We start from the raw sequence: 56,063 nt of genomic DNA on the forward strand, positions 1-56,063 counted from the left end.
CGTCGAGGTATCGGCTGCCGGAAGCTGGCGGGCGACGGCGAACATCAGCGCGATCGCGTGTTCGGCTGTCGTGATCGAGTTGCCGAAGGGCGTGTTCATGACGATGATGCCGCGGCGCGAGGCGGCCGGGATATCGACATTGTCGACGCCGATGCCGGCGCGGCCGACGACCTTGAGGTTCGTCGCCCCCTCGATGATCTTTTCCGTCACCTTGGTGGCAGAGCGGATGGCCAGGCCATCATACTTGCCGATGACTTCGAGCAGACGGTCTTTGTCCTTGCCGAGCTGCGGTTCGAAATCGACTTCGACGCCGCGGTCGCGAAAAATCTGGACGGCGGTTTCCGACAATTCGTCGGATACGAGAACGCGAGGTGCCATGAGGGCCTCCTTCAAAAGTGTTCAGCGATGAATGAATCAGGAATGCTGCTCCGCCCTATGGCGGAGCCGAATGCGATCACCTCAGGCGGCGGCCTGATTAAGCTGCGCCTTCTGCGTTTCGAAGGCCCAGGAAAGCCAGGGCATCAGCTTCTGCATGTCGGATGCCTCGATCGTGGCGCCGGCCCAGATGCGCAGGCCGGACGGCGCGTCGCGGTAGTGGCCGACGTCATAAGCGACGCCTTCCTTTTCCAGGAGGCCGACCAGGCCCTTGGCGAAATTCGCCTGGCCGTCGTCGTCAAGCGCTGCGATATCCTTGTCGACGATCTTCAGGCAGACGGACGTGTTCGAGGCCGTTTCCGCCTTGACGGCAAGGTTGGCGATCCAGTCGTTAACCGCGACGAAATCGTGGATGACCTTGGCATTGGCGTCGGCACGCGCGATCAGCCCCTTGAGGCCGCCGAGGCCCTTAGCCCAGACAAGCGCATCGATATAGTCCTCGACGCAGAGCATCGACGGCGTGTTGATCGTCTCGCCCTGAAAGATACCTTCCGTCAGCTTGCCACCCGAGGTCATGCGGAAGATCTTCGGCAGCGGCCAGGCCGGCGTATAGGTGACCAGACGCTCGACGGCGCGCGGCGAAAGAATGATGACCCCGTGCGCGCCCTCGCCGCCCAGAACCTTCTGCCAGGAGAAGGTGACGACGTCGAGCTTGGCGAAATCGAGTGCCTGCGCGAAAGCGGCCGAGGTGGCGTCGCAGATCGTCAGGCCCTTGCGGTTATCAGGGATGAAATCGGCATTCGGCACGCGCACGCCTGAGGTGGTACCGTTCCAGGTGAAGACGACGTCGCGGTCGAAATCGACGGCGGAGAGATCGGGAAGCTCGCCGTAGCCGGCTTCGAGCTTGCGCACATCCTTGAGCTTCAGCTGCTTGACGACATCGGTGACCCAGCCGGCGCCGAAGCTTTCCCAGGCGAGCATATCGACGCCACGTTCGCCAAGCAGCGACCAGAGCGCCATTTCGACGGCGCCGGTGTCGGACGCCGGAACGATGCCGATGCGGTAATCCGCCGGCACTTCGAGAATTTCACGGGTAAGGTCGATGGCCTGCTTGAGCTTGGCCTTGCCGACCTTCGCGCGGTGCGAACGGCCAAGGGCCGCGTCGGAAAGGGCTTCGAGCGACCAACCGGGGCGCTTCGAGCAGGGGCCAGAAGAAAAATGGGTATTGTGCGGACGGATGTCCGGCTTTGCCGTCTTCGCCATGATGCTATCCTCTCAGATAGAAAGCCCTTCGTTGGGGAAGGGTGTCCCGCCGCCGTGTGTATGGATCCGGCGCGTCATAGTCAAGATCGAAGTGTCGCGGGCGGAACATATTTTGACGCAGGGCGGTAGGGCCGCAATACGAAAAGCCGCCCGGTTGGGGGCGGCTTTCAAATGTCTGGGAATTGGACTTACTTGTAGACAGGCTGCTGCAGCGGGATTTCCGGCGGCGGTTCGTAGCTCGCCTGGGCGCAGCCGCCGAAGAGATAGCGGGCACCGACGCGGGCTTCGTGAACGCTGAGACCCTTGTCGCGGCCCGGGCCGCCATTGTCGGCATAGCCGAACATGTTGCCGCCGTCGATATGCAGGTAGCGATAGCCGACATCGGCCTTGACGTTGCAGGTCACGTCGATCGAAGCGCCGGCCATGAGGGCGTAGGTAAAGCGCCAGTTGCCCTTGCCGCCATGGGTGACCTGGTCGTCGCAGAAGCTGCCGTCATCGGCGCAGGCGACGTTGCGCAGGTTCTTCCACTTCACGTAAGAACCACCGATACCGGCGCCGACATAAGGCGTGACGTAGCCGTAGGTGCCGAGATCGACATAGGCATTGGCGAGCAGCGTATAGGCTGTCAGCGAAGAGCGGTCGCTCGAGGTGCAGTCCACCAGCGGAAAGCCGCACTGCCCAACCGTCGAGCCCTTGAAATCTGCCTGGGTGAGATAGTCGAAGGTCAGATCGGTGCGCAGATAGCTGTTGATCTGATAACCGACACCGCCGCCGACCGTCCATGCGTCGTCCAGGTCGGCACGGTCGAAATCGACCTCCGTGGCGTTGCTGCCCTGGAAATAGCGGGCGCCGCGCAGATCGGTGAAGGCATAGCCGACATCGCCGCGCAGGTACCAGCCGGTCGCTTCGGTGACGGTCACCTCAGGCGGCTGCTCCGGGATAGGCTCGGCAGGGGCGAAGTCCGCGGAATAGGCGTTTGTCGCGATCAACAATGCGGCGAAGATGCCGGACAAGCTTGTTTTCATGGATCCCACTCCAAAATCCCGTTTGCGTCGGCAGGCTCAATCGCCGCCAATCTGGTACGCTTCGTATGGATAATGAATTGGAAACGTTAAAAGCTGCTTAACTATAAATGGGAAGAAACGTTAAGAGAGAGATTGGCGGCAAATTCCTCGATATCGTGAAGCTAGGCTGAGGCTGGCAGCCGCCGGACTCCCTAAAGACCGCCAGCTGCAACGCCATGAACCCCGCCTCGTCAAATCGCTGGGTCGGCTCCTTCGCCGTCAGGTCGATCGGCTGCTCCAATCGACAAATCCTGCTGTCACTTCCATTGCGTCGCGTTTTCGGCGGCGCAGCCATACGGGGGCAAGGAGCTGCCAAAGGTCGTTTTGAGCTTGGCACAGCCCCAGGCATTGATCGGGCCTGGCATGGCGTTGTTGAGCGTGATGCCGATTTCATCGTAAGGGCTGTCGGTGTTGGTGATGTAGCGGTACCAGCGGAAACCGGTAAAGACGACGAATGCGAGAGCGATCGTCAGCAGCAGGCGCACCAATTTTTTCATGATATTTCCTTTGAATGCGGAGTGGATCTTCGAACCGCAGGCGCCAATAGCGAAAAAGCCGGCACTTGCGTACCGGCTTTTGACATTTCGTCCCGAAAAATCAGGCGGCGGTCCGGACGTTCGAGATGGTGCCGATCAGCTCGTTGACGATGCGTTCAATCTGGGCGCGGTCGTCGCCCTCGGCCATGACGCGGATCAGCGGCTCGGTGCCCGAGGGGCGGATGACCAAGCGGCCGTTCCTGGCAAGCTCGGCTTCGGCATCGGCGATCGCCTTCTGCACCTGGATATCCTCTAGCGGCTTGCCACCGCTGATGCGGACATTGCGCAGCAGCTGCGGCACCGGCTCGAAGCGGCGGCAGACCTCGCTGACGGTCCTTCCGGTGCGCTTGACCGCGGCCAGGATCTGTAGCGCCGCGACGAGACCGTCGCCGGTCGTGCCGTAATCCGAAAGCACGATGTGGCCGGACTGCTCGCCGCCGACGTTGTAGTTATGCTGGCGCATATGCTCGACGACGTAGCGGTCACCGACCTTCGTCCGGGCAAGGCCGAGGCCCTTGTCCTCGAGGAAACGCTCGAGGCCGAGATTGGACATGACGGTCGCAACGATACCATTGCCGCGCAGCTGCTGGCTCTCGGCCCAGCTCTCGGCGATGACGGCCATCAGCTGGTCGCCGTCGACGATCGAGCCGTTCTCGTCGACGATGATGACGCGGTCCGCATCGCCATCGAGGGCGATGCCGATATCGGCGCGCACCTCGTCGACCTTCTTCTGCAACGCGACGGGGCTGGTGGAGCCGCAATTGAGATTGATGTTGGTGCCGTTCGGCTCGTTACCGATGGTGACCACCTCGGCGCCGAGCTCCCAGAGCACGGCCGGCGCCACCTTATAGGCAGCCCCATTGGCGCAATCGATGGCGATCCGCAGGCCCTGCAGCGTCACGTCGCGCGGCAGGGTGCGCTTGGCATGTTCGATATAGCGGTCATGCACCCCGTCGACGCGCTTGGCGCGGCCGATATCGTCGGACTTGGCAAGCTGCGCGTTCAGGTCCTTTTCGAGCAGATCCTCGATCTCGGCCTCGATGTCGTCTGACAGCTTGTAGCCGTCAGGGCCGAAGAGCTTGATGCCGTTATCCTCGTAAGGATTGTGCGAAGCCGAGATCATCACGCCGAGGTCGGCACGCAGCGAGCGTGTCAGCATGGCAACAGCTGGCGTCGGGATCGGGCCGAGAATAAAGGCGTCGAGACCCGCAGCCGTGAAGCCCGCGACCATGGCGTTCTCCAGCATATAGCCGGAAAGGCGCGTATCCTTGCCGATGACGACGCGGTGGCGGTGATTGCCGCGGCGGAAGATCGTACCGGCGGCAATGCCGACCCGCATGGCGAGATCCGGCGTCATCGGGAAGACGTTGGATTGGCCGCGAATGCCGTCCGTACCGAAATAGCGTCTTTTCATCTGCACTCCTGTGCTTTCCGCGCGCCATTCAAGGCAGCGCATCGTTCCAAGCGAATCCGGCTTCAGTGGAATGTCGTCAATCCAGGAGCGTGATTCATGCTCGCCTCAATTCAGCGGAATGCCACAAAATGCGGCGATCAGCACGTAAATTAGCAAGAAAAATGATTATATCCCGTTACCAATAGAAAAGGCCGGATCTCCCACTTCGGAAATCCGGCCTTGTTCAAGGTAGTGCCGCTGTTCAATGCGGCTGCGGTTCGAGGCCGCCTTCGGGCTCGTCACCCTTGGTGGCAGGCCGTGCGCCGGCCTTCGGAACAGCCGAGCCGCGGCTTGGCGGCGAATCATCGCCGAGATCGCGGGAAGGCTTTTCGCCGCGGATCAGCGCCTTGATCTCTTCGCCGGTCAGTGTCTCGTATTCGAGCAGACCTTCGGCAAGCACGACGAATTCGTCGTGCTTTTCCGTCAGGATCTTGCGGGCCTGCGTATAGGCTTCATCGATCAGGCGGCGCACTTCATTGTCGATCTTCTGCGCGGTTGCTTCCGAAACATTCTTCGACTGCGAAACCGAGTGGCCGAGGAAGACTTCCTGCTGGTTCTCGCCATAGGCGACCTGACCGAGCTGATCGGAAAAGCCCCACTGCGTGACCATGGCGCGGGCAAGCTTCGTGGCCTGCTCGATGTCGGAGGAGGCACCCGAAGTGATGTTCTCCTTGCCGAAGGTGAGCTCTTCGGCAACGCGGCCGCCCATCATGATGCAGAGGCGTGAGACCATCCACTTGTAGCTCATCGAGTAGCGGTCGCCCTCGGGAAGCTGCATGACCATGCCGAGCGCACGGCCGCGCGGAATGATCGTCGCCTTGTGCAGCGGATCGGCGACGGCGACATTGAGCGCGGTCATGGCGTGTCCGGCCTCATGGTAAGCGGTGAGCTTCTTTTCCGCCTCGGTCATCGCCGAGGAACGGCGCTCGGCGCCCATCATGATCTTGTCCTTGGCGTCCTCGAATTCCTGCATGGTGACGACGCGCTTGTTGCGGCGGGCGGCCATGAGGGCGGCTTCGTTGACGAGGTTCATCAGGTCGGCGCCGGAAAAACCGGGCGTACCGCGGGCGAGGATCTTGAGATCGACATTCGGCGCCAGCGGAACGTTGCGGGCATGCACCTTGAGGATGCGCTCGCGGCCGACGATGTCGGGATTCGGCACCACGACCTGACGGTCGAAACGGCCGGGACGCAGCAGCGCCGGGTCAAGAACGTCGGGACGGTTGGTAGCGGCAATCAGGATCACGCCTTCATTCGCCTCGAAGCCGTCCATTTCGACCAGCAACTGGTTCAGCGTCTGCTCGCGTTCGTCATTACCGCCGCCGAGACCGGCGCCGCGATGACGGCCGACAGCATCGATTTCGTCGATGAAGATGATGCAGGGCGCATTCTTCTTCGCCTGCTCGAACATATCGCGCACACGGCTTGCACCGACGCCGACGAACATTTCGACGAAGTCGGAGCCCGAAATTGTGAAGAAGGGCACATTGGCTTCGCCGGCGACCGAGCGGGCGAGCAGCGTCTTGCCGGTACCCGGAGGGCCGACGAGCAGCACGCCGCGCGGGATCTTGCCGCCGAGACGCTGGAACTTCTGCGGATCACGCAGGAATTCGACGATTTCTTCGAGATCCTGCTTGGCCTCGTCGACACCGGCAACGTCTTCGAAAGTCACGCGGCCATGCGCTTCGGTGAGCAGCTTGGCCTTGGATTTGCCGAAGCCCATCGCGCCGCGCGAGCCGCCCTGCATCTGCCGCATGAAGAACAGCCAGACGCCAAGAATCAGAAGCATCGGCAAAAGCGTGCCGAGATAGCTGAGGAAACCCGAAGAGCCGTCCGTTTCAGGACGGGCGGAAACCAGGACATTCTTCGACTGCAGGCGATCGAGCAGGCTGTCGTCGATCACAGGCGAATAGGTCTGGAAGGTGGTGCCATTTTCAACATAGCTTCCGGAGAGACGGTTGCCCGTGACCACGACGTCCTTCACACGGCCCGCATCGACCTCACGCAGAAACTGCGAATAAGGGATTTCGCGGGAGCCCGTTTGCGCCGGCGCCGTCTGAAACATACTGAAAAGGGCGATCAGCAGAAGCGCTATGATCGCCCACAAGGCGAAATTACGTAAGTTAGGGTTCATTGAACTCCCCAGCATGGAACAGCCGCCTCATGGCGACCGTCTTATTCGTTTCTAACATAGGGTTGCGCCGTGCGATTGCCAAGGCGATCCCCTAAGTCAGATGGTTTTTCCGTCAATACTTCTTAAAGGCAGCCTCGCATAGGGCGCCGTCGCGAAAACCGCCGAAAGCCTATTCGCAAAGATGAAGTCAAATCGTGTCAAAAAGCGGTCGAAGGGTGCGAAATAGGGCATGAGCTCGATCATCCGGGAGGATTCCTCAGATAAAGGGGCTCCTTCGGAGGTTAAAGCCGGCGCGGAGGCGATGGCGCGCTTCCATGCCGCCTTGGGAAGGTGATGCATACGCTCCCTCATTCCTGTGCTTGTCACAGGAATCCAGCCACCGCGCGTCTGCGTGGTGATTGACTCAATAAAGCGTGAAGTGTCTTGCGCGCCCAAGGACTTGGGCGCACTGGATTCCTGTGACATCCCTCGGATCAAGTCCGAGGACAGGAATGAGGAGGCGTGTGGAGTGGCGGCCTCGACCACTATCGATGTGGACAAACCATTGCACGCATAAAACCTTCCATCCCACACCCCCGCCTCTCCCGACTGCAACACCAGCGGCACTATCCCCCGGCTCTCTCGCGTCAGATAAAGCCCGTCACGCCTGAGATCAAAAACTACCCTGCCAGCGGTCATCCGTCCCGGTTCACTGCCGGTGGCAAATGCAAGGATACGCTCCATATGCGCCCTCCCCCGCGCAAACGGTTGGCCACCGAAAACGGCCGTCAGGCGCCCAAGCACATAATCGAGGACGGCCCAATCCTGCCTCAAGCCGTCAAGCATCACCTGTCCTAGCAGACCGCCGTGAAGCGTGAAGTAACGATCCAGCCACTCTGCGCCCTTGGCTGAAAGAGCCAGCCGCTCCTCCCAGGCCGCGCCAATATCCTTCTCCAGGCATGCCTCGGCCGAAAGCTGCCGGCGCATCCGCACGCGCTCGTACTTGGTATCCTCGTTGCTGGGATCATCGATCCACGGCACGCCCCGCTCGTTCAGGAACGCCCGGATATCTGCCCGGCTGGAAAAAAGAAGCGGCCGTAAAATCCAGAAGCGCCGGTCGAAGAGCACCGCATCTGCAATACCGGTCGAAACCTGCTCCGTTCGCAACCCACGCATGGCAAGCGTTTCGCGCTGGTCGTCGAACGTATGCCCCGTAACAATGAGATCGGCGTTGAAGTCATTGGCGGCGGTCGCAAGCAGGCCGTAGCGTGCCTCTCGGGCCGCAGCCATGATGCCGGTTTTCGGCTTGTCGCCCTGCCAGATCATGATGATGTGGGGAATGCCGAGCGATGCGCAAAGGGCTGCGACTTTACGCGCCTCGTCTGCGGAGCCGGCGCGCAACGCATGATCAACGGCTGCAGCGCAAAGGGAAATCTTGAGATGGGGCGCGGCCTTCACGGCTTCATCGAGCAGAAGAAGCAGGCCGGTGGAATCGCTGCCGCCTGATATCGCGACGAGAATGCGTGCGGGGCTTTGAAGCGACGTGAGAAACTGGAGGATCGCCAGTTGAGGCGATGCGGCTTCCGGAGACATTCCGGAAGACCTTAGCAGGAGAGGCGCTTCTGTTCGCTCGCAACCTTGCTTGTGACGGCACGCGAAGCCTTTGGATAACGCTTCGACACTTCGCGCAGCGTCGCACAGGCCGTCTCGTTATTGTCGAGGGCCGCAAGCGACATGCCGAGCTTCAGCAGCATTTCCGGCGCCTTTTCCGATGAGCCGTATTTCTGATGTGCATTGAGGAAGGTCTTGGCCGCCTCATTGTACTTGCCCTGCGAATAGAGCGCTTCGCCGAGCCAGAAATTGGCGTCCGCCGACCGCACGCTGCTCGGGTAGCGGGTGATATACTGCGTGAATTCCTGTTCGGCCGTGCTGTAGTCGCCGGACAGTACGTGGCCGTAGGCGGCCTTGTACTGATCGGCCTCGCTGCCGAGCGAGGCGGTCTGCTGCGGCGTTTTGGTGTTGGCATCGGGAATCGGCCCGGAGCCGATTGTGGCATTTTCGTCGACGCTTCCGCCGATCGGATTGCCGTTCTGATCAAAATCGATCGAGCCGAGCTCCTTCGGCGGCTGGCCGAGGCCGCTATTCTCAGGCACGCTGGTGGAGGGAGCCGTTTCGGCTCCCTGCGGTGCTTGGATCACCTTGGCAATGTCGTCGCCGCCGGAGGCTGCCGGAGCGGCATCGGTCTCGCTCTTCTTGACAGGAGCCTTGGCGCCACCGCCGGCACCCGTCTTTTCCAACTGCTGGAAGCGGAATTCATTGTCTTCCTGCTGCTTGCGGATGGTCTCCTGCATCTGCAGAAGCTGAAAGCTCATCTCCTCGATCCGGCCGTTCAGCTGCCGCAGCTGCTCTTCGAGCTGCTGCACGCGGACCTCCGCGTCGCCGCTCTGCACCTTGACGACGGGCGGCGCCGCCTGGTTTTCCGCGGATCGGCCGCCGAGATGTAGCCCGAAGAACGAGGCGGAATAGGCCGCCCGTTCGCTTCCGGTCACAGCCGCGAGGCACAGCATGCCTGCCACGACAAGTTTCTTCATATGTATCGTCCTGTCCCAGTGATTCTTCGCACCTCGATGGCACGAACAGGAGACTTTTCCAATTGCTTTCAAAAAGCAACGGAGTCTGGCCAAAGTGTGGTCAAAAAGAAAAGGCGGTCCCTGATGGGACCGCCTGTCGAAAAAGCGAATTGTTGCTCGGCAATTACATGCCGGCGCCGCCAAGCACGGTAACCGCGCGACGATTCTGCGACCAGCAGGAAATATCGTCGCAGACGGCGACCGGACGTTCCTTGCCGTAGGAGATCGTCTTCAGGCGCTGCGCCGGTACGCCGCGCGAAGCGAGATAGTCCTTGGCGGCAGCAGCACGGCGGGCGCCGAGCGCGAGGTTATATTCGCGCGTGCCGCGTTCGTCGGCATGGCCTTCGACGGTGATCTGGTAGTTCGGGTAGCGGCCGAGCCACTGCGCCTGACGGTCGAGCGTCTGCGAAGCATCGGCGCGGATCGACGAGGAGTCGGTATCGAAGAAGATGCGGTCGCCGACATTGACCGTGAAGTCCTGGGCCGAGCCCGGCGTTGCAGCGCCGCCAGCACCGGTGCCGAGGCCGAGGTCGCCGGCGCTGTTCGGCGGCTTCTTGGCGCAGCTTGCGAGCGCAAGGCCGGCGATAAGCGCGATCATGACGGGGTTGCGGGCGAAATTCTGCATGCGGCTCATTGCCGGGGTATGAATTCGGCTCATGGCCGGTCTCCTTGCGATTTCATCAGGGTTTCCGGACAGTAACCGCACTCGGTTAACCGCCCCTCAAAGTTTATGGTTAACAATTTGCTACTTTGTCCCTTGGCCGTTCGGTTCCATGACTTTGGGGCGACAAGAAGGCAGCAGCGCATCGCCTACTCCATAAGCGGCGACCAGGCGGGGTCGGAGCCGTAGGTCGGCGTCTTCACGAGCTGCTCGTTGTAACCGGTCAGATCGATCGAATAGAGCTGCGGACCGCCCGACCCCGCCGCCTGGCGGAAGAACATCAGCACACGGCCGTTCGGCGCCCAGGTCGGGCCCTCATTGTGGAAGCCGGTCGTCAGGATGCGCTCGCCCGAACCATCCGGCTTCATCACGCCGATCGAGAACTTGCCGCCGGCCTGTTTGGTGAAGGCGATGAGATCGCCGCGCGGCGACCAGACCGGCGTCGAATAGGAGCCGTCGCCGAAGGAAATACGGGTCTGGCCGGAACCATCGGCGTTCATCACGTAGATCTGCGGCTTTCCGCCGCGGTCGCTTTCGAAGCTGACGCGTGCGCCGTCAGGCGAATAGGAGGGCGACGTGTCGATCGCCGCCGTCGAGGTCAACCGCGTCGTCGTGCGCGAGCGCAGGTCCATCGTATAGATGTTGGAATTGGCATCCTGCTGCAGGCTCATGATCACCTTCTGCCCATCCGGCGAGAAGCGCGGCGAGAAGGTCATGCCGGGGAAGTTACCGACGACCTCGCGCTGCCCGGTTTCGAGCTGCAGCAGATAGACCCGCGGCTGCTGGTTGGCAAAGGACATGTAGGTCACTTCCTGCCGGCTCGGCGAGAAGCGCGGCGTCAGCACGAGATCGCTGCCATCCGTCAGCATCCGCACGTTGAAGCCATCCTGATCCATGATCGCCAGCTGGCGCTTGCGCTGCTGCTTGGTGCCGGATTCGGAGACGAAGACGACGCGGGTGTCGAAATAACCCTCTTCGCCGGTGATCTGCTTGTAGATCGCATCGGCGATGATGTGAGCCACACGGCGCCAGTTCTCCGGCTGCGTGTAGAACTGCTGACCGGCCATCTGCTGTCCGGCAAAAGTATCCCACAGGCGGAATTCGGCGCGAAGGCGGCCATCCGCTTCCTTGGTAACCCGGCCGGTGACCAACGCCTGGGCATTGATGACCTTCCAGTCCTCGAAGCGCGGCGAAGCGTCGGGATTAGAAATCTTCTCGATGAAGGCGGTTTTGTTGATGGGTGCGAAGAGACCGGACCGCTGCAAGTCGGCGGCGATGACTTGCGAGACCTGCGCGCCCATGTCGCCCTGGAAATCAGTCACCGCGATCGGAAGCGGCTGGATATTACCCTTGTTGATATTGATCTCGACAAGCGCGTTCGCCGGGGTCGTAAAGACTGCGGCCCCGACTAGACCGGCGACGACCATGAGGGCGCGGATGAGGGAACACTTGACCATATCAAAACAAGCCTTTCAGCACTTTATAGGTTCAGTTGGCTGGCGTCGAAGTACAAAACGACTTCCTTCCAGGCATCGTATTTGTCTTTTGGAAGCATCGCGTAAGGAGCTGCACGGACAATTGCGCGAAGAGCTGCGTCGGCAATGATTTTACGTGTCCGTTCGCTGCCACCACTAACCTCCGCGTCGGGAGTTCCGATAATGCGACCGTCCCTATCGAGGCGCACACGGAACCTTAAATGAACGCTGGCGGCATCCTTCAGGTCCGCAGGAAGGACAAAACGATTTGCGATGGCATTTCGCATCGCATCGATAACGGGCATACTTAAAATCTCTGCTTTTGAGTCAGTTTTTTCCCGACCCATCGCCTCCGCATGTCCAACAGGCGGCAGTGAGAAAGCAGCCATTAACATCGTCAGCGCCCCGATGGACTTCGCGAAATGGGATAAGCTACTCAACATTTAGATTCCCAGATCGCTGGCATCGAAGTTGAGATCCATCTCGTTCCAGCCGTTTTCTCCCTCATATTTGTCTGCAGGCAGATTTTTGAGAGGAGATGATTTCATAACAGCGCGGTAGACACTGCTCTTGAGCGCTTGGCGTGTTGAATCCGGCCCGCCTGAAGCAATGACCTCGGGATCGCCAACGACATTACCGGCCTGATCAAGTTGAACACGAACCTTAAGATGAACTTCGTTGGCGCCGGCCAATCCGGAAACAACCGTCCAGTTGCCAGAGATCTGGCCGCGTACGGCATCAATCTCGCTCTGGCTAAGGGAAGCGCCACCATTGCTCTTCTTCGCACCAAGCGATGCTTCCTGCGTCGAGCGCTTCGCACCCCCAGCGGAAGGATCGGTCTTATTCAGCAGCGCAGCAACCTCGTCGGCATTGAAGTCGCTCTTCATCGATGAGGCGGATTTCGCCGTTTCCTGCTTCTTGTCCGCCTTCTTCTTGTCGGTCGGTGTGTCGGCGGTCTTCGCTTGATCCGCAGTCTTTTCCGGCGGCTTTTCGACGGGCTTCTGTGGTTCCGGCGGTTTCACCTGCGGCTTGGCGACAGGCGTCGGTACATTGTCCGGCAGCGCCTCGGCGTCCGGCTTCGGCGGTTCCTCCGGCTTGGCCTGCTCTTCCGGCGGCTTTTCCTCGGGCTTCGGCGGCGTTACTTCGACCGGCTTCGGCGGCGGAATGGAAGCGACCTCCTTCGGCTGTTCGACTTCCGTTTCCTCCTTGACGATCTCCTTGACGTCATTCGGCTTAGGGTCGATCTTCGGCATCGGCTTGTCGCTCGAATTCGCCGCGGCAGCCTCCGTATTGCTGGGTTTGGCGTTCGGCACCGGCGGCGTCTTCATGTCGACATTGTTGTCACCGGCATTCTCGGCCGGTTGCGCAATCGGTGGCCGCGTCGTCGGCACGGGCGCAGAAGTCTCCTTCTTCGGAGCCTTCTTGTCGCCTTGCTGCATCTGGGTAATGGATTCCACCGGCACGAGATCGACCGGCATCGCCTCGAAATCCTCCACCTTGAAGGATTCCGGGGCGCCGAGCGACACCATCGCCCAGGTGAGCACCAGGCCGTGCAAAACAGCAGATGTGATGACACTGGCCTTCATTTTGCGCGCTATTGGTCCTTCTTCTGCTGCGTCACGAGGCCGATATTCTTGAAGCCTGCGCCCTGAATACGGGCCATGACATCGGCGATGACGCCATAAGGCGCGGTCGCATCGCCGCGCACGAAGATACGTTCGTTATAGCCGGTGGTGGCGATCGCCTCGAGCTTGGCGGCGATCTCCGCCGCCGGGATCGGCGTTTCCTGCAGGAACACCTCGCCGTCATTCTTGACTGAGATGGTAATCGGCTGCGTCTCGGAATTCAGCGCCTTGGCCTGCGTTTCCGGCAGATCGATCGGCACGCCGACAGTCATCATTGGTGCCGCGACCATGAAGATGATCAAAAGCACCAGCATGACGTCGACGAGCGGCGTCACGTTGATTTCGGAAATCACGGCCCTGTTCCGACCGCCGCGACGGCGGCGTCCGCCGCCCCCACCGCCATTACCTCCAACAGCCATACCCATGTGAGAATACTCCGTTGGTTACTGAGCGGCAGCGCGCGGCTGCAGTTTCTCGTCGATCTGGCGCGAAAGTATGGCGGAGAATTCATCCGCGAAACCTTCCATGCGGCCCGAAAGCTTGCCGGCATCGGCAGAGAACTTGTTGTAGGCGATAACCGCCGGGATAGCGGCGACGAGGCCGATCGCGGTGGCAAGCAGCGCTTCGGCGATACCGGGCGCGACGACCGCAAGGTTGGTCGACTTCGAACCGGCGATTGCCTGGAACGAGGTCATGATGCCGACGACCGTGCCGAACAGACCGATGAACGGGCCGGCCGAGCCGATGGTCGCGAGCGATCCAAGGCGAGCGCCGAGAAATTCAGTCTCACGGGCGAGCGTCACGTCCATCGCGCGGTCGATACGCATCTGCAGGCCGATCGGCGAACGGGCGCCGCGTTCGAAAGATTTCTTCCACTCGCGCATGGCGGCCACGAAGATCGCCGCCAGCCCCGTATTGCTGCGTTCCGACAGCGAGCGGTAGAGTTCTTCCAGCGACTGGCCCGACCAGAACACCTGCTCGAACTTGTCGAACTGGCGCCGTGCGCGGCCATAGGCCAGATATTTGTCGATGACGATCGCCCACGTCCACACCGAGGCTGCGATGAGCCCGAGCATGACGAGCTTGACGACGATGCCGGCCTGCATGAAAAGCGACCAGAGGCTGACGTCCGTCGTTGCTGCTGCCAATCCTACTTGTTCCATTGGTCCAAAATCCCCGAATCCAAACGCCCGGCGCTAGACCGGGCGGCACAAACTGATCTCGCAAGAAGTGTCCGGCGGCCGCCGCCCAAAGCCCTGGTCAAACTTCCAAGCTCATCTTCCGCCTTCTTGCCGTCAAATTTGGTCAAAGGAAGGCGTGCACCGCACAAACTCCGACTTTCCCAGTAAGACACTATTATGGTTAATAGATCGTTAGTGCCGGACTGTGACAGTAAGCCTGTGTTTGGAAGATTTCGTTCCATGGATTACTTGACCGGAGCAAGGTCCGGCTGCCGAAAGAGCGCTCATCCTGCGGCGCGGGAATTCCTTCACATAAAACTCAAGTTCTGACAAGAGCTGAATTTCAAGCGATTCTGACTACAATGGCGTGCTGCCCTCCAGGAATTTCATCGCCAGTGTTTCCGGCAGCCGCCTCGGCCGCCCCCGGGCGTTGATGACGGCGATGATCACCTTGGCGGCGATCAGCAGCGTCTCGCCCGAACGGATCTGCTGATTGAGCACCATCTTGGCGCCGCCGGCTTTTTCCGTATGCGTCAGGATCGTCAGCACATCGTCCATGCGCGCCGGGCTCTTGAAGTCGATCTCCATGCGATGGACGACGAAAACCAACCCCTCCTCGTCGGCACTGACGAGTTCGCGTTGCTCGACGCCGAGGCAGCGCAGATAATCGGTGCGGCCGCGCTCCAGGAAATGCAGGTAGCGGGCGTGATAGACCAGGCCGGAGAAGTCCGTATCTTCATAATAGACCCGCTGGACGAGGCGGTGTCCAGCCTCCGTCAGCTCTCCCGAAATGGAAAAAGGGCGTTCCGTCATAATTTTCTCCAAACTCAGGTGCCCTGTTTGGCGCAACGCTTCCCGGCAGGCAAGCATTGAATGCCCGGCCGGCAGGCATTGAATGATTGTCACAATTCCTAACTATTGCCGATAATGAGCGACCAATCAGGAGACGATGCGATGAAGATTGCGGTTATGGGCGGAGACGGTTTCATCGGTTGGCCAACGTCGCTGCATCTCTCCGATGCCGGGCACGACATCCATATCCTCGACAATCTCTCGCGCCGCTGGATCGACACCGAACTTGGCGTTCAGTCGCTGACCCCGATGGATTCGATCCAGGAGCGCACCCGCATCTGGCATGCCGAAACCGGGCGCCGCATCCACTTCAATCTGATCGATCTTGCCAAGGATTACGAACTCCTGAAGAACTGGCTTTCCGAACATCGCCCGGATGCCGTCATCCATTTCGCCGAGCAGCGGGCCGCGCCCTATTCGATGAAGAGCGACCGCCACAAGAACTACACCGTCAACAACAATGTCAGCGCCACGCACAACCTGCTGAACGCGCTGACGGAACTCAATCTCGATGCCCATCTCATCCATCTCGGCACCATGGGCGTCTACGGCTATTCGACAGTCGGGGCGGCGATCCCCGAGGGTTACCTGCCGGTCGGCATCGAAACCGCAGGCGGCGAGACGGTCAGCCAGGAGATCCTCTATCCCTCCAATCCCGGCTCGATCTATCACATGACCAAGTGCCTGGATCAGCTTCTCTTCCAGTTCTACGCCAGGAATGATGGTCTGAGGATCACCGATCTGCACCAGGGCATCGTCTGGGGCACGCATACCGAGCAGACGCGCCGCCACGCGCAGCTGATCAACCGTTTCGACTATGACGGCGATTATGGCACGGTGCTGAACCGCTTCCTCATCCAGGCGGCGATCGGCTATCCGCTGACGGTGCACGGCACCGGCGGCCAGACCCGCGCCTTCATCCATATCCAGGATTCGGTCCGCTGCATCGAGCTGGCGCTGAAAAACCCGCCGGCTCGCGGCGCCCGCGTCGAGATCTTCAACCAGATGACAGAAACCCACCGGGTGCGCGACCTTGCCGAGATGATCGCCAGGATGAGCGGCGCCAAGATTGCCTGGCTGCCCAACCCGCGCAAGGAAGCCGCCGAGAACGAGCTGATCGTCCGGAACGAAAAGTTCCGCGATCTCGGCCTCGAACCGATCACGCTGGAAGCGGGCCTGCTCGGCGAGATCGTCGATGTCGCGAAGAAGTTCGCCTATCGCGTCGACCGCTCGCGCGTGCCGGCCGTCTCCGCCTGGACCAAGGACATCGCCGCGACGATCAATCACGATCCGGAAGGCAAGCGGCTGAAGTCGGTGTCGTGAGCGCTGAGATATGACGAACGCTAGGCAGCCTGCGGCCAACCCACAAACTCACCCTCGTCACGTCAGCTCAACCATGGCTCGGCATCTCATTTGGACTCGCCAAAGCGGGAAGGTCGCGGCTTGCTCCCTCTTCTCCCCAGCGGGGAGAAGGTGGCCCGAAGGGCCGGATGAGGGGGCCGCATGGCACGCCATTCATTGCCCTTCGCTTGCGCTCAGCGCAGTCGCTCCTGTCGTCGCTCACCCCCTCAACCGCCTGCCGGCACCTTCTCCCCGCTGGGGAGAAGAGACGTGTAGCAACGCTTTGCTGTCTCTCCTTCGCCGGAGCAAGATATATCGGGGCAGCGGAGCCCGATGAACCGCTCGTCCGTCTTCGCCTACGTCACACTCGTCACCAATTCCGACTACGCCATGGGTGCGACCGCGCTTGCCCGCTCCCTGCGCCGAACCGGCACTGGGGCCGATATCGTCATTCTCCACACCCGCGGCGTCGATGCTGCCGCCCTTTTGCCCCTGAAAACGCTCGACTGCCGCCTGATCGAGGTCGAACACCTGCCGCTCTCTGCGGCCGTCAACGAGCGCCACGCCCGCGGTCAACTCCATTCGACAGCTCCTTTCACCAAGGGCCGCAAGCCGGATTTCCATTCGCCGCTCGACAATTTCTGCAAGCTCAGGCTCTGGCAGCTCGTCGAATACCAGCGCTGCGTCTTCATCGACGCCGACGCCCTCGTGCTGAAGAACGTCGACAGACTCTTCTTCTACCCGGAATTTTCCGCCGCCCCCAATGTCTACGAAAGCCTCGCCGACTTCCACCGCATGAATTCCGGCGTCTTCGTCGCCACGCCCTCGCATGACACGTTCCGGCACATGCTCGAAAGGCTCGACAGGCCGAACGCCTTCTGGCGGCGCACCGATCAGACCTTTCTCGAGACGTTCTTCCCGGATTGGCACGGCCTGCCGGTTTATTTCAACATGCTGCAATATGTATGGTTCACCATGCCGGAGCTTTGGGACTGGAAGAGCATTTCGATCCTGCACTACCAGTATGAAAAACCGTGGGAAAAGGATCATCCCAAGGCAGCGCGACTACAACCTTTGATCGATCTGTGGCACCGTTTCCACGATGGCGGCGACGTGCCTGAGATCACGGCGCTGGACAATCCGGAAGGGGCAGCATGAAGGTACTTGTATCGGGTGGAACGGGTCTCGTCGGCCGGTATGTCGTCGAGGAACTGCTGGCCGCCGGATATCAGGTGATCGTCGGCGGGCGCCGCGCGCCGCTGCCCCGCCTCTTCTCCCGCCCGGTCGAGTTCGCAGCGCTTTCGCTCGATCCCGACAAGGATCAGATCGATGTCTTCGATGACGCCTATTTCTTCGTCCACGCCGCTTTCAGTCATGTTCCGGGCAAATATCGCGGCGGCGAGGGCGACGATCCGAAGACCTTCCACAGGTTGAACCTCGACGGCACTGTCCGGCTTTTCGAAGCCGCCAAACGCGCCGGCACGCGCCGCTGCGTCTTCCTGTCCAGCCGCGCCGCCTACGGCGAACATCCCGAGGCAACCGAACTGACGGAGACGATGCTGGCCAAGCCCGAAACACTCTACGGTCAGGTGAAGCTCGATGCCGAACGCGCGCTTGCCCATCTCTCCACGCCGGGCTTTGCTGGCGTAAGCCTGAGGGCGACCGGCGTCTATGGCGATCTCTCGCCGAACAAATGGGACGGCATCATCGCCGATTACCTCGCCGGCCAGCCGGTTGCCGCCCATCTGGGAACGGAAGTTCACGGCCGCGACCTCGGTCGGGCGGTGAGGCTGATGCTGGAGACGGAAAGCACCCGCATCTCCGGCGAGGTCTTCAACGTCTCGGACATGTCAGTCGACACGCGCGATATCCTTTCACCCATCCGCCACGAGACGGGCTGTCGGCACGCGCTGCCGGCCCCTGCCGATAGCGCCGCGCTCAATCCCATGAGCACTGCGAAAATCCGAGCGCTCGGCTGGGCGCCCGGCGGAGCGCCTCTATTCAACGAGACGATGCAGCGACTGGCCGCTGCGCTTCCCGAATCCCAAAGACACAGGTCCACGCAAGTCTGACGTTGCAGAATGCGCCCGAATCGCAATCGGGGCCCGAATTAAAAATCGGGGAATTGTTCATGCAGGTTGCAACCACGTCTGCCTCTATCATCTTGCGCGGTGCGTCTTCGACGGCAGCCATTTCAGCCGCGGGAAGCGAGACCGATCAGGGCGTGCTGAAGCTGCAGCGCGCCACCCAGGCGCTGCAGCAGATGCGCCAGACCCTGGCAAACTCGGGAGACGAGGCCAAGGCGAAGGCGCAACGCAAGCTCGAAGAGGCAAAACAGGAGTTGGAGATGCTGCGCAGCTCCAACATGGCACCTGAGGTGGTCGCCCGGTTGGCCGCCGAACTGGCGCGCAAGGTCGGCACTGCCGCCTCCGAATTCGCATCATCAGTCGCGACCGGCAGTCCCGCAACGGCTGTTCCGATGGACGCAACTACGGATGCAACAGCAGTCGCAACGAGCGGGGCCGCCGCTGCACTGACGGATACTTCAGGAGAAACTGCGGCCGGCGAGACCGGCTCGCAGGAACCGGACGCTACCGCCAACGCCCGCAAGGCCTATGCGAGCGTCGCCGAGGATGCCCCGAAATTTTCAGGCATTTCGGCCGATGATCGTGAAACGATGGAAGAGTTCAAGGCGGTTGTGCGCGAACTCAAGCAAGTGCTCGAAAAGGCGATGCGCGAGTTGCGGCAGCAGGACCGGCAGGCTGGGGCCAATATGGCAGGCTTCTCCATCGCCACGGCGACAATACCGACAAGCATCGTCGTCTGACGACCGCTGCCGCCGGCGGGCGAGGCGTGAAACGAGCGTGATGCTGTCGCATCCTGCATTTGCATCGGACATCCAGCCGTCTATGCTCGGGTAAATCTCTCAGAACCGGCAGATCCAATGACCGCGAAAGAATTGAAAGCGCAGCTGCGCAACGAACGGCTGTCGGCCCGCGACGCTATCCCCGCCGAGAAACGCGCCTCCAAAAGCCTCGCAATGGCCGACCATGCCGGCGAGGCCGTCGGTTTTGCGCTGGATACGATCGTCTCCGGCTTCCTGCCGATCCGTTCGGAAGCCGATCTCAGGCCGCTGATGGCGCGCTTTGCCGTGCGCGGGGCGCGGCTCTGCGTGCCGGCGATCCTCGATCGGCAGACCATCGTCTTTCGCGAGCTGGCGGAAGGTGCGCCCCTCATCGATACCGGTTTCGGCACGGTCGGCCCCGGCAAGGATGCCGCCATTCTCGATCCCGAGATCATGCTGGTGCCGCTTTCGGCCTTCGATGCCCGCGGCCACCGCATCGGCTACGGTGCCGGCCACTACGACCGCGCCATCAGCCGGCTCAGACAAAAAGGCCTGCATCCGAAGCTGATCGGCATTGCATTCGACTGCCAGGAAGTGGCACATGTGCCCGACGAGCCGCACGACATAAGCCTGGATGCCATCCTGACAGAAAGCGGCCTTCGCTTTTTTGCCTCTTGGATTGGATAGGGAATGCGGCTGCTTTTTCTGGGTGACATGGTCGGCAAGACGGGACGCACGGCGGTCTGGGACCGCCTTCCGGGTCTGGTCTCCGACCTCAAGCTCGATTTCGTCGTCGTCAACGGCGAGAACGCCGCTGGCGGCTTCGGCATCACCGAGGACATCTTTCTGGAAACGATCAATGCCGGCGCCGATGTGGTGACGACGGGCAATCACGTCTGGGACCAGAAGGAAGCCGTCGCTTTTGCCGGCCGCCACGATCAGTTCCTGCGGCCGGCCAACTATCCGCAAGGCACGCCTGGCCGCGGCTCCGGCCTTTTCTATGCCAGGAACGGCGCGCGTGTGCTTGTTGCCAACGTCATGGGACGGGTCTTCATGCACCCCGAACTCGACGACCCCTTCAAATCGGCGGAGGTCATCCTCGACGCCTGCCCGCTGAAGGAACAGGCCGACGCGATCATCTTCGATTTCCATGCCGAGGCGACCAGCGAGAAGCAGTGCTTCGGCCATTTCGTCGACGGCCGCGCCAGCTTCGTCGTCGGCACCCACACGCATGTACCGACCGCCGACGCACAGATCCTGAACGGCGGCACCGCCTATATGTCGGATGCCGGCATGTGCGGCGACTACGACTCCTCCCTCGGCATGGACAAGGAGGAGCCGCTCAACCGCTTCATCTCCAAGATGCCAAAGGGCCGCATGGAAGCCGCGAACGGCCCCGCGACGATCTGCGGCGTCGGCGTGGAAATCTCGGATACGACAGGACTTGCCGAAAAGATCGCGCCACTCCGGCTCGGGCCGCGGCTGGCCGAGACGGTGCCGGAGTTCTGGCGGTAACAGGCGACAGGCGCCGTTCAACACGCAATTGTGAGAACCCGCCGTCTGGACCCCTGCGGCCTCATGCCGCATCCTCCCCGCCATTCGCGCATAACCCCGAAAATCGGAATCGATTTTCGGAACGGATTACGCGCCGATCGAAGGGTGATAGAGCGCCGGAGGGGTGGCATGAAGCCGCGATATCTTGTCCTCGCTATCGCATGCCTTACGGCCTTCGCCGTGCCGAATCTTGCCGGGGCACAAGAGCAGCGGCCGCCGGTCAGCCAGTGCCAGGCGATCGCGCAAACCATCCCCAAGGTGACCTTCGCAAGCTTTTCCGGCGCCCCGCCGCTGGTGCCTGCCGTCTCCGAGGGCGAGGACGTCAAACTGACCTTCCTCGGCCATTCGACCTTCGAGATCGATACGCCCGGCGGTATCGTTATCGCAACCGACTATAATGGCTGGTACAGGCCGGCAACGCCGCCCGATGTCGTGACCATGAACAAGGCGCACACGACCCACTATACCCTGACCCCCGATCCCGGCATCAAACATGTGCTGCATGGGTGGAGCGACATTCCGGGCGAGAAGGCCAACGTCAATCTCGTCGTCGGCGATGCTTATATCCGCAACGTCCCCACGGATATCCGCTTCAGCTACGGCCTCGGCGGCGCGCATGAGAACGGCAATTCCATCTTCATCTTCGAGATCGCCGGCCTCTGCATCGGCCATCTCGGCCACCTGCATTACGAGCTGACGGATGCCCATTATACCGAGATCGGCCGGCTCGACATCGTCATGGTCCCCGTCGATGGCGGCCTGACCATGGGCGCCGACAGCATGAGCCGCGTCATCAAGCGGCTACGCTCGTCGTTGATCCTGCCGATGCACCGGCGCGGCCCGCCGGTCGAAGCCTTCGTCTCGATGTTCGGCAAGGATTTCGACGTCGCCAATGCGCCCGATGACAGCATCACCGTCTCTATGCGCACGCTCCCGAAAAAGCCGCTGATCTATGTGCTGAAGGGCGTGCAGTAAAAAGGCTCGGCGGTTTTCCTTCTACAGCACCGCGCGTCTTTTCAGACGCGCAAAGGACGCTGTAGCACTTTGAATTGCTGCATAATTTTATCCTTAAATCGATTCCGATTTAAGGAATTATGCAGGAGCACTGCCCGTCAAGCGAACTGCAGATGGCGCTTGATGCCGACATCCGGCATCTTGTCGTCGTCGAGATTGGCCTTGGCGATCTCCCAGCCGAATTTCAGCTTGTTGCCCGTGGAAACCCAGATCTCAGCATCGTCGACATGGAGGGACAGCATGGTGAGCTTGGGGTCCTTCTTGCCGCCGTCATACCAGGCCGCGACGATCGAGCTCCAATATTCCTCGATCTTGGAAGGGTCAGGATGCACCTCGATCACACCGGCAAGGCAGGCGTGATAGTCGTGATCCTTGCCGATGACGCAGAAATGCGCGCGGCTGCCGGGCTTGATGGCGCGCACGATGTCGGCGTCGGTCTTGGTGTAGAACCAGATGGTGTTGGTGGTGGGATCGGCATGCGGCGCCATCGGCTGCATGTGCATGTCCAGTCCGGAAATTCCGAGCATGCCGGCATGAACGCCGTTGACCTGATCCCAGAGCTGACGTGCTGGATGTTCCTGCGCCTCACTGAGACTTGCCATAACCGTTCCTTTCCGTTGGATGGAGTTCGGTTGAAACGTCATCACCTCGCCTTTGTTCCGAACTGCTTTTTCCTTGAACGGGTGCCGTTTCGCTCTTATAAGGCGGCCCATTCCGAACAATGAGACGTGAACAGGGGTGCCATGGCTGGCCATTCACAGTTTAAAAACATCATGCACCGCAAAGGCCGTCAGGATGCCGTGCGGTCGAAAATGTTCTCCAAGCTTGCGCGCGAAATCACCGTTGCCGCCAAGGCCGGCCTGCCCGACCCGACGATGAACGCCCGTCTTCGCCTGGCGATCCAGAACGCCAAGGCTCAGTCCATGCCGAAGGACAATATCGACCGCGCCATCAAGAAGGCAGCCGGTGCCGACGGCGAAAATTATGACGAAGTCCGCTATGAAGGTTATGGCCCCGGCGGCACGGCGATCATCGTCGAGGCGCTGACCGACAACCGAAACCGCACCGCCTCCAACGTTCGCTCGAGCTTCACCAAGGCCGGCGGCGCTCTCGGCGAAACCGGTTCCGTTTCCTTCTCCTTCGACCATGTCGGCGAAATCACCTACAAGCTTTCCGTCGGCGATGGCGACAAGGTGATGGAAGCCGCGATCGAAGCCGGCGCCGACGACGTCGAGTCCGACGAAGACGGCCACTACATCACCTGCGCCTTCGAAGCCCTCGGCGAAGTGGCAAAAGCGCTGGAATCGAGCCTCGGCGAAGCCGAAACCGTCAAGGCCGTCTGGCGCGCCCAGAACAACGTGCCGGTGGACGAGGAAAAAGCCCAGTCGCTGCTGAAGCTCATCGACAGCCTGGAAGACGATGACGACGTTCAGAACGTCTATTCCAATTTCGAAGTCTCGGAAGAAGTGCTGGCGAAGCTCTCGGCCTGATCTCCTCCGGCAGATGTCAAATATAAAAACCCGGCTGCAACGCCGGGTTTTTTCTTGCCGAAAAGGGGGCGCCGTCAGAGTGCCGCCTCGCGCGCGCCCTGCCCTACGCGGCGGCTCGCATGAAATTTCCCAGCCCCGCGAAAAGTTCCACCGATGTCAGCCGCGCCTCGATGTCGTGGATCGGCATCGAGATGATCACCTCGTCGGCCTGCGTTTCCTGTAGAAACTCCGTCAGTTTCGCCTCGGCCGTCTTCGGCGAGCCGACCACGGCATAACGCAGCGTGTGTTCGACATTCATCTTTTCCATCGGCGACCAGAAGTCCGCCATATCGGCCACCGGACGCGGGAACGGGCCGCGGACATTGCGGCGCAGATTGACGAACTGCTGCTCTGCGGAAGTGAAATGATAGCGAGCCTCCTCATCCGTCGCCGCCACCGCGCCCATCACGCCGACCATCACATGCGGCTTGTCGAGCGTCGCCGAGGGCTGGAAGCGGTCGCGATAGATCGCGATCGCATCGAGCAGCATGTCGGGCGCGAAATGCGAGGCGAAGGCATAGGGAAGGCCCAACATGCCTGCGAGCTGGGCGCTGTAGAGGCTGGAGCCGAGCAGCCAGATCGGGATATGTGAACCATTGCCGGGAACCGCGAGGATCGCCTGGTTCTCGACCGGCGTATCGAGAAGTTGCTGCAGTTCCACCACGTCGTTGGGGAAGCTGTTTGCGCCGGCCTCGAGGTTGCGCCGCAGCGCCTGTGCCGTGCGCATATCCGTTCCCGGTGCACGCCCGAGGCCGAGATCGATGCGGCCGGGGAAGAGCGCCTCCAGCGTGCCGAACTGCTCGGCGATGACGAGCGGCGAATGATTGGGCAGCATGATGCCGCCGGAGCCGATGCGGATGCGCTTTGTCGCAGCCCCGACATGGCCGATGACGATGGCGGTGGCAGCACTGGCAATCCCCGGCATGCCGTGATGTTCGGCAAGCCAGAAGCGCTTGTAACCGAATTCCTCGGCCTTCACAGCCATCCGCGCCGAGGCCTCGAGGGACTGGCGCACGGTGCTGCCTTCGGCAACGGGGGAAAGGTCGAGTATGGAGAAGGGAACCATGGGAAACCTGCCGGGCAGTTGAACGATGCCGTCTATGTAGGTTCGCACCCGCGCCATTCCAAACCATGCGCGCAAACAAAAAAGGCCGCGCCAGCGCGGCCCTTATGCAATGTGGAAAGGTGTAGCTTACCGCTGACGGCGCAGCACATGCACCTCGGCGCTCGGCTGGTGATGGCCATGCGGCAGCGTGAAATTGCCGAGCTGGCGGTCCATTTCCAGGGCTTCCGTCGCCAGCCGGTGGATAGCCGCCGTCGTCTCCTCGACCATCGAGGCGTTCTGCTGCGTCATCGCGTCGAGTTCGGCAACGGCGCTATTGATCTCGCGCAGCGTATTGGCCTCCTCGCGGGTCGCACTCATGATCTCGTTGATCTGCCCGTTGATCGCCTCGACATGGGCGCCGATGCCCGTCAGTGCAACGCCCGCTTTTTCCACAAGCGTAACGCCGCTTTCCACCTCATGCGTCGATTTCTGCAACAGGCTGGAAATCTCCTTGGCCGCACTCGATGAGCGCTGGGCAAGCTCGCGCACTTCCATGGCGACGACGGCAAAGCCCTTGCCGGATTCACCCGCACGCGCTGCCTCAACACCGGCATTGAGCGCCAGGAGGTTGGTTTGGAAGGCGATGTCGTCGATGACGGAGATGATCGTGTTGATCTGGCGCGAGGAGACCTGGATTGCCTCCATCGCCGCGATCGTCTCGCGCATGATCTGGCCTGAGCCGGTCGTCTCCTTCTTGGCGTCGCGGGCGATGCGCTCGGCCTGCTCGGCTCGCTCGATCTGCCGGCGGACCGACTGTGTGATGGCGCTGATCGCATTCGCCGTCTCGGTGATCGAGCCGGCCTGGCGCTCGGTGCGCCCGGCAAGTTCGTCGGCGCCGGTGCGCATCTCTTCGGAGCCGGCGCGCACCGCCATCGAGTTGCCGCCGATGGCCGTCATGGTTTCGCTGAGCGTCGCCAGCGCCTCGTTGAAATTGACGCGCAGGCTTTCGAGTTCGTTCGGGAAACGGGTATCGATCTGATAGGCGAGATCGCCGCTCGCCAGATGATGCAGGCCCTCGTCAATCGCCTCGACCACCTGCTGCAGCGTTTTCGCCTCGGCCTCACGCTCGGCCAGATTCTGCTGGCGGTCCTGCTCGGCCCGCAGGCGCGTCTCCTCGCTGGCGGCTTCGAGCTCGCGGCTCTCGATCAGCGAGTGGCGGAAGCGGTCGAGCGCATTGGCCATCGTGCCGATCTCGTCCTTGCGGTTCAGGCTGCCGATCTCGCTGTCGAGCTTGCCATCGGCGACATCGCGGGTGACGCCGGCAAGCCGCGCAAGCGGCGAAAACAGCAAATTGGTGACGAGCCCGGTCGCGACCGCCATGACGACGAGCACGCCGATGCCGATCATCGTCAGCAAGGTGGCGATCTCGATCGAGCCGGCATTGAGCTCGCTCAAGAGCACACTCTCGACAACGAGGAAGCGGTCGCCGCGATAGTCGATGCCGCGGACATAGGCACGAGCCGTACCGTCCGCCCGGTCGAAATCGGCAACCGTCATCGCCGAACTGGCAAGCGCGCTCTGGATAAAGGTGAAGGGCGTCGCATCGAGCGTCGCAAGCTTGCCGCTTCCGTCGAGGCCGACAGCGGAGCCATCGCCGGAGACGATCGCCGCCCGCGCCGTGCTGCCCTGAACGATGCCCTTGGAGAGGATGCCGGTGACGATGTCGTCACGCACCTTGAAGAGGATGATGCCCTTGGCCGCTCCAAGCTTGATAATCGGCACGGCATAGAAGATCGCCGATTTGCCGGTGCCGGCATCGACGCGAAGGCCGGAGAAGCCAGTCGGCGCGGCGTCATCGGTCGCCTTGGCGGTATTCTCGATCGCCTTGGCGAAAGCGATGCCGGCGCCGGTTGTCTTCCAGGCGTCCGACTTCAGATTTTCGGCGAAATCATCTTCCTTCTTATAGGAGTAGAGCGCGGTACCCTCGAGATCGACGATCAGCAGGTCGCTGAAGGCGGTATCCTCGAGGTCGCGGGCGACTTCGCCCTGCGTCTTCTCATGGTTCGAATAATAAAAGCCGCTCGGCCCTTCCGGCTTCATAAGCTTCTCGCGCTGGTCGGCCGGGTTGGGATTGTTCGATATGAAAACCTTCTTCAGCTCGGCACGAGCGTCGCCCGAGGTTTTCTCGATGGTTTTCCAGCCGCTCTTCAGGCTGGTGATCGACATTTGCAGCGCCTCGATGCGCGCAATCGAGTTGGCCTGGTTTTCAAGCTGCGTCAGCTGGTCCTGCAGCATGTCGCCGCGGAAGATCAGCACGCTTTCCTTGGACTTCAGCGCCTGCTCGTCGGAGATGCGGCTGCTGGCGAAATAGGCCAGCACGTCGATGACCGCGATCGACAGCACGGTCAGCAGAATGAATGTGACGATGACCTTGAAGGACAGGGATTGAAATCTCTGTGCCATGTACGACGAACCCCTTCTGAACGCGCTTGCCAGCCGGGCACGCAGCGCATGCCTGATCGACCGACCTGTAAACAGAACATCGGAGGCTTAATCTTCGCGAAAAGAAGCCCCTCTCGTATTGACGACTAGAATTCAGGCATCTGTTTTAATTCGCGGTAAATGGCGGGGCCTAAATCCGGGAGTGTTTTTGTTTTGTTCACATATCGATGGCACTTATTTCGCGATCGCTATAGGTTGAACCATGCAAAATACGATTCGCATCGTCGGTATTGATCCCGGACTTCGCCGCACCGGCTGGGGAATCATCGAGACATCAGGCAATTCCTTGCGGTTTGTCGCATCTGGAACAGTGACTTCCGATGGCGACATGGACCTTGCCTCCCGCCTTTGCCAATTGCACGACGGCCTGGCGGAGATCGTCCACAGCTATAAGCCGGATGAAGCCGCCGTCGAACAGACCTTCGTCAACAAGGATGCGGTGGCGACCCTGAAGCTTGGCCAGGCCCGCGGCATTGCCATGCTGGTGCCGGCGCGCGCCGGCCTGCCGGTCTCCGAATATGCCCCGAACGCCGTGAAGAAGGCCGTCATCGGCGTCGGCCATGGCGAAAAGCAGCAGATCCACATGATGTTGAAGATCCTGATGCCGAAGGTCGAATTCAAGGGCAACGACGCCGCCGACGCCTTAGCGATCGCCATCTGCCATGCGCATAATCGCGGCAGCAACCGGATGCGACAGGCGCTGGCCGGTTAATCCATACTTGACTTGTTTCCATCTGCTGAGAGACCACGACCCATGATCGGCAAGCTGAAAGGCACCATAGACGAGATCGGCGAAGACTATGTGCTCGTCGATGTACACGGCGTCTGCTACGTCGCCCATTGCTCGGCCCGTACCCTGTCGAAGCTTGGCTCGACTGGTGAGGCCTGCGTGCTGTTTATCGAAACCTATGTGCGCGAGGATCAGCTGAAGCTCTTCGGTTTCATGACCGCTCTGGAGCGGGAATGGTTCAACCTGCTCCAGAGCGTTCAGGGCGTCGGCGCCAAGGTGGCGCTCGCCGTGCTCTCGACGCTGACCCCAGGCGAACTTGCCAATGCGATCGCCCTGCAGGATCGCACCGCCGTCTCCCGTGCGCCGGGCGTCGGTCCCAAGGTGGCCATGCGCCTCGTCACCGAACTCAAGAACCGGGCGCCGGCCTTTGCCGGCGAAGCGATCAATATCGCCCTCAAGCAGGAACTCGGCGAAGGTGTTGCGGCAGCACCCGTCGCCGATGCGGTATCCGCGCTGACCAACCTCGGCTATTCCCGCGACCAGGCGGCGAACGCAATCGCCGCGGCAATGAAGACGGCGGGCGATGGCGCCGACAGCGCCAAACTGATCAGGCTGGGATTGAAGGAACTGGGGGCGCGGTGACCTCCTTGAATAGATCGCAATTCCTTACTAAACTTGATTGGTAAGGAGATCCGCATGAATATCTACTACGGTACGATGACATCGAAGGGCCAGACAACAATTCCGGCGGAAGTTCGTGAATTGCTGAATCTGAAGTCCGGCGACAGGATCCGCTACATCAACCGCGATGGCGAAATCATCATGAAAGCCAAGAACAAACGCGCCATCGACCTCGCAGGCAAGTTTCACGATGCGAATCGACCGACGATCACTTTGACGGAAATGGACGAGGCAATTGGCGAAGCCATCGCCGATCATGTGAATAGAGCAAGATGATTGGTCTCGACACCAATATCTTGCTGCGCTTCTTCCTGAAGGACGACGCTGTCCAGACAGAGAAGGTCACAGCGCTCTTTGCCAGCCTTTCCGAGACGGCACCGGGCTATATAAATTGCATCACGCTGATGGAATGCGTGTGGTTCTTGAGACAACGGATCAAGCTGAAAAGAGAACAGATCATGGAGGCGATTTCAGACTTGTTGGACTCGGCTGACCTGATCCTCGAAGATGAAAGAATAGTCGAGGAGACGCTCGCAATCATGGTGCGGACCAATGCAGAATTTGCAGATGTCTTCATCGCCCTTCGTAATCGTGATGCGGGCTGCGTGACAACCAGGACATTCGATGACCAAGCCGCAAAAACCATACCTGGAATGGAACTTTTGACATGAGCGACTCCGCCCGCCTGATATCGCCGGAAAAGCGGGGCGAAGACCTTGATATCACGTTGCGCCCGCAATCGCTGGACGAGTTCACCGGCCAGGCGGAAGCGCGCGCCAATCTCAAGGTCTTCATCGAGGCGGCGAAAAACCGTGGCGAAGCGCTGGACCATGTGCTCTTCGTCGGTCCGCCCGGCCTCGGCAAGACCACGCTGGCGCAGATCATGGCCAAAGAGCTCGGCGTCAACTTTCGCTCGACGTCGGGCCCGGTGATCGCCAAGGCCGGCGATCTCGCTGCCCTGCTCACCAATCTCGAGGAGCGTGATGTGCTCTTCATCGACGAGATCCATCGCCTTAACCCCGCCGTCGAGGAAATCCTCTATCCGGCCATGGAAGATTTCCAGCTCGATCTCATCATCGGGGAAGGCCCTGCCGCTCGCTCGGTGAAGATCGACCTGTCGAAATTCACCCTGGTGGCGGCCACCACCCGCCTCGGCCTGTTGACGACGCCGCTGCGCGACCGCTTTGGCATTCCGGTGCGCCTGAGCTTCTACACCGTCGAGGAGCTGGAACTGATCGTGCGCCGCGGCGCGCGGCTGATGAACCTGCCGATCACCGAAGAGGGCGCCCGCGAGATCGCAAGACGCGCCCGCGGCACCCCGCGCATCGCCGGCCGGCTGCTGCGGCGCGTGCGCGACTTTGCCGAGGTGGCAAGGGCGGAATCCGTCACTCGCGAGATCGCCGACGAGGCGCTGACCCGCCTGCTGGTCGATAATGTCGGCTTCGACCAGCTCGACAAACGTTACCTCAACATGATCGCGGTCAATTTCGGCGGCGGCCCGGTCGGGATCGAAACCATCGCCGCCGGACTTTCCGAGCCGCGCGACGCGATCGAGGACATCATCGAGCCCTATATGATCCAGCAGGGTTTCATTCAGCGCACGCCACGCGGCCGTGTTCTGACCGCAATCGCGTGGAAACATCTGGGAATGCAACCGCCCAAGGATATGGAGGCTGCGCAGTTCCGGCTGTTCCAGGAGGACAACTGAGTGATCACCCGCCGCGGATTTTTCAAGGTTCTCGGCGGCAGTGTCGCAGGCGTCATGTCGCTCGGTGGTTACGCCTTCGCCTATGAACCGCTCGCGCGGCTCGCCATCACCCGCTATCGGCTGACGCCGCCGGGATGGACCCCGGGGCTCAAGCTCCGCGTCGTTGCGCTCGCCGATCTCCATGCCTGCGAACCTTGGATGTCGGCAAGCCGCATTGCCGCGATCTGCCACAGGGCAAATGAACTCGAAGGCGACATCACCGTCCTGCTCGGCGATTATGCCGCCGGCATGAACATGGTGACACAGTACGTGCATTCGAGCCAATGGTCGAAGGCGCTCGCCACCTTGCAGGCCCCTCTCGGCGTCCATGCGGTCATGGGCAACCATGATTGGTGGGAGGACAGGACCGCCCAGAAGAACGGCGGGATGGAAACATTCGGACACCGAGCCCTCGCCGACGTCGGCATCCCGGTCTATGGCAACCGCGCTGTTCGGCTCGAAAAGGATGGCCGCGGCTTTTGGCTCGCAGGCCTCGAAGATCATCTGGCGCTGCTGCCCGGCAGGAAATGGGGCCGCACGCAGATGCTCGGCCTCGACGATCTCGAGGGAACGATGGCTCAGGTTACGGACGATGCACCGGTCATCCTGCTTGCCCATGAGCCCGATATCTTTCCGCGCGTGCCCGAGCGTGTCTCGCTGACGCTATCGGGCCACACGCATGGCGGACAGATCCGCCTCCTCGGCCGTTCGCCGATCGTTCCCTCGCGCTACGGCAACCGCTACGCCTATGGCCATATGATCGAGGAGGGGCGTAATATCATCGTTTCCGGTGGCCTCGGCTGCTCCATCGCACCGGTGCGCTTCGGCGTGCCGCCGGAAATTGTCGTCATCGATCTTGGATAAGAATGGCATGGCCAAGCGCACTCTCATCCGCCTGAATGCGGGCGCTGAGCGTTTCAACTATCGCATCGCCGGCCTCGGCTTTCGCGACGGCCACGTGCTCGTCCATCGCGCCGTGCATGAGCCCTTCTGGACCTTTCCAGGCGGCAGGGCGGAAATCGGCGAGACGTCGGAGGAAACGCTGAAACGGGAGATGGTGGAGGAACTGGGCGTTGAGGTGACCGTCCATCGCCTGCTGTGGATCGTCGAGAACTTTTTCCGCTACGAACAGCGCGACTGGCATGAACTCGGTCTCTATTACCTGATGGACCTCCCGCCGGAATTCCCCTTTTTGTCCGGCGAGATCATCCATCGGGTCGAGGACGGCGACAACTATCTCGAGTTCAAATGGGTGCCGGCAACGCGTGATTCCCTGTGCGCACTCGACATCCCGCCCTATTTCATTGCCGATGAAATCGAAACCCTTCCCGTTGCGCCACGTCATCTCGTCTGGCGGGACGGCGATCTCGACGGCAAAGACTGACGCAAGCAATTCAAGGTGTTATAGCGCCCTTTGCGCGCCTCAAAAGGTGGCGGTGCTGTCGCCAAAAAGCGTTTAAAGAGGAGATGCGCCGATGCCGACCTTCGATCCTGTCAGGCCATTCCGCAAACTTGCCTATAACAACGCCCTTGCCAACCGCCGCCTGCTTCAGGCCTGCACGACTTTGAAGCCTGGCGAATTCGAAGCGCCGCGCACCAGCTTCTTCCCTTCGATCAAGGAAACCTTGAACCATATCATCACGGTCGACTGGTTCTATATCGACGGCCTGGAAGGCGGCACGCTCGGGCTCAAGGCCTTCGAGGTCGACGAACCATTCGATGACGTTTCCTCGCTGGCAGCAGCGCAGGCGAAGGCCGATCAGCGCCTGACGGCGCTTTGCGAGGCCCTGACGCCGGAGAGGCTCACCTCGACCATCAGCCTCCATCGCGGCGACCGCATACAAGAGGAGCGGATGGAGGACGTGCTCGGCCACCTCTTCCAGCATCAGACCCATCATCGCGGACAGGTGCATGCGATGCTCTCCAGCACCAGCGTCGCTCCGCCGCAACTCGACGAATTCATCGTTGCCGACGATGCGCGGTTTCGTGGTACAGAACTCACCGCGCTCGGCTGGAGTGAAGAAACGCTAATGCATTAATTCTGCAGCCGTCTCTTCAGCCCGTCGATGATCGTCTTGGTCAGAAGGTCGTAATTCTCGTCGAAATGATGGTCGCCGGGCAGTTCGATGACCTCGGCGCCGCTATCCTTCAGCGCCGGACAGGCGACATCGTCATCGTCGTCCTTGCCGTAGATGCATTGCACGAGCTTCGGATCGATGTTCTTCAGATCGCCGACAGGATCGCCTCCCGCCCCTTCCGTCTTCTGGCCGAGCCAGCCGAGAACAGAGATGACGTAGTCGACTTGGTGCGAAAGCGACAGCAGCGACAATTGCGCCACCGCCGACTTTTCGGCTGGCTTGAGGAGCTGGTAGGTGGCGGGCACGACATCGGCGCCGAAGGAATAACCGACGAGCAGCACGTGCTTCACCTTCCACTGTTTGCGGTAGAAATCGATGATCTTCGAAAGATCGGCGGCAGTCTCCTCCGGCTTGCGCTCCGACCAGAAATAGTGGAGCGAATCGACGCCGACGACCGGAATACCTTCCTTCTGCAGCGTGCCGCCGACCTCCTTGTCGATGTCGCGCCAGCCGCCGTCGCCGGAATAGATTACCGCCATCGTGTCGAGGGCGGGCGTCGCCTCGAGCACCGCCAGCGGCAGGCCAAGCGGGTTGCCGAAGGCGCCGGAGGCGGTGACGAGATCGTCGAGCGTATCGGCAAACGCCGTCTGCGCATCGTCGGTGGAATCGCGGATCTCGATCTCGTCATGGGCCCTCTTCAGCGCCTCGGCATGCGCCCGGCCATCCTTGTTGGCATCAGGCGTGAAGACAGTAATGATCGGGTCCGGCAGGACGCCGTCGCTGAGGCCATAGACGGTGCGTTCGCCAACCACCTGCTTGGACGCCGGCGTGCAAAGCTCCTTGGCAAGCGGAATGCCGGCCTTCGGATCGACAGCAAGCGTCTGGCCAATCGTCGCATCCGGCGTCTGCGCGGCGATCGCCAGCGCTAAGGCCCCGCCCTCGCCAATGCCGGCGACGATCGGCAGATGATAGGCGCTGTTGCCGGTCGCGCGCTGCACCTGCTGGCTCAGCGACTCGATGTCCGAGACCATGTAGACGCAACCGTCGTTGAGGCTGACGTCGTATCGGCTGAGCGCCTGGATATAGGAGGGGAAGTCGACTCCGATGACGACGGCGCCTTCGGCAACCAGCCTGTCGGCTTCGGCCTTCTCATAGTCGCCCCAGCCAGCGGCATCGGATATCAGCATTACCGTACCCTTCACCTCCCCTTCCGGCAGGAAGATGTGCGGCGACGGGATGAGCCCGGCTTCGAAGCTCTGTGTGGTCTCTTCGGCGGCATCAGCCGGTGCGGCCGCGAGCATGCAGGCGCATGCCGTGGCAAGAAGGATTGTCCTGATCATTTTCTCACTACCCCTTTCAACCCGCCCCCGATCAGAAATGTCGCGTCCATCAACGCGATCATCGGATTGCCCCCTCCGGAGACCGCAAGATAGCGCGGTTGCCAGTGCGGATGAAACTTGGATTTGAATGCCCGAAGGCCTTTGAAGTTATAGAAGCGCTCGCCGTGTTCGAAGACGGTGCTGCCGATGCGGTCCCAGACGGGCGCCGCCTCGCGTTTCGACATGCCGGAGAGGGGAGCCATGCCGAGATTGAAGTGGGTGAAACCCTGGCCGCGCAGATATTCCATGATCTGCACGAAGAGAAAGTCCATCGAGCCTTTCGGCGCATCCGGCGAGAAGCGCATGAGATCGATCGTGCCCTCCTGTCTGGATTCGGTCACGAGGATATTGGCGAAGGCGACGATCCTGCCGTCCTTTTTCAGGATGCCGACAGGCTGCGAGGAGACATAATCGGAATCGAAGGCGCCGAGCGAGAAGCCCTTTTCCTTGGCATTGTGATGCTCGAGCCAAGCCGTCGAAACGGCGGCAAGGTCATCAATGACCGAAGACACGTCCTGCGGTTCGACGACGGAAAATTCCAACCCGTCGCGCTGGGCGCGGCTTGCCGTCTGGCGAAGGTTCGCCCATTTGCCGCCCTTCATCTCGAAGGTCCTGAGATCGGCCACCGCCAGTTCGCCGAGCTTGAAGGCGCGCAGGCCAGCATCGGCGCAATGCGACAGCAGCGCCGGCGATATCTGGTAGAACACGGCCCGGCAGCCGGCGGCGCGCGCCGCTTCGACGAAACGCCAGACGAGTTCCTGCACGGCGCGATGGTCGCCGACCGGATCAAACAGCGCGATCCAGGAGCGGCCCTGCCGGCCATACATGATGAAAGCGTCGCCGTTTTCCGAGAACATGATGCTCTTGTCGCCCATGCGCACCAGATTGGCGTCGGCATTGCCCTGCTTCATGACGATCTCGACGGCACGCGCCAGCGCCTCGTCCGTCGCCTGCTCAGGCCGGAAGCTTGCCGGCCGGAGCAGGCTGAAGACGGCGATCGCCGAGGAGATGATGGTGATGCCGAGAACGGCGCGTAAGCCCCGCGGCGCCTCGGCCGTGAATTCGAACTGCCACCAGAGCTGGTTGCTATATTCAACGTCGCGATAGACGAAGAGCAGGATGACGACGGCACCGACGACGATCACGGCGATCGCCATCAGCCAGGATGCCGTCAGCGCCTGGTTAAGCAGCGAGGCCTGGCGGGTAAAGAGCCGACGACTGACGAAGAGCCCGAAGATGAGGAAGGCAAGAAACGCGGCTTCGACGAGCGCGATCGCCTTCAACAGTGATAAAGTCAAGGCGGCAAGCGCCGAGAACACGGCCACCCACCAGGCGCCGTCGAGCCGCTGGCCGAGGCCGCGGGCGGCGACGACGAGTGCCAGCCCCAGCAGGCTGGAGAGGAAATGCGCCCCTTCGACCATCGGCAGCGGCAGATAGTTGGAGAGGAATTCGAGGTTCTGGTCCGGCGTCGGCGTGACGCTCGAAAACACCAGCATGACGCCGAGCAGCAGTGCGAGAGCCGACAGCAGCTGCGGCATCAGCCTTCCGCCGATGCGCCGCATGCTGGAGGCGGCCGGATGGTCGACGAAACGACGCAGCTCCGCCGCCGAGACCGCGAGCACCGCGATCAGCAGCGGCAGCACATGGTAGACCAGCCGGTAGAGCACCAGTGATCCGAGCACGGCATCGATGTTCACTGCGCTGCCGAGCGAGGCGATGATCACGGTCTCGAACACGCCGAGCCCGGCGGGAACATGGCTGAGCACGCCGAGACCGACGGCGATCGCATAGACGGCGAGGAAGACCGGCCAGCCGATGGCCGTCTGCGGCAGCAGCACATAGAGTACCGACGCCGAGGCGGCGATATCGAAGGCGGTGACGAGGAACTGCCGCGACCAGGTACGCGAATCCGGCAGGCGGATTGCCACAGGGCCAAGATCGAGCACGCGCCCGTCACGGCCGATGATCATCACCGCGCCCAAAATGGCGACGATCGAACCGGCGATCAGCCGCAGAAGGAAGGGGCTGACGCCGACGAGCGGGCCGATCTCGTCGGCGATGACGATGAGGGCGATTGCCGCGACGCCCGCAAGCCCCAATCCGAAGGACAGCGTGACGAAGGCGATGATGCGGCCGATATCCTCCGGCGAGAGCCCGAGGCGCGTATAGGCGCGGTAGCGGATCGCACCGCCAGAAAGGGCGCCGAAACCGGCGGTATTGCCGACGGCATAGGCGCTGAACGCCGTCAGCGCGACATGCGGAAAGGGCAGCTTCTTGCCGATATATTCGATGGCGTTGAGATCGTAGAAGATCAGTGCGAGGAAACTGAGCGCCGTGAAGAACAACGCAAGCAGGATCGAGCTCGGCCTGGTGGCGGCGAGCGCACCGACGACGTCGTCATAGCGCACCTCGTTGGTGAGCTGCATAATCGCGTAACCGACGAGGCAGAAAACCACCAGTGATGCGGCCGCCAGCAGCGGCGTTCTGTACCGTCTGAATAGCCCGCCAAAGGAAAACCCGTCCGTTTCTTCAATCTCTTCCAAATTGCCGTGCCCCGACATTCTCGTACCCTGCTGCAACTGCCAGCTTGGCGGGAATCATTTCAGATGACGTAACATGAAAGGCATATAAGCTCCTATGAAGCCATGCCGCCGCTACCCCAGCCCCGCCGCCTGCGCCTCAATCATCCTCAATTGGGGCGAATTTGCGCAGGCGGGCGGCGCAGCACATTGCATTTTCGTAAGCTTCGGCAGAGCCTTGCGCTCGATGGAGAGTTGAGACGCGGGAGAAAGGTTCGATATGCAGGATGGTTCGGCCTTCGTGATGCTTGCTCTCGGCCGCCTGCTGCTCGGCGGCCTCTATGTCGCTGGCGGCGTTCAACATTTTTTCGTCATCGTGCCGCTGACCGAGGCGATCGAAGCCCGCGGCGTTCCTTTTGCGAAATGGGTGCTGGTCTTGGGCAGCGTGTTCCAGATTGTCGCCGGCATCCTGCTGATGCTCGGCCTGTTCGTCGCGGCAGCGGCATTCGGTCTCATCGTCTTCACGCTGGCGGCCACCGTCATGCTGCTGAATTTCTGGGACATGCAGGCAACGGCGCGTGACAGCGCCATCAATACGTGGAAAACCAACATGGCGATCATCGGAGGCCTGCTGATCGCAGCCGCCGGCGCAATGTGAAGCGGTTCATGCGGCCGGCTCGCTGCTCGCCCGCGCATGCGCGGCGTAGCGCGCGACGGCAGCATCCACCTCCGCGTCGCGATCGCCCGCCACCTGCACCGTCGGCACGGCGAATTCGATACCGTTTTCCTGGAAGGCATTGCGGATCATCGCCAGCGCATTGCGGCGGATGACGAATTGCTCGCCGGGCTTCGTCATCATCGACAGCCGGATTTCGATCGCGAATTCGCCGAACTGCTCGACACCCTTCATCTTCAGCGTCTCGATGATATGAGGGCCGAATTCCGGATTTTCGAGCAGCGTCTGGCCGATCTGCTTGATCACCTTCTTCGCCTTGACGAGATCGGTGTCGTATTTGACGTTGAGGCTGATCTTGTCGATCGTCCAGTCGCGATTGAGGTTCTTCACCGCCCCGAGTTCGCCGAACGGCACCGTCGTCAGCGGCCCGCGATGATGCCTGAGCTTCACCGAGCGCAAGCTGAACGCCTCGACCACACCCTTGTGGCTGCCGCTTTCGATATATTCGCCGATGCGGAAGGCATCGTCCCAGAGATAGAACATACCGCTGATGACGTCTTTGACGATCGTCTGCGCGCCGAAACCGACCGCGACGCCGACAACACCGGCGCCGGCGATCAGCGGCCCGATCTCGATACCGAGGCCGGAGAGCACCATCAGAACGGCAATGACGGCGATCACCACGGCGAGAATATTGCGGAAGATCGGCAGCAGCGTCTGTATCCGCGCGCGTTTGGCCTTTTCCTCATCCGTTGTCCCGCCATCCACGGATGAATCGAGCAGCTTGCCGTCGATATAGGCCTTGATGACGTGCCAGAGCAGATCGGCGGCAAGCAAGATGACGATGCCGCCGATCACGCCGCGCGCGATCTTGTCGACCATCGTTTCGCCGGCGGCCATCGTGTCGGCGCCGACGCCGAGCATATGCCCGAGCCAGATGGCGGCAACAGCAATGATCAGCGCCCGCACGCCGCGGTCGAGCAGCACGGCTGCAATACGGCGTGTGGCAAGGAAGCTCGCTTCGGTCTGCTGCAGCGATTTTACCGCAATCGTCGAGACGGCAAGCACGCGCGGCAGCAACAGCACGTAAATGCCGAGCCAGAGCAGCCAGTTGAAGCCTGCGACCCAGAGGCTCCAGAGCAAGAGGAAATAGACGGTGAGCGCCCAGGAGGTCCCGTGACCACGCTTCTCGTCCTTGTGCGGCCGCGACCAGACCGCCTCGATCGCGATCAGCAGCAGGCCGATGCCCAGGATATAGCCAACGAGGATCCGCACGCTCGCAGAATAGCCGAGCGGCTCCATCGACTGGATCACCGCCCATCCAAAAATGAAATAGATGACGAAGGTCGCACAGCGCCGATACCAGAAGAATGCAACCGCGCGCGCCGGCATGATTGCCGCGGTGATCTCCTCCCGTTCTTCCTCGGCTCGCGCCAGCCCGATGAGATCGACCAGCACGCCTCCGAGGCAAATCGTGAAGCGCTGGACTACGAGCGCGACAACGCAAACGATCGCGATGCTCTGGCTGACCGGCGGCCAGCTGACGCTGAGAAGAGCAAGCGCCGTCGCCATCGCGAAGATCAGCGCCGGGATGACGCGCGGGGCGAGATGCATGCCCGCCATCTGCGCCGCCTGGCGGCGGCGGCGAAAGGCATAGCGGGCAATGCGCTCGACGATTGTGCCGAGCAGGAAAATCGCCAGAAACTGCGCCACCATGCGCGGCCAGCCGGCGGCGGCGATCTCGCCGAAGAACAGCGAAGAAGCATGGCCGACCTGCGAGGGCAGCGTCATCGCCGCATCGGAGACCATCGAGACGTGCCGGCGGGCATGCTGGAGCAGACCTGAGAGCACCGACATCTGGTCGCCAGCCGCCGCATCGCTCGCGGGCGCCATCTGCGTCGACATCCATTGCTTGACCTGAGGCGTCTGCATCAGCTCCATCATCTGACGCACTTCGGCCGGCGGGGCGGCCGCGGTCGGCACTTGCGCTGGCGGCGTCTGGGAAAAGCCAGGCGAAACCGCCGAAAAAAGCGCAAGCAATACCAGCATGCCGAATATGACGGCCTTCAAGCTTCCTGCCATGCCACGCTCCATGACCGCCTCCAATGAAATGTCGGTCGCTTGTAGAAGGCAGCGCTGACATTTTGCAATGGATACTCGCGACCGCTGCCGCCAGCAAGCAGTAGGGAAACCATACCGATGGCTAGCAAAGGCAAACCTCGCCGCCTCCTCGAAACGAAGCACTGCGCTCGCTATTTCAGGATGACGGCTTTGTCGGAACGGTGAGTGAAGTCGCTTGCCTTCAGGATTTCGGGACCGGCTTTTCCACGTGACCGCCGAAGCCCGCGCGCATCGCCGACAGCACCTTGTTGGCGAATTCGTCATTGTCGCGCGAGGAGAAGCGACCGTAGAGCGCAGCGCTCAGCACCGGCGTCGGCACGCTTTCGTCGATTGCCGCCATGATCGTCCAGCGGCCTTCGCCGCTGTCCGAGACGCGGCCGGCATATTTCGAAAGTGCGGGATCGGCATGCAGCGCATCGGCCGTGAGATCGAGCAGCCAGGAGGTGATGACGCTGCCGCGGCGCCAGACTTCGGCGACATCCTGCAGGTTGAAATCATACTGGAAATGTTCCGGATGGGCGAGCGGCGCGGTTTCCGCATCGGCCTCGTGCGAGGCGGCGCCGATATTGGCATGTTTCAGAATATTGATACCTTCGGCATAGGCGGCCATCAGGCCATATTCGATGCCGTTATGCACCATCTTGACGAAATGACCGGCGCCATGCGGGCCGCAATGCAGGTAACCCTGCTCGGCGGTGCTGGCCGCAGCCGCTTCGGCGCTCCGGTTCGGCGAAGCTTCGGTCTTGCCGACGCCGGGCGCCAGCGTCGCGAAGATCGGGGAAAGGTGTTCGACGATGCCCTTCTCGCCGCCGATCATCAGGCAATAACCGCGCTCGAGGCCGAAGACGCCGCCGCTGGTGCCGACATCGACATAATGGATGCCCTTGGTAATGAGGTCGGCGCCGCGACGAATGTCGTCATGGTAATAAGAGTTTCCGCCATCAATGACGATATCGCCATTCTCAAGCAGCGGCACCAGGCTCGCCAGCACCTTGTCGACGATCGCCGCCGGCAGCATCAGCCAGATCGCGCGCGGATGGGCGAGCTTCGAGACGAACTCCGCGAGCGAGGCACTGCCGGTCGCACCGAGGCCCGCAAGCTCGGCAACGCTTTCCGGCCTGGCGTCGTAGACGACGCATTCGTGACCGCCTCGCATCAAGCGCTGGACCATATAATTGCCCATGCGGCCCAAACCAACCATGCCAAGCTGCATAATGAATCTCCTGGAAACCGAAATGAAGTATCGAATCCGGAAATTAGCACCCGCAGTGTGACAGGCAAGCAAAGTCTCGGTGATATCGGCGAATGCGACGATTGCGCCGCCGATCGTCTTGATGCCGACTCACTCGTTCAAACATCAGGCGCGCTGGCCGGCTCACCCTTCATCTCGCTGAGGAACATGCCCTCGCGCAGATTGATGCCGTATTCGACGAAGGCCTTCATGCAGCAGAGCATCTGCGTCCAGCCTTCGCAGTTGAGATAGGTGCCGCGCCGGCCGGCATCGTCTTCACGCCAGCCGGTCTCGGCGATAGTCACCAGCGTGCCGCCGTCTTCCAGCGGCTTGAAGTTCATCTCTACCAGCGTCTTGTAGGTCGTCTTGTCTTCGCCGGTGCCGCCATCCCAGCGCAGCACGATGCGGCTTTCCGGCACCAGTTCGACGACCTCGACCGGCGCATCCTTCCACCAGGTCACCGTCGTGCCCTTCACGAGCGGTGCGCTCGCTCCGCCGATCGTGGTGAAATAGCTGCTGAGCTTCTTCGGGTTGACGACGGCATCGAACACCTCTGCAACGGGGCGGCCGACACGGCCGGAAATGCGGATTGCGAGAGACATGACACTTCTCCTCTTCTCCAGTGTGTCTGTTCCATTGTCCTCGGCGCCATTATGTTATAAAAATATAACATGTCAAGCGAATCAACCGACGATCCCGTTTTCAAGGCGCTGGCGCATCATCGCCGCCGCGAAATTCTCGATCTGCTCAAGGATGGCCCCCAAACCACAGGGACCCTTTGCGAGATGTTTCCGCAGATGGATCGCTGCACGGTGATGCAGCATCTGAAGGTGCTGGAAGAGGCTGACCTGGTCATCGCCAGGAAGGAAGGCCGCGAGCGCTGGAACCACCTGAACAGCCTGCCGATCAAACACATCTATGACCGCTGGATCAGCACCTATGCCGGCCATTCCCTGTCGATTCTCGACCGGCTGAAAGGCGACCTCGAGGGCCAGCCCGAATAATGATCCAGTCGCCCAACAGCTTGCTTGCCGGCCAGCCGAAGCCTTATGCTGGCCAAAACGGCACGGGATCAGGCAGATGACGATATCGGGCGCCGGCATACGCCGCATGCGGCTGCTGCGCAGCATGAAGCAGGAACATCTTGCCGAACTCCTCCGCGTCAACCAGGCGACGGTCTCACGCTGGGAGCGCGATCAGCTCGCCCTGTCGGCCGAACAGGCGGCCAAGCTGGAACGGATTTTCAGCTCACCGCAACATGCAGCAGTCGATGCGGCGCTGAAGCGGCTGGTCGAGGATTCCGTCCGGCCGGTGCATCTGATCTGCGACCGCACCCACCGGCTGCTCTCCGCCTCTCGCCCGCGGCAGGCGGAGTGGCGGGTGCCGCTCGGCGCCTTTCTCGGCCGCTCCATATTCTCTTATGCATCCGCCGAAATCGCCGCCGCCGAGCAGTCGCTGGAGGAGCGCGGCTGGCATGAGGGCAGGCTCTCGTCGTTGACCCTCGATACCGGCGCCAACGGCAATGCGCTGCTGCCAATCGCCGCCGGCCGTGTGACCTGGGAACGGATCATGCTTTCCGACGGTAGCGCCGGCCGCCTCGTCACGACCATCGGCTGAGCCTCAAGCTTTCCTGCATTCCCCTGCATAATTTATGCGTTGTCCGGAAACGCCAGTCTTTATAGCGTCCGCGGCCGAGCGGTCAGGAGACGATGTGATGACGATACTGGTAACGGGAAGTGCCGGCCATCTCGGCGAGGCGCTGATGCGAACCTTGAGGGCGGAAAGCCGGTGGGTGCGCGGCATCGATATCAAGCCCTCGGCTTTTACCGACATGGTCGGCTCGATCAGTGATCGCGCCTTCGTCCGCCAGGCGATGTCTGGCATCAGCCACGTCATCCATGCCGCGACGCTGCACAAACCGCATGTGGCAACCCACGACAATCGCGATTTCCTCGACACCAATATCGCCGGCACCCTTAACCTGCTCGAAGAAGCAGTGGCCGCCGCAGGCGTTGCAAGCTTCGTCTTCACCAGCACCACCAGTACCTTCGGCGCAGCATTGACTCCTGCTGCCGGCGAACCGGCGGCATGGGTGACCGAGGACGTGCTTCCCGTCGCGAAAAACATCTACGGCGTGACGAAACTCGCTGCCGAAGGTCTATGCGAACTCTTCGCCCGCAAATCCGGTCTGCCGGTGGTCATTCTCAGGACTTCGCGTTTCTTTCCCGAAAACGACGACGATCCTGACATTCGCAACGGCTATTCGGCTGAAAACGCCCAGGCCAACGAGCTTCTTCACCGCCGCGTCGATATCACCGACGTGGTCGGCGCTCATCTGCAGGCGCTCGAAAAGGCGCCGGCAATCGGCTTTGGCCGCTACATCATCTCCGCCACGACGCCGTTTTCGGCAAGGGATCTTGCCGAGATCAGGCGCGACGCGCCTCCCGTCGTCGAACGACTGCTCCCGGGTGCAGCTTCTCTCTACGCATCACGGGGTTGGAAAATGTTTCCTTCGCTCGACCGTGTCTATGTCAACGAACGCGCAAGGCGGGAACTCGGCTGGCAGCCGCGATATGATTTCCGTTTCGTGCTCGATTGCCTGCGCGACAACAGGGAGTGGCGAAGCCCCTTGGCGTTGGATGTCGGCTCCAAAGGCTACCACGACGAGGTCTTTGCCGAGGGGCCTTACCCGGTCGGATAGAGCAGCGAGCTGAAATGCGAATATGCAAAAGCCTCACACCTTTTGGCATGGGCTTTTCACTGAAAAGCGTCATCCAGATATCATGATCCCGTCATAGACCGTCTGCCGGGGATATGGGGCGACGAAATCCAGGGCGTGTTGTGCCATCGGGAAATCGAATCCAGGCCGGGGGTGTCATTTGAAGCGGTGTCCAGCCTGCGGGCGGAAGCCGTTTCGAGAGCGCTTTTGACCGAGAGGGTATTTGCATGAAGAATGTCAGACCTTACACAGCGCGGCTGTTCGCCGCGGTTCTCGCGGCATCCGCCGCCGTGCCAGTCGTCGCAGTGGCCGAGAATTCCGCCACCGTCGGCGGCCTCACCTTCGTCAACAAGGGCCTGGTGGGCATCGGCCGCATTCCGGCCAACCAGCGTGACAAATTCGGCGAGACCTTCGGTTCCGGCTCGGGCATGGCGGTCGATCCCGCCGCCTGGAGCCGCGACGGCGCCGGGTACAAGGGCACGCTCTACCTGTTGCCCGACCGCGGTTACAACGCCGTCGGCACCGTCGACTATCGTCCTCGCCTGAACACCATCTCGATCGGGCTGACGCCGACCGCTCCGCGTGCAGCACCCGAGGCCGGCAAGGAACAGTCGGGCGTCGACGCAAAGCTCGTCGATTCCACACTCTTCGTCGACGACAAGGGCGGCGACATGACCGGCCTCGACCCGGAATCCGGCGTCCGCCCCGCTGCCGGCAATTTTCCCGCGCTACCGCAGGCGACGAACGGCAAGATCGCGCTCGACAATGAAGCCATCATCCGCATGGCCGACGGCAGCATGTTCGTCAGCGACGAATACGGGCCTTATATTTACCGCTTCTCGGCCGACGGCCACCTGCTCTCCGCCACCCAGCCGCCGAAGGCGCTTTTGCCGATGCGCAAGGGCGCGCTGAGCTTTGCCTCCAACAATCCCGGTCCCGGCGCCTCCGCTCCGGACCCGAAAGATCCGGAGACCGGCCGCCAGAACAACCAGGGTCTCGAAGGCATGGCGATAACGCCTGATGGTAAGTTCATCATCGCTGTGCTGCAATCGGCTGCCCGCCAGGACGGCGGCGATTCCGGCTCGACCCGCCAGAATACCCGCGCGCTGATCTATGACGCCGCCGATCCCGATCACCTGAAACTGGTGCACGAATATGTCGTGCCGCTGCCGGTCTTCAAGGATGCCAAGGACAAGACGACGATCGCCGCCGAGAGCGAAATCATTGCTCTTTCCGACAAGACCTTCCTGATGCTCGCCCGTGACAGCGGCAACGGCCAGGGCCTGAAGGGCGACACCTCGCTCTACCGCAAGGTCGACATCGTCGACGTTTCCGCCGCGACCGACATCGCCGGCAGCGATTTCGATGACGGCAAGCCGATCGCGCCGAAGGGCGTCGTCGATCCCTCGCTGACACAGGCGACGCTGACACCCTTCATCGACCTCAACGACAAGGCCGATCTCGCCCGCTTCGGCTTGCACAACGGCGCGCCGAACGACAAGAACAATCTGTCGGAAAAGTGGGAAGCCATGGGTCTTGCGAGCGTTCTCGACCCGAACCTGCCGGACGACTACTTCCTGTTCGTCGCCAATGACAACGACTTCTTGACGCAGGATGGTTTCCAGGTGGGTGCCGCCTACAAGTCAGACGGCGGTGCCGACGTCGACACCATGTTCCAGGTCTTCCAGGTCACCCTTCCAGGCCTGAAGAAGTAACGGACGCACTGAAGAAGGGCGGACGCGCAAACCACGTTCGCCCGCCATATCCGGCGTCTTCGCTGAAAATGGAAGGAAAGGGTGCGATCCACGACCACCGATGGATGTTTACGATCCTGGGTGCCTACAAACGTAGGTGGGCGCCGTGTGTCCAGGCCCACGGGCCTGGCCAGGGACAGCTCCCTTTGGATCGAGTATGGCCCCAGGGATTGTGGTTCCTGTCGAGAGGCGCAGACCGCATGCCGATATATAAGGTCGTTTGTGCTGGCGCGCCAGTGGCGACGGAAGGCGGCCCCTATTTAATTGAGATCAATTGAGTTCGGGGGCCGACCGGCCGTTCAGCTTGTCGGTGATGCCGCGGATGCGGCTCGACACTTCACTGAGCGCTGCGGCAAGATTTTCCTCGGTCCGGGCGGTGGCTGCAAGCACCGTATCGCGATTGCCGCGCAGCGTCTCGAGCTCGGATTCCAATCCGGCAACGCGGCGCGTCAGCTCGGCAATCTCGTCCGTGATCATGATGCCGGCCATGACGGTGATCCTGAGATCGCCGATTTCCCCGAACTGATCCTTGAGATGGCCGACATAGCGGTCGAAGCGGGTGGCGAGATCGGTCAGGTGATCCTCCTGCCCTTCCTCGCAGGCCATGCGATAGGCTTTGCCGTCGATCGTTACCGTCACCTGCGCCATGCCAAACTCTTTCTATAAGAGCATGATGCCGAAAAGTGTGAGCGGTTTTCGGACGACATCATGCTCTAACTCTTTAAATTAGAACAGGATTCAGATTTTGGGCCTGGCCTAAAATCATCCTGTTCTAGCGATCCAGAACTGCGCGGATCGTTTCCATGGCCGTCACCAGCCGCCGCGATACCTCGCGATTGACCTCTTCCAGCCGGTTGGCGCGGAATTCGGCCTGGTCGAGCTCCTGCGCCAGTCGCGAACGGTCGGCGTGCACACGCCGTACCTCGCCCTCGATCTCGCCCTGCTCGCGCTGCCGCTCGACGCGCATGTCGACGGCGTTTTCGAGGCTCGATATCGCCTGTCTCAATTCGTTGAGCGCTGCTTCCATGGTTTTGCCTGTGGGCATCATGTCTTTCCGATTCCCGCGCAGGATCCGCGAATCGGCACGCCGCGCCGATCCTGCGATTTCAAAAGGATATGCAGCTCGCCGACGGCCCGTCAATAAATCCTGTCACTTGCCCACCGGCCTATCCTGTGGATGAGCGTTTTACATAGGCTCGCCACATCAGATTCGTCATTTGTACAATCGTGCGATCAAATGTCAAAAATCGCTGCTGCGCGCCCGGATTTGGCCTGCCATTTATTGACTTGCCCGTCCCAACTGCTATGTCTCTGCCGCTTTCACTCGATGGTCTTGGAGGCTCGAGGCCATCCCCCGACACCCGGAACTTGCGGAAAAGCCATGACCTCTCCCGAACAACACGACCGGATGGCGAATGCGATCCGTTTTCTCGCCATGGACGCCGTCGAAAAGGCGAACTCCGGCCACCCGGGCATGCCGATGGGCATGGCCGACGTGGCAACGGTCCTGTTCACCAAATATCTGAAGTTCGATCCGAAGAAGCCGCACTGGCCAAACCGCGACCGCTTCGTGCTGTCGGCCGGCCATGGCTCGATGCTGCTCTATTCGGTGCTGTATCTGACCGGCTATCCTGACATGACGATCGAGGATCTGAAGCAGTTCCGTCAGCTCGGCTCGAAGACCGCCGGCCATCCGGAATACGGTCACGCCACCGGCATCGAAACGACGACCGGTCCGCTCGGCCAGGGCATTGCCAATTCCGTCGGCATGGCGATTGCCGAACGCAAGCTGCGCGAGGAGTTCGGCTCCGATCTCCAGGATCACTATACCTATGCGATCTGCGGCGACGGCTGCCTGATGGAGGGCATCAGCCACGAAGCCATCGCGCTCGCCGGCCACCTGAAGCTCAACAAGCTCGTTCTGTTCTGGGATAACAACTCGATCACCATCGACGGCGCCGTTTCGCTGTCGGATTCCACCGACCAGATCGCCCGCTTCAAGGCGGTACATTGGAACACGATCGAGATCGACGGTCACGATCAGGCCGCTATCTCCGGCGCGATCGAAGCTGCCCATAAGTCCGACCGCCCGACCTTCATCGCCTGCAAGACGATCATCGGCTTCGGCGCTCCGAACAAGCAGGGCACCCACAAGGTCCACGGCAACCCGCTCGGCGCCGAAGAAATTGCGGCCACCCGCAAGGCGCTGAACTGGGAAGCCGAAGCCTTCGTCATCCCGTCTGATGTTCTCGACAGCTGGCGTGCAGCCGGCGCCCGCTCCCTTGACCTCGTCAAGTCCTGGGAAGACGGTCTCGCCAAGGCTCCGGCCAGGGCAGAGTTCACCCGCCGCATGGCAGGCGATCTGCCGGAAGGTTTCGACGCCGCGATCAGCGCATATAAGAAGAAGCTCGCCGAGACCAAGCCGACGGTTGCGACCCGCAAGGCTTCGGAAGATGCGCTCGAGGTCATCAACGGCTTCCTGCCGGAAACGCTCGGCGGCTCCGCCGACCTGACGCCGTCGAACAACACCAAGACCAGCCAGATGCATTCGATCACGCCGACGGATTTCGCCGGTCGTTACATGCATTGGGGCATCCGCGAGCATGGCATGGCGTCTGCCATGAACGGCATTGCGCTGCATGGCGGCCTCATCCCCTATAGCGGCGGCTTCCTGATCTTCTCGGATTATTGCCGCCCGCCGATCCGCCTTGCTTCGCTGATGGGCATCCGCGTCATTCACGTCCTGACGCATGACTCGATCGGTGTCGGCGAAGACGGCCCGACGCACCAGCCCGTCGAACAGCTCGCCGGTCTGCGCGCCATCCCGAACCTGATGGTCTTCCGTCCGGCCGACGCCACGGAAACAGCGGAATGCTGGCAGATCGCCATCAAGACGCACAACCGTCCTTCGGGCCTTGCTCTGACGCGTCAGAACCTGCTCGCAGCCCGCACCGAATACAGCGAAAAGAACCTCTGCGAACAGGGTGCTTACACGCTGGCCGGCAATGCCGACGCCAAAGTGACGATCTTCGCCTCCGGCTCCGAAGTCGAAATCGCCGTTGCTGCCCGTACGGCACTCGAAGCCAAGGGCGTCACCGTCCGCGTCGTATCGGTTCCCTGCACGGAACTGTTCTTCGAGCAGCCGGAAGCCTATCGCAGGGAAATCCTCGGCAACTCGCCGGTCAAGATCGCCGTCGAAGCCGCCGTTCGCGAAGGCTGGGATGCGTTCATCGGACCGGAAGGCACCTTCATCGGCATGAAGAGCTTCGGCGCTTCCGGCCCGGTCAAGGAAGTCTACAAGCATTTCGGCATTACCGCCGACGCCGTCGTTGCGGCCGCGGAAGCAAAGCTTTAATGAGGGCGCCTTGAGGCGCTCTCCATCTCCTCAATTCCAGGCCCTCACTATCGGGCCCTACTCTATCGGGAGTGAATGAACATGACAGTCAAGGTTGCCATCAACGGTTTCGGCCGCATCGGCCGCAACGTCCTTCGCGCCATCGTCGAATCCGGCCGCACCGACATCGAAGTCGTCGCCATCAACGATCTCGGCCCGGTTGAAACCAACGCCCACCTGCTGCGCTACGACTCGATTCACGGCCGCTTCCCGGCAACGGTGAAGGTCGAGGGTGACTCGATCATCGTCGGCAACGGCAAGCCGATCAAGGTCACGGCGATCAAGGATCCGGCAACGCTGCCGCACCGCGAACTCGGCGTCGACATCGCGATGGAATGCACCGGCATCTTCACCGCCCGCGACAAGGCTGCCGCCCACCTGACGGCTGGCGCCAAGCGCGTCATCGTTTCGGCGCCTGCCGATGGTGCCGACCTGACGGTCGTCTTCGGCGTCAACCATGATCAGCTCACCAAGGAGCACTTGGTCATCTCCAACGCGTCCTGCACCACCAACTGCCTGGTGCCGGTTGTGAAGGTTCTCGACGACGCCGTCGGCATTGACCACGGCTTCATGACGACCATCCACTCCTACACCGGCGACCAGCCGACGCTCGACACGATGCACAAGGACCTGTATCGCGCCCGCGCGGCCGCCCTCTCGATGATCCCGACCTCGACGGGTGCAGCCAAGGCAGTCGGCCTCGTTCTGCCGCATCTGAAAGGCAAGCTCGACGGCACCTCGATCCGAGTTCCGACCCCGAACGTTTCGGTCGTCGACTTCAAGTTCGTCTCCAAGAAGGCGACCACCGTTGGCGAAATCAATGAAGCCATCATGGCTGCTGCCAACGGCAAGCTGAAGGGCATCCTCGGCTACACCGACGAGCCGCTTGTCTCCCGTGACTTCAACCACGACAGCCACTCGTCGATCCTCGCAACCGATCAGACCAAGGTCATGGAAGGCAACTTCGTGCGCGTCCTGTCCTGGTACGACAACGAGTGGGGCTTCTCCAGCCGCATGTCCGACACCGCAGTCGCTTTCGCCAAGCTCATCTGAGCGCACTTGAGGCATCGAGATGTAAGCGGCCCGGGAAACCGGGCCGCTTTTTGTTGCCGCGCCTCCAAACGAAACCGGCCTTCCCGCACTGGCATCTTTTCGCCCATTGCCCGGATGAGATCTGTTAGAATACGTCACCCTGGACATTCCAAAATGCCCAGGTTCCTCACGTCGCATCGGCCACCGGCCAGGTGCGGAACGCCAATACCGTGCGGTAGCACTGTCGCCCGCATGAAAATGAGAGAGATGGATGGATTATTTTACCGTTGAAATCGCCGGCCGCGCCGTTGCCAGTTTTCGCTCGGAAAATCACGAGGAAGCGACGCATTTCTTCGAGGCGGAAGACTTTCGCGACGATCTGACCGTCCTGGAATCCGAAGGCAAGCCTCTTTGGGACCGCAAAGCGGCCCTGAGCCTGCGCAAGGCGACCACCGAGGAAGCAAGCGAAGTCGAGCACGCCTATGAATTCGACGATGATCCCGAACGGACCATCGAGGACGAGTTCGTCGTGTTCCTGGTCCCGGTCGCGGATCTGACCGACGAGGGCGAGGACACAGAAGACTGACCGACGATCCGCATCTTTTTCGGGTTCGAATTCGATAGGCGTCCCTGCGCGAAAAACCTCGTCGACGAATTCCGGCCCGCAAGGATGGATCATGGGTTGGCAATCCGCTGGCCAAGCGTGTTAGATTGAGCAAATGCGCAGCACTGCACAATGGCTAAAGTGAGCCAAGTGGAGTTGATAAATGGCAGAGACACAAAAACGCTTGTCCCACACCACCCTCAAACGGCGGCAACGGTTTCACCCCAAGCGGGACGTCAGACCTGCCGTGTTGGCAAAGGCTAATCGTCTGGTCATCTGGGTCGCCGCGTTCATTGGCCTCTCGTTTCTCGCCATCGTCATACTTCAGGCAGTGTTAGGATAGCAGCGCAAGAGCCGGCCGCTTCTGGCACAAGACTGCAGCCGGCTGCTCTCGCTGGGCGGCCGGCATGTCCACCCGATATCGAAATCTCTCAGCGCTCATTTTCCCCTCTCCGCATCCGCGCGTGCAATCCAGGCTTCCCGTCATTGGACAAGGCAAACGGGCCGGGTGAAACGAGGAGCGGGTCTTATTCTGTTGCCATTCGCAGATACCGGCAGGAAAAATCCATGCCTGTCTTTTTTGCCCTGCTCTCGCCTGATTTTCCTATACATTCCTTATAGAGAATTTCTCCCGTAGCATTCCGTGTCGGTTGGCCGTCCGGCAGCCGTTCAGCAGCATGAAGCAGCATCGCGACGAGGTTAAGCCGCAAGGCCTACCCTTCTCTGACGTTTTGCCGTTTACTGACGGATCGCCGCGCGTGACGGAGGGGTTGAATAAAGGCGGATCGGCCGGGGCGGCTGTGTTCGCGAAGCAGTCGATGGAAAGGAGTGGGCATGGAAGCGTTCTATATCGTGGTGCTGGTTTCGACGGCGCTCGTGCTTCTTGCCGCTTTTTCGAGCCTGCTCGCCTTCCGCTTCGGCGCTCCCCTGCTGCTGCTCTTCCTGATGATCGGCCTTGCTGCCGGCGTCGATGGCCTCGGCATCGAGTTCAGCAACAATTATCTCGCCTATATTCTCGGCTCCATCGCGCTGGCCGTCATCCTCTTCGACTCCGGCTTCGGCACGCCGATGCAGGCCTTCCGGCTGGCGGCCGTGCCCTCTCTGGCGCTCGCCTCGGTCGGCGTGCTGATCACCGCCTCGCTCTTTGCCTTCGCCGCCATGTGGCTTTTGAATTTCACCTGGCTGGAAGGACTGCTGCTCGGCTCGATCGTCGCGTCGACGGATGCCGCCGCCGTCTTCTTCCTGCTGCGCATCGGCGGCATCAACATCCGCGACAAGGTGCGCTCGACGCTGGAAGTTGAATCCGGCACCAACGACCCGATGGCGATCTTCCTCACGATCGCCCTCGTCGAGGTGCTGGCGAGCGGCGAGCGTTATGCCGGCATCAATATCGGCATGCTCGCCATGTTCGTGCAGCAGATGGGCCTCGGCGTCATTCTCGGCTTGCTCGGCGGCATGATGATCGTGCTGATCGTCAGTAAGCTCGATACCGATCGCGGCCTGACGCCGATTTTCGTGCTGGCGCTCGCTCTTCTCGTCTTCTCCTTCACCGGCGCGGTTGGCGGCAGCGGCTTCCTCGCCGTCTATGTCGCCGGCATCTACGCCGGAAACCGCAAGATGCAGGCGATCGGCACCATCAAGCGCTTCCAGGACGGCATGACCTGGCTGGCGCAGATCATCATGTTCCTGGTTCTCGGCCTTCTCGCCACGCCGTCGCAATTCCCTGTCATCATCGTGCCGGCCATCCTGCTCGCCCTCTTCCTGATCTTCATCGCCCGGCCGTTGGCGATCTGGCTGTCGCTGCTTCCCTTCGATTATACGCAGCAGGAAATCGGCTTCGTTGCCTGGGTCGGCCTACGCGGCGCCGTCTCCATCCTGCTTGCCATCATGCCGATCCTCGGCGGGCTTGAGAACGGCCAGATCTATTTCAACACCGCCTTCATCATCGTGCTGGTCTCGCTGCTCCTCCAGGGCTGGACGATCAAACCCGTCGCCAAGAAGCTCGGGCTGATCATTCCGCCGCGCATCGGCGCCGTCGACAAGGTCGAGGTCGACCTGCCGGGCGCGGCCAACCACGAACTGCTCTCCTACCGCGTCATCAAGGATAGCCCGGTGCTGCGCGGCGAGCGCATTCCGCGCTGGGCGACCCCCTCGCTCGTCATCCGCGACGGCAAGTCGATGCGCTATCAATATGCCGGGCGGCTGCGCGAGCACGATCTCGTCTACCTCTTCATCGTACCGAGCTATTCCCGCCTGCTCGACCGGCTCTTCGCCAGCCGGGCGCCTGTCGATGACGACGATGCCGAATTCTTCGGGGCCTTCGCGCTCTCTCCCGCCCGCCCCGCCGCCGATCTCGACGCCGCCTATGGCCCCGGCCTGCTCAACGAATCCGAAAAGGGCCTGACGATCGCCGAATTGATGCGGCAGCGCCTCGGCGGCAAGGCCGATTATGCCGACCGCGTCCGCCTCGGCTCGATCATCCTGATCGTCCGCGATCTCGACGAGCACGATCACATCACCTCCGTCGGCATGTCGCTCGAAGCAGTCGAACCGGCAATTACGCTGCCGATCTTCCTCAATCTCAAGGACATCACCCAGCGCATCCGCGACCGGCTGAACGGACGCCGGAACCGGGACACCACAGCCTCCGAAAGCACGTCGAAACCGCCGGCCGGACGCGACGAAGGCACACACGAAAACGGCCGCTGAACGCCTTGCGTCTCGAATGATCCTTGCTATGTTCGGCGCAACTTTCGCCAACCACGACAGGATCCTCCCCATGCCTTCTTTCAAGACCCTCGACGATCTTTCCGACATCCGCGGCAAGCGCGTTCTCGTCCGCGTCGACCTCAACGTCCCGGTGAAAGACGGCAAGGTCACCGATGTGACGCGCATCGAGCGTGTGGCGCCGACGATCCTCGAATTGTCCGAAAAGGGTGCCAAGGTGATCCTGCTGGCCCATTTTGGCCGGCCGAAGGATGGCCCTTCGCCGGATCTGTCGCTGTCGCTGATTGCCCCTTCCGTCGAGGAAGTGCTTGATCATGCCGTGCTGACGGCCCCCGACTGCATCGGCGAAGCCGCCGCCTCCGCCGTTGCCGCGATGAATGACGGCGATATCCTGCTTCTGGAAAACACCCGCTTCCACAAGGGCGAGGAAAAGAACGACGCAGACTTCACCAAGGCGCTTGCCGCCAATGGCGACATCTATGTCAACGACGCCTTTTCGGCCGCCCACCGCGCCCATGCCTCGACCGAGGGTCTTGCCCACCACCTGCCGGCCTATGCCGGCCGCACCATGCAGGCCGAGCTGGAAGCGCTGGAGAAGGGCCTCGGTGATCCCGCTCGCCCTGTCGTCGCGATCGTCGGCGGCGCCAAGGTCTCCACCAAGATCGACCTGTTGATGAACCTAGTGAAGAAGGTCGATGCGCTCGTCATCGGCGGCGGCATGGCCAATACCTTCATCGCCGCCCGCGGCACCAATGTTGGCAAGTCGCTCTGCGAACATGATCTCGCCGAAACCGCCAAACAGATCATGATCGAGGCCGCGACCGCCGGCTGCGCCATCATCCTGCCGGAGGATGGCGTGATTGCCCGCGAGTTCAAGGCGGGTGCCGCCAACGAGACGGTCGATATCAACGCCATTCCCGCCGATGCCATGGTGCTCGATGTCGGCCCGAAATCCGTCGAGGCCATCAACGCCTGGATCGAACGCGCCGCAACCCTGGTCTGGAACGGCCCGCTCGGCGCCTTCGAGATCGAACCCTTCGATGCCGCAACGGTCGCTGCTGCGAAATACGCCGCTGGGCGCACGGCAGCCGGCAAGCTCACCTCCGTTGCCGGCGGTGGCGACACCGTCTCGGCGCTCAACCATGCCGGCGTTGCCGACGATTTCACCTATGTTTCGACCGCCGGCGGCGCCTTCCTCGAATGGATGGAAGGCAAAGAGCTTCCCGGCGTCGCGGTCCTCAACGCTGCAAGGTAATCCGCAAGACTGATTTCGCAGATTTTACATGTGGATAGACCGTGGAAGAAAAACAGCTTCCGCGGTCTTTTGCTCAGGGGACGAAAAAAATCCCAACTTTCAAACGATTGAATTGAATTCAATCGTTTCAATGACTTAGCCTTCCATTTTTCTCCCTATAAACTTCTGTTATCCGCGTTCTATATTCCTGAAGTGCCGATGTTTATTGTTGTGGAGAGAACGAAATGAGCGAACGACTGGAAGACATTGCAGTGCAGATGGTTACAGGCGGCCGGGGGCTGCTCGCCGCCGATGAATCGACCTCCACCATCAAGAAACGTTTCGACACGATCAACCTCGAATCGACCGAAACGAGCCGGCGAGACTACCGGGAGATGCTCTTCCGCTCAGACGAGGCGATGAAGAAATATATCTCCGGCGTCATCCTCTTCGAAGAGACGTTGTTCCAGAAAGCCGCGGACGGCACGCCCTTCGTCGATATCATCCGCGCAGCCGGCGCCATCCCCGGCATCAAGGTCGACACCGGCGCCAAGCCGATGGCCAAATATCCCGCTGAAACCATCACTGAGGGCCTCGACGGTCTCGGCGAGCGCCTTGCCAGATATTATGAAGCCGGCGCCCGCTTCGCCAAGTGGCGCGGCGTCATCGCCATCTCGTCGACCTTGCCGACCCGCGGTTCCGTCCGCGCCAACGCTCAGGCGCTTGCTCGTTATGCCGCACTTTGCCAGGAGGCCGGGATCGTTCCGATCGTCGAGCCGGAATGCCTGATGGACGGCAAACCGGGCGATCACAATATCGACCGCTGCGCCGAAGTGACCGAATCCACGCTGCGCATCGTTTTCGAGGAACTGGCCGATGCCCGCGTCAACCTCGAAGGCATGATCCTCAAGCCGAACATGGTGATCGACGGCAAGAACGCCCGCAAGGCCTCGGTCGCGGAAGTTGCCGAGCGCACCGTCAAGGTGCTGAAGGCGACCGTCCCGCCCGCCGTTCCCGGCATCGCCTTCCTCTCCGGCGGCCAGACGACCGAAGAGGCGACAGCCCATCTTTCGGCGATCAATGCCAGCGGCGACCTGCCCTGGTTCGTCACCTTCTCCTACGGCCGCGCCCTGCAGGACAGCGCGCTCAGGGCCTGGAACGGCAAGCAGGAAAACGTCGCTGCCGGCCAGCGCGAATTCACCCACCGCGCCGAGATGAACAGCCTTGCCGCCAAGGGCAACTGGAAGAAAGACCTGGAAAAGGCAGCCTGAGTTTTGGAGCTTTGAACTAATGGGCAGGGAGCGGCGAACGCAGCTTCCTGCCCTCTCCGCCGTTTCCTTCCCTCTCATTGTCACGGCGACAAGAAACCGCTTCGTTCCGCGAAAAACCGTGATTACTCATAGCGCCCTGTCACAACAGGAGCCGCCATGAACACCCTCTCCTACGTCACCGTCGATGTCTTCACCTCCACCCGCTTCGAGGGCAATCCGCTTGCCGTCATTTCCGATGCGCGCGGTCTGAGCGATGTGGCGATGCAAAAGATCGCCACCGAGTTCAACTATTCCGAAGTCACCTTCGTCCTGCCGCCGGAAGACCCGCAAAATTCCGCCTGCGTGCGCATCTTCACCCCGACGATGGAAGTACCCTTTGCCGGCCATCCGAACGTCGGCACCGCCTATGTGCTCGGCCAGCAGGGGGAGATTTTCGGCAAGCCGGTCGGCGATACGCTGCGTTTTGAGGAAAAGGCCGGCATCGTCGAAGTCAGCCTGAAACGCAGCGGCGGAAAGGTTGCTGCTGCCGCCATCCGCGCGCCGCAGCCGCTGACGATCGGCGACACCATCGCCGCGCAAACCATCGCCGGCTGCGTCACGCTCGACCCGGGCGTCATCGTCGACACCACCCATGCCCCGGTCTTTGCATCCGTCGGGCTGAACTTCGCCATCGCAGAGGTGAACGGGCTCGAAGCGCTGGCCGCCGCCCGTCCGAACCTTGCCGGGTTCCAGGCAGCTGCCGGCCGCCAGACGACGAGCGGCCACGACTTCTCGCTCTTCCTCTATGTGAGGACAGCCGAAAATCCATGGAATATTCGCGCCCGTATGTTCGCGCCCCTCGATAACGTGCCCGAAGATCCGGCAACCGGCAGCGCTTCCGCCGCGCTTGGCGCCTATCTCGTCTCGCTTGCGCCGGAGGCCGATATGAACGTCCGCATCACCATTGAACAGGGCGTCGAAATGGGCCGCCGCAGCGTTATCACCCTTGATGTGCTGAAATCCAACGGCATCGTCACCGATGTCGTCATCTCGGGAGGCTGCGTTTCCGTCATGCGCGGAGAAATTGGCTTGCAAGACTGACGGTCGCAGCCCGGACCATACCCCTGCT

The 56,063-nt window shown here is 61.4% G+C and carries 54 protein-coding genes and 1 other RNA gene (1 of these 55 only partly in view); 29 read left to right on the forward strand and 26 right to left on the reverse strand.

All coding sequences use genetic code 11. The features are described 5' to 3' along the window. The 15 genes from serA to ybgC all read right to left on the reverse strand — a co-directional run. Positions 1 to 378, reverse strand: the 5' end (the start) of a protein-coding gene (gene serA, locus G9X67_RS32540) for a phosphoglycerate dehydrogenase (RefSeq protein ID WP_003542699.1). 1,218 nt of this gene lie to the left of the window's left edge; only the first 378 of its 1,596 coding nucleotides appear in the window; it begins with the start codon at positions 376 to 378; its stop codon lies beyond the left edge, outside the window. An 81-nt stretch (positions 379 to 459) separates the two neighbouring features. Next, entirely contained in the window at positions 460 to 1,638 is a 1,179-nt protein-coding gene (locus tag G9X67_RS32545; protein ID WP_171600610.1) for a phosphoserine transaminase, read from the reverse strand. A gap of 188 nt (positions 1,639 to 1,826) precedes the next feature. Next, positions 1,827 to 2,663, reverse strand: a complete 837-nt coding sequence (locus tag G9X67_RS32550) for an outer membrane protein (protein WP_138390905.1) — start codon at positions 2,661 to 2,663, stop codon at positions 1,827 to 1,829. A gap of 296 nt (positions 2,664 to 2,959) precedes the next feature. Continuing rightward, positions 2,960 to 3,199, reverse strand: coding sequence for a hypothetical protein (locus G9X67_RS32555; RefSeq protein WP_064651403.1), 240 nt, complete (start codon positions 3,197 to 3,199; stop codon positions 2,960 to 2,962). A gap of 100 nt (positions 3,200 to 3,299) precedes the next feature. After that, positions 3,300 to 4,652, reverse strand: a complete 1,353-nt coding sequence (glmM, locus tag G9X67_RS32560) for a phosphoglucosamine mutase (protein ID WP_029871976.1) — start codon at positions 4,650 to 4,652, stop codon at positions 3,300 to 3,302. Between the two features lie 241 nt (positions 4,653 to 4,893). Further along, positions 4,894 to 6,825 carry an ATP-dependent zinc metalloprotease FtsH gene (ftsH, locus tag G9X67_RS32565; RefSeq protein ID WP_011653398.1) on the reverse strand — a complete coding sequence of 644 codons (1,932 nt, stop codon included), beginning with the start codon at positions 6,823 to 6,825 and terminating at the stop codon, positions 4,894 to 4,896. 96 nt (positions 6,826 to 6,921) lie between these two features. Beyond that, a complete protein-coding gene (gene tilS, locus G9X67_RS32570) occupies positions 6,922 to 8,397 on the reverse strand; it encodes a tRNA lysidine(34) synthetase TilS (protein ID WP_171600611.1) in 1,476 nt (491 codons plus the stop codon). Between the two features lie 11 nt (positions 8,398 to 8,408). Further along, positions 8,409 to 9,395 carry a tol-pal system protein YbgF gene (gene ybgF, locus G9X67_RS32575; RefSeq protein WP_171600612.1) on the reverse strand — a complete coding sequence of 329 codons (987 nt, stop codon included), beginning with the start codon at positions 9,393 to 9,395 and terminating at the stop codon, positions 8,409 to 8,411. Between the two features lie 163 nt (positions 9,396 to 9,558). Further along, positions 9,559 to 10,092: a peptidoglycan-associated lipoprotein Pal gene (gene pal / locus G9X67_RS32580; RefSeq protein ID WP_027683223.1), complete on the reverse strand. Its 534-nt coding sequence runs from the start codon at positions 10,090 to 10,092 to the stop codon at positions 9,559 to 9,561. 152 nt (positions 10,093 to 10,244) lie between these two features. Beyond that, positions 10,245 to 11,552, reverse strand: a complete 1,308-nt coding sequence (tolB, locus tag G9X67_RS32585; protein ID WP_138390911.1) for a Tol-Pal system beta propeller repeat protein TolB — start codon at positions 11,550 to 11,552, stop codon at positions 10,245 to 10,247. A 23-nt stretch (positions 11,553 to 11,575) separates the two neighbouring features. Continuing rightward, on the reverse strand, positions 11,576 to 12,013 hold the full coding sequence (locus G9X67_RS32590) for a cell envelope integrity protein TolA (RefSeq protein WP_171600613.1): 438 nt from the start codon (positions 12,011 to 12,013) through the stop codon (positions 11,576 to 11,578). Further along, a complete protein-coding gene (locus tag G9X67_RS32595) occupies positions 12,014 to 13,156 on the reverse strand; it encodes a hypothetical protein (protein WP_138390913.1) in 1,143 nt (380 codons plus the stop codon). A gap of 8 nt (positions 13,157 to 13,164) precedes the next feature. Beyond that, on the reverse strand, positions 13,165 to 13,620 hold the full coding sequence (tolR, locus tag G9X67_RS32600; protein ID WP_003542730.1) for a protein TolR: 456 nt from the start codon (positions 13,618 to 13,620) through the stop codon (positions 13,165 to 13,167). Between the two features lie 18 nt (positions 13,621 to 13,638). Next, positions 13,639 to 14,358, reverse strand: coding sequence for a protein TolQ (gene tolQ / locus G9X67_RS32605; RefSeq protein ID WP_003552507.1), 720 nt, complete (start codon positions 14,356 to 14,358; stop codon positions 13,639 to 13,641). 375 nt (positions 14,359 to 14,733) lie between these two features. Continuing rightward, entirely contained in the window at positions 14,734 to 15,189 is a 456-nt protein-coding gene (gene ybgC / locus G9X67_RS32610) for a tol-pal system-associated acyl-CoA thioesterase (protein ID WP_064651280.1), read from the reverse strand. Between the two features lie 141 nt (positions 15,190 to 15,330). On the opposite strand from ybgC, the gene G9X67_RS32615 reads away from it, so the two are divergent. The 7 genes from G9X67_RS32615 (at position 15,331) to G9X67_RS32645 (ending at position 21,943) form a co-directional block, all read left to right on the forward strand. After that, entirely contained in the window at positions 15,331 to 16,551 is a 1,221-nt protein-coding gene (locus tag G9X67_RS32615) for an NAD-dependent epimerase/dehydratase family protein (RefSeq protein ID WP_003542736.1), read from the forward strand. A 351-nt stretch (positions 16,552 to 16,902) separates the two neighbouring features. Beyond that, entirely contained in the window at positions 16,903 to 17,727 is an 825-nt protein-coding gene (locus G9X67_RS32620) for a glycosyltransferase (protein WP_171600614.1), read from the forward strand. Beyond that, the gene (locus tag G9X67_RS32625; protein WP_171600615.1) at positions 17,724 to 18,641 is read left to right on the forward strand and encodes an NAD(P)-dependent oxidoreductase; all 918 of its coding nucleotides are present in this window, start codon (positions 17,724 to 17,726) and stop codon (positions 18,639 to 18,641) included. Before G9X67_RS32620 ends, G9X67_RS32625 begins: the two co-directional genes overlap by 4 nt. Positions 18,642 to 18,700: 59 nt before the next feature. After that, positions 18,701 to 19,396, forward strand: coding sequence for a hypothetical protein (locus tag G9X67_RS32630; protein WP_171600616.1), 696 nt, complete (start codon positions 18,701 to 18,703; stop codon positions 19,394 to 19,396). A 117-nt stretch (positions 19,397 to 19,513) separates the two neighbouring features. Continuing rightward, complete coding sequence (locus tag G9X67_RS32635; protein WP_138333462.1) at positions 19,514 to 20,101, forward strand: 5-formyltetrahydrofolate cyclo-ligase; 588 nt, start codon at positions 19,514 to 19,516, stop codon at positions 20,099 to 20,101. A 3-nt stretch (positions 20,102 to 20,104) separates the two neighbouring features. After that, complete coding sequence (locus G9X67_RS32640; RefSeq protein WP_025395924.1) at positions 20,105 to 20,929, forward strand: TIGR00282 family metallophosphoesterase; 825 nt, start codon at positions 20,105 to 20,107, stop codon at positions 20,927 to 20,929. Between the two features lie 168 nt (positions 20,930 to 21,097). Next, complete coding sequence (locus G9X67_RS32645; protein ID WP_138333460.1) at positions 21,098 to 21,943, forward strand: MBL fold metallo-hydrolase; 846 nt, start codon at positions 21,098 to 21,100, stop codon at positions 21,941 to 21,943. 137 nt (positions 21,944 to 22,080) lie between these two features. Here the strand turns inward: G9X67_RS32645 and G9X67_RS32650 are convergent, their stop codons facing one another. Next, positions 22,081 to 22,584 carry a pyridoxamine 5'-phosphate oxidase family protein gene (locus G9X67_RS32650; protein WP_029871965.1) on the reverse strand — a complete coding sequence of 168 codons (504 nt, stop codon included), beginning with the start codon at positions 22,582 to 22,584 and terminating at the stop codon, positions 22,081 to 22,083. Positions 22,585 to 22,725: 141 nt separating this feature from the next. On the opposite strand from G9X67_RS32650, the gene G9X67_RS32655 reads away from it, so the two are divergent. Next, complete coding sequence (locus tag G9X67_RS32655; RefSeq protein ID WP_011653412.1) at positions 22,726 to 23,472, forward strand: YebC/PmpR family DNA-binding transcriptional regulator; 747 nt, start codon at positions 22,726 to 22,728, stop codon at positions 23,470 to 23,472. A 103-nt stretch (positions 23,473 to 23,575) separates the two neighbouring features. On the opposite strand, the gene G9X67_RS32660 is transcribed toward G9X67_RS32655, so the two are convergent. Then, positions 23,576 to 24,577: an LLM class flavin-dependent oxidoreductase gene (locus G9X67_RS32660; protein ID WP_138333548.1), complete on the reverse strand. Its 1,002-nt coding sequence runs from the start codon at positions 24,575 to 24,577 to the stop codon at positions 23,576 to 23,578. A gap of 126 nt (positions 24,578 to 24,703) precedes the next feature. Next, positions 24,704 to 27,019 carry a methyl-accepting chemotaxis protein gene (locus G9X67_RS32665; protein ID WP_171600617.1) on the reverse strand — a complete coding sequence of 772 codons (2,316 nt, stop codon included), beginning with the start codon at positions 27,017 to 27,019 and terminating at the stop codon, positions 24,704 to 24,706. A gap of 241 nt (positions 27,020 to 27,260) precedes the next feature. Between G9X67_RS32665 and ruvC the strand changes: the two genes are divergently transcribed. The 8 genes from ruvC (at position 27,261) to G9X67_RS32705 (ending at position 32,255) form a co-directional block, all read left to right on the forward strand. Next, positions 27,261 to 27,770 (forward strand): crossover junction endodeoxyribonuclease RuvC, encoded by a 510-nt coding sequence (gene ruvC / locus G9X67_RS32670; protein ID WP_003542749.1) that lies wholly within the window; start codon positions 27,261 to 27,263, stop codon positions 27,768 to 27,770. Positions 27,771 to 27,812: 42 nt separating this feature from the next. Continuing rightward, complete coding sequence (gene ruvA / locus G9X67_RS32675; protein WP_138333457.1) at positions 27,813 to 28,430, forward strand: Holliday junction branch migration protein RuvA; 618 nt, start codon at positions 27,813 to 27,815, stop codon at positions 28,428 to 28,430. Positions 28,431 to 28,484: 54 nt separating this feature from the next. Continuing rightward, positions 28,485 to 28,745, forward strand: a complete 261-nt coding sequence (locus G9X67_RS32680; protein ID WP_138333455.1) for a type II toxin-antitoxin system PrlF family antitoxin — start codon at positions 28,485 to 28,487, stop codon at positions 28,743 to 28,745. Next, entirely contained in the window at positions 28,742 to 29,140 is a 399-nt protein-coding gene (locus tag G9X67_RS32685) for a type II toxin-antitoxin system VapC family toxin (RefSeq protein ID WP_168315343.1), read from the forward strand. The genes G9X67_RS32680 and G9X67_RS32685 overlap by 4 nt, the downstream gene beginning before the upstream one ends. Continuing rightward, positions 29,137 to 30,177 (forward strand): Holliday junction branch migration DNA helicase RuvB, encoded by a 1,041-nt coding sequence (ruvB, locus tag G9X67_RS32690; RefSeq protein ID WP_138333452.1) that lies wholly within the window; start codon positions 29,137 to 29,139, stop codon positions 30,175 to 30,177. Before G9X67_RS32685 ends, ruvB begins: the two co-directional genes overlap by 4 nt. Beyond that, positions 30,178 to 31,080, forward strand: coding sequence for a metallophosphoesterase (locus G9X67_RS32695; RefSeq protein WP_171600618.1), 903 nt, complete (start codon positions 30,178 to 30,180; stop codon positions 31,078 to 31,080). It abuts the gene before it with no gap. Between the two features lie 7 nt (positions 31,081 to 31,087). Continuing rightward, a complete protein-coding gene (locus tag G9X67_RS32700; protein WP_171600619.1) occupies positions 31,088 to 31,600 on the forward strand; it encodes an NUDIX hydrolase in 513 nt (170 codons plus the stop codon). 91 nt (positions 31,601 to 31,691) lie between these two features. Further along, positions 31,692 to 32,255, forward strand: coding sequence for a DinB family protein (locus G9X67_RS32705; RefSeq protein ID WP_171600620.1), 564 nt, complete (start codon positions 31,692 to 31,694; stop codon positions 32,253 to 32,255). Here the strand turns inward: G9X67_RS32705 and G9X67_RS32710 are convergent. After that, positions 32,252 to 33,634, reverse strand: coding sequence for a virulence factor family protein (locus G9X67_RS32710; RefSeq protein WP_171600621.1), 1,383 nt, complete (start codon positions 33,632 to 33,634; stop codon positions 32,252 to 32,254). The two genes, G9X67_RS32705 and G9X67_RS32710, sit on opposite strands and share 4 nt — an antisense overlap. Continuing rightward, positions 33,631 to 36,234: a bifunctional lysylphosphatidylglycerol flippase/synthetase MprF gene (gene mprF, locus G9X67_RS32715; protein ID WP_138390929.1), complete on the reverse strand. Its 2,604-nt coding sequence runs from the start codon at positions 36,232 to 36,234 to the stop codon at positions 33,631 to 33,633. The genes G9X67_RS32710 and mprF overlap by 4 nt, the downstream gene beginning before the upstream one ends. Positions 36,235 to 36,472: 238 nt before the next feature. Here mprF and G9X67_RS32720 point away from each other — a divergent pair, with 238 nt between their 5' ends. After that, complete coding sequence (locus G9X67_RS32720; RefSeq protein WP_138390930.1) at positions 36,473 to 36,850, forward strand: DoxX family protein; 378 nt, start codon at positions 36,473 to 36,475, stop codon at positions 36,848 to 36,850. A 6-nt stretch (positions 36,851 to 36,856) separates the two neighbouring features. On the opposite strand, the gene G9X67_RS32725 is transcribed toward G9X67_RS32720, so the two are convergent. From G9X67_RS32725 to G9X67_RS32735, 3 genes are all read right to left on the reverse strand, one after another. Next, complete coding sequence (locus G9X67_RS32725; protein ID WP_171600622.1) at positions 36,857 to 38,962, reverse strand: mechanosensitive ion channel family protein; 2,106 nt, start codon at positions 38,960 to 38,962, stop codon at positions 36,857 to 36,859. Between the two features lie 208 nt (positions 38,963 to 39,170). Further along, positions 39,171 to 40,202: a phosphogluconate dehydrogenase (NAD(+)-dependent, decarboxylating) gene (gnd, locus tag G9X67_RS32730; protein ID WP_138333438.1), complete on the reverse strand. Its 1,032-nt coding sequence runs from the start codon at positions 40,200 to 40,202 to the stop codon at positions 39,171 to 39,173. Positions 40,203 to 40,339: 137 nt separating this feature from the next. Continuing rightward, positions 40,340 to 40,822 (reverse strand): SRPBCC domain-containing protein, encoded by a 483-nt coding sequence (locus tag G9X67_RS32735; RefSeq protein WP_138333436.1) that lies wholly within the window; start codon positions 40,820 to 40,822, stop codon positions 40,340 to 40,342. A gap of 69 nt (positions 40,823 to 40,891) precedes the next feature. Here G9X67_RS32735 and G9X67_RS32740 point away from each other — a divergent pair, with 69 nt between their 5' ends. From G9X67_RS32740 to G9X67_RS32755, 4 genes are all read left to right on the forward strand, one after another. Beyond that, complete coding sequence (locus G9X67_RS32740; RefSeq protein ID WP_138333434.1) at positions 40,892 to 41,224, forward strand: metalloregulator ArsR/SmtB family transcription factor; 333 nt, start codon at positions 40,892 to 40,894, stop codon at positions 41,222 to 41,224. A 76-nt stretch (positions 41,225 to 41,300) separates the two neighbouring features. Beyond that, positions 41,301 to 41,837 carry a helix-turn-helix transcriptional regulator gene (locus tag G9X67_RS32745; protein WP_138333433.1) on the forward strand — a complete coding sequence of 179 codons (537 nt, stop codon included), beginning with the start codon at positions 41,301 to 41,303 and terminating at the stop codon, positions 41,835 to 41,837. Positions 41,838 to 41,934: 97 nt separating this feature from the next. Then, positions 41,935 to 42,921: an NAD(P)-dependent oxidoreductase gene (locus G9X67_RS32750; RefSeq protein WP_138333432.1), complete on the forward strand. Its 987-nt coding sequence runs from the start codon at positions 41,935 to 41,937 to the stop codon at positions 42,919 to 42,921. Positions 42,922 to 43,166: 245 nt separating this feature from the next. After that, entirely contained in the window at positions 43,167 to 44,654 is a 1,488-nt protein-coding gene (locus G9X67_RS32755) for an esterase-like activity of phytase family protein (RefSeq protein WP_138333430.1), read from the forward strand. 81 nt (positions 44,655 to 44,735) lie between these two features. On the opposite strand, the gene ssrS is transcribed toward G9X67_RS32755, so the two are convergent. The 3 genes from ssrS to G9X67_RS32770 all read right to left on the reverse strand — a co-directional run bounded on the left by ssrS (position 44,736) and on the right by G9X67_RS32770 (position 45,741). Further along, a non-coding RNA gene (gene ssrS / locus G9X67_RS32760) (6S RNA) lies at positions 44,736 to 44,894 on the reverse strand. Positions 44,895 to 44,963: 69 nt separating this feature from the next. Continuing rightward, positions 44,964 to 45,341, reverse strand: coding sequence for a cell division protein ZapA (locus G9X67_RS32765; RefSeq protein ID WP_003542783.1), 378 nt, complete (start codon positions 45,339 to 45,341; stop codon positions 44,964 to 44,966). Between the two features lie 124 nt (positions 45,342 to 45,465). Further along, positions 45,466 to 45,741: a DUF4164 domain-containing protein gene (locus G9X67_RS32770; RefSeq protein WP_012758879.1), complete on the reverse strand. Its 276-nt coding sequence runs from the start codon at positions 45,739 to 45,741 to the stop codon at positions 45,466 to 45,468. A gap of 333 nt (positions 45,742 to 46,074) precedes the next feature. Between G9X67_RS32770 and tkt the strand changes: the two genes are divergently transcribed. From tkt to G9X67_RS32810, 8 genes are all read left to right on the forward strand, one after another. Then, a complete protein-coding gene (gene tkt / locus G9X67_RS32775; protein ID WP_171600623.1) occupies positions 46,075 to 48,048 on the forward strand; it encodes a transketolase in 1,974 nt (657 codons plus the stop codon). An 81-nt stretch (positions 48,049 to 48,129) separates the two neighbouring features. Next, positions 48,130 to 49,140 (forward strand): type I glyceraldehyde-3-phosphate dehydrogenase, encoded by a 1,011-nt coding sequence (gap, locus tag G9X67_RS32780; RefSeq protein ID WP_171600624.1) that lies wholly within the window; start codon positions 48,130 to 48,132, stop codon positions 49,138 to 49,140. 250 nt (positions 49,141 to 49,390) lie between these two features. Further along, positions 49,391 to 49,705 carry a hypothetical protein gene (locus G9X67_RS32785; RefSeq protein WP_003552580.1) on the forward strand — a complete coding sequence of 105 codons (315 nt, stop codon included), beginning with the start codon at positions 49,391 to 49,393 and terminating at the stop codon, positions 49,703 to 49,705. A gap of 181 nt (positions 49,706 to 49,886) precedes the next feature. Further along, positions 49,887 to 50,066, forward strand: coding sequence for a hypothetical protein (locus G9X67_RS32790; protein WP_138333424.1), 180 nt, complete (start codon positions 49,887 to 49,889; stop codon positions 50,064 to 50,066). A 491-nt stretch (positions 50,067 to 50,557) separates the two neighbouring features. Continuing rightward, positions 50,558 to 52,432, forward strand: a complete 1,875-nt coding sequence (locus tag G9X67_RS32795) for a potassium/proton antiporter (RefSeq protein ID WP_138333422.1) — start codon at positions 50,558 to 50,560, stop codon at positions 52,430 to 52,432. Between the two features lie 70 nt (positions 52,433 to 52,502). Continuing rightward, positions 52,503 to 53,705, forward strand: coding sequence for a phosphoglycerate kinase (locus G9X67_RS32800; protein ID WP_171600625.1), 1,203 nt, complete (start codon positions 52,503 to 52,505; stop codon positions 53,703 to 53,705). A 224-nt stretch (positions 53,706 to 53,929) separates the two neighbouring features. Next, positions 53,930 to 54,955 (forward strand): class I fructose-bisphosphate aldolase, encoded by a 1,026-nt coding sequence (locus G9X67_RS32805; RefSeq protein ID WP_072640618.1) that lies wholly within the window; start codon positions 53,930 to 53,932, stop codon positions 54,953 to 54,955. Positions 54,956 to 55,111: 156 nt separating this feature from the next. Beyond that, the gene (locus tag G9X67_RS32810; protein ID WP_138333418.1) at positions 55,112 to 56,035 is read left to right on the forward strand and encodes a PhzF family phenazine biosynthesis protein; all 924 of its coding nucleotides are present in this window, start codon (positions 55,112 to 55,114) and stop codon (positions 56,033 to 56,035) included. The last annotated feature ends 28 nt before the right edge of the window (positions 56,036 to 56,063 follow it).

Origin of the sequence: Rhizobium sp. WYCCWR 11152 (assembly GCF_013087615.1) — a bacterium.
In the GTDB taxonomy this organism is placed as follows: domain Bacteria; phylum Pseudomonadota; class Alphaproteobacteria; order Rhizobiales; family Rhizobiaceae; genus Rhizobium; species Rhizobium indicum.

Coding starts and splice junctions, on each gene's coding strand:
- G9X67_RS32545 (WP_171600610.1), bottom strand. CDS start 1,638: ATGGCGAAGACGGCAAAGCCGGACATCCGTCCGCACAATACCCATTTT.
- G9X67_RS32550 (WP_138390905.1), bottom strand. CDS start 2,663: ATGAAAACAAGCTTGTCCGGCATCTTCGCCGCATTGTTGATCGCGACA.
- G9X67_RS32555 (WP_064651403.1), bottom strand. CDS start 3,199: ATGAAAAAATTGGTGCGCCTGCTGCTGACGATCGCTCTCGCATTCGTC.
- glmM (WP_029871976.1), bottom strand. CDS start 4,652: ATGAAAAGACGCTATTTCGGTACGGACGGCATTCGCGGCCAATCCAAC.
- ftsH (WP_011653398.1), bottom strand. CDS start 6,825: ATGAACCCTAACTTACGTAATTTCGCCTTGTGGGCGATCATAGCGCTT.
- tilS (WP_171600611.1), bottom strand. CDS start 8,397: ATGTCTCCGGAAGCCGCATCGCCTCAACTGGCGATCCTCCAGTTTCTC.
- ybgF (WP_171600612.1), bottom strand. CDS start 9,395: ATGAAGAAACTTGTCGTGGCAGGCATGCTGTGCCTCGCGGCTGTGACC.
- pal (WP_027683223.1), bottom strand. CDS start 10,092: ATGAGCCGAATTCATACCCCGGCAATGAGCCGCATGCAGAATTTCGCC.
- tolB (WP_138390911.1), bottom strand. CDS start 11,552: ATGGTCAAGTGTTCCCTCATCCGCGCCCTCATGGTCGTCGCCGGTCTA.
- G9X67_RS32590 (WP_171600613.1), bottom strand. CDS start 12,013: ATGTTGAGTAGCTTATCCCATTTCGCGAAGTCCATCGGGGCGCTGACG.
- G9X67_RS32595 (WP_138390913.1), bottom strand. CDS start 13,156: ATGAAGGCCAGTGTCATCACATCTGCTGTTTTGCACGGCCTGGTGCTC.
- tolR (WP_003542730.1), bottom strand. CDS start 13,620: ATGGGTATGGCTGTTGGAGGTAATGGCGGTGGGGGCGGCGGACGCCGC.
- tolQ (WP_003552507.1), bottom strand. CDS start 14,358: ATGGAACAAGTAGGATTGGCAGCAGCAACGACGGACGTCAGCCTCTGG.
- ybgC (WP_064651280.1), bottom strand. CDS start 15,189: ATGACGGAACGCCCTTTTTCCATTTCGGGAGAGCTGACGGAGGCTGGA.
- G9X67_RS32615 (WP_003542736.1), top strand. CDS start 15,331: ATGAAGATTGCGGTTATGGGCGGAGACGGTTTCATCGGTTGGCCAACG.
- G9X67_RS32620 (WP_171600614.1), top strand. CDS start 16,903: ATGAACCGCTCGTCCGTCTTCGCCTACGTCACACTCGTCACCAATTCC.
- G9X67_RS32625 (WP_171600615.1), top strand. CDS start 17,724: ATGAAGGTACTTGTATCGGGTGGAACGGGTCTCGTCGGCCGGTATGTC.
- G9X67_RS32630 (WP_171600616.1), top strand. CDS start 18,701: ATGCAGGTTGCAACCACGTCTGCCTCTATCATCTTGCGCGGTGCGTCT.
- G9X67_RS32635 (WP_138333462.1), top strand. CDS start 19,514: ATGACCGCGAAAGAATTGAAAGCGCAGCTGCGCAACGAACGGCTGTCG.
- G9X67_RS32640 (WP_025395924.1), top strand. CDS start 20,105: ATGCGGCTGCTTTTTCTGGGTGACATGGTCGGCAAGACGGGACGCACG.
- G9X67_RS32645 (WP_138333460.1), top strand. CDS start 21,098: ATGAAGCCGCGATATCTTGTCCTCGCTATCGCATGCCTTACGGCCTTC.
- G9X67_RS32650 (WP_029871965.1), bottom strand. CDS start 22,584: ATGGCAAGTCTCAGTGAGGCGCAGGAACATCCAGCACGTCAGCTCTGG.
- G9X67_RS32655 (WP_011653412.1), top strand. CDS start 22,726: ATGGCTGGCCATTCACAGTTTAAAAACATCATGCACCGCAAAGGCCGT.
- G9X67_RS32660 (WP_138333548.1), bottom strand. CDS start 24,577: ATGGTTCCCTTCTCCATACTCGACCTTTCCCCCGTTGCCGAAGGCAGC.
- G9X67_RS32665 (WP_171600617.1), bottom strand. CDS start 27,019: ATGGCACAGAGATTTCAATCCCTGTCCTTCAAGGTCATCGTCACATTC.
- ruvC (WP_003542749.1), top strand. CDS start 27,261: ATGCAAAATACGATTCGCATCGTCGGTATTGATCCCGGACTTCGCCGC.
- ruvA (WP_138333457.1), top strand. CDS start 27,813: ATGATCGGCAAGCTGAAAGGCACCATAGACGAGATCGGCGAAGACTAT.
- G9X67_RS32680 (WP_138333455.1), top strand. CDS start 28,485: ATGAATATCTACTACGGTACGATGACATCGAAGGGCCAGACAACAATT.
- G9X67_RS32685 (WP_168315343.1), top strand. CDS start 28,742: ATGATTGGTCTCGACACCAATATCTTGCTGCGCTTCTTCCTGAAGGAC.
- ruvB (WP_138333452.1), top strand. CDS start 29,137: ATGAGCGACTCCGCCCGCCTGATATCGCCGGAAAAGCGGGGCGAAGAC.
- G9X67_RS32700 (WP_171600619.1), top strand. CDS start 31,088: ATGGCCAAGCGCACTCTCATCCGCCTGAATGCGGGCGCTGAGCGTTTC.
- G9X67_RS32705 (WP_171600620.1), top strand. CDS start 31,692: ATGCCGACCTTCGATCCTGTCAGGCCATTCCGCAAACTTGCCTATAAC.
- G9X67_RS32710 (WP_171600621.1), bottom strand. CDS start 33,634: ATGATCAGGACAATCCTTCTTGCCACGGCATGCGCCTGCATGCTCGCG.
- mprF (WP_138390929.1), bottom strand. CDS start 36,234: ATGTCGGGGCACGGCAATTTGGAAGAGATTGAAGAAACGGACGGGTTT.
- G9X67_RS32720 (WP_138390930.1), top strand. CDS start 36,473: ATGCAGGATGGTTCGGCCTTCGTGATGCTTGCTCTCGGCCGCCTGCTG.
- G9X67_RS32725 (WP_171600622.1), bottom strand. CDS start 38,962: ATGGAGCGTGGCATGGCAGGAAGCTTGAAGGCCGTCATATTCGGCATG.
- gnd (WP_138333438.1), bottom strand. CDS start 40,202: ATGCAGCTTGGCATGGTTGGTTTGGGCCGCATGGGCAATTATATGGTC.
- G9X67_RS32735 (WP_138333436.1), bottom strand. CDS start 40,822: ATGTCTCTCGCAATCCGCATTTCCGGCCGTGTCGGCCGCCCCGTTGCA.
- G9X67_RS32740 (WP_138333434.1), top strand. CDS start 40,892: ATGTCAAGCGAATCAACCGACGATCCCGTTTTCAAGGCGCTGGCGCAT.
- G9X67_RS32745 (WP_138333433.1), top strand. CDS start 41,301: ATGACGATATCGGGCGCCGGCATACGCCGCATGCGGCTGCTGCGCAGC.
- G9X67_RS32750 (WP_138333432.1), top strand. CDS start 41,935: ATGACGATACTGGTAACGGGAAGTGCCGGCCATCTCGGCGAGGCGCTG.
- G9X67_RS32755 (WP_138333430.1), top strand. CDS start 43,167: ATGAAGAATGTCAGACCTTACACAGCGCGGCTGTTCGCCGCGGTTCTC.
- G9X67_RS32765 (WP_003542783.1), bottom strand. CDS start 45,341: ATGGCGCAGGTGACGGTAACGATCGACGGCAAAGCCTATCGCATGGCC.
- G9X67_RS32770 (WP_012758879.1), bottom strand. CDS start 45,741: ATGATGCCCACAGGCAAAACCATGGAAGCAGCGCTCAACGAATTGAGA.
- tkt (WP_171600623.1), top strand. CDS start 46,075: ATGACCTCTCCCGAACAACACGACCGGATGGCGAATGCGATCCGTTTT.
- gap (WP_171600624.1), top strand. CDS start 48,130: ATGACAGTCAAGGTTGCCATCAACGGTTTCGGCCGCATCGGCCGCAAC.
- G9X67_RS32785 (WP_003552580.1), top strand. CDS start 49,391: ATGGATTATTTTACCGTTGAAATCGCCGGCCGCGCCGTTGCCAGTTTT.
- G9X67_RS32790 (WP_138333424.1), top strand. CDS start 49,887: ATGGCAGAGACACAAAAACGCTTGTCCCACACCACCCTCAAACGGCGG.
- G9X67_RS32795 (WP_138333422.1), top strand. CDS start 50,558: ATGGAAGCGTTCTATATCGTGGTGCTGGTTTCGACGGCGCTCGTGCTT.
- G9X67_RS32800 (WP_171600625.1), top strand. CDS start 52,503: ATGCCTTCTTTCAAGACCCTCGACGATCTTTCCGACATCCGCGGCAAG.
- G9X67_RS32805 (WP_072640618.1), top strand. CDS start 53,930: ATGAGCGAACGACTGGAAGACATTGCAGTGCAGATGGTTACAGGCGGC.
- G9X67_RS32810 (WP_138333418.1), top strand. CDS start 55,112: ATGAACACCCTCTCCTACGTCACCGTCGATGTCTTCACCTCCACCCGC.